A 57,671-nucleotide genomic window follows, 5' to 3' on the forward strand; every position below is an offset into this window, starting at 1 on the left:
AGAGTACCCGGAGCTCACAAAACGGGTGCCAGACAACCAATTGGCTGCCTGGCTCGGGGTTGTACCCGCTACCTTCTCGCGCCTGAAAAGCGCGGCGTCAGGTCACCGTAAAAACAGCTAAAGCACATCACTGCGGCTGGTTCAATCAGAAGGCCCACACCGTGACCATCAACAATGCCCAAGCCAGAAACGACGCTGCCATCACCGTATAGGCAGCGGACATGGCTTCAACGTCTGTATCCGGGCGATTACTCAGTGCCTTCAGCCCGTGGTAAATCAGTGTGCACGATAATCCCATTGCGATAAATACAACCACCACATTGAATGCCAAAGACGGCACCAGTAAAGCCAACGAAGACAGCCAAAGGGGCACAGGCGCAATGGCTGCCAGCAAATACGCGTCGGCATAATTGATAGCCAGGTCTTTACCGGCGACGACTGAATGAATCAGCCAGCCCATGACAAAAAAGGTCAGCAGTTCGGCCAGAAACAAGATAGTGGTGATGAAGCGCCATTCTTTGCCGGCAAAACCGGCCATAAAATGTTCGCCGTAGTGGCTGCCGGCGTAATACAGCAACACCGGTGGCAACAGGGATAAAGGCAGCACCAGAGCCCAGGCCAGCAATGGAATGGATAGCTGGCGGCGCTGCAGTTCATGCCAGGCGCCATTGCTGTGAAAGGGTAACTGCAAAAGCATGGTCAGGTTCATGGCATATCTCCGTTCGACAGTATCAAAGTATGATACATCTGAGATATATGTAGCCCCGTAGGCCGGCTGTCAGCAAGGCACTGAGATGACTTAGAACAAGTCGCCTACTTTGACACCCGTTTCTATTATTACCAATGAACCCTTAAACCACCTGCCGCACAGGTTTCCCGGAACGAAACGCTGCCGCATTTTCTGCCACCTGACCCACGATCCGCTGCCGCGCCTCCTGACTACCCCAAGCGGTGTGTGGTGTGACAATCAGCCGTGGAATGTCCTGCGCCAGTAATACGTTGCCATCCACCGGGGGCTCTTGGACCAGCACATCCGTTGCCGCTCCACCCAGGTGGCCCCGGCGCAGCGCGGCAGCTAGTGCCTGCTCGTCAATTAAACCGCCGCGCGCGGTGTTCACAATGAATGCGTGGGGCTTCATTTTCGCCAACTCTGCCTCGCCGATCAGGTGCCGGGTGTTTTCATTCAACGGGCAATGCAGCGTAATGGCATCGGCCTGCTGCAGTAACTCGTCCAAGCTTACCCGTCCTGCTTTTGGCGGACGGCCCGGTAGATTGGCGGCAATCACCCGCATACCCAAAGCTTCGCCCAGACGCGCTACCGCGCTGCCAATCTCACCGCTGCCCAGAACACCCAGAGTTTTTCCATCCAGCTCCACAATCGGAAAATCCAGAAAGCAGAAATGGGTAGACGTTCCCCAACGCCCCTCTCGAACTGCGCTCTGATAGTCAGGCAGGCGTGTCGCCATCGCCAGTAGCAACATCAGGGTGTGCTGAGCAACGGTGGCGGTGCCATAACCCTGGCAATTACACACCGTAACGCCGGCTTCTTCTGCGGCTTGCAAATCCACATTATTCAAACCTGTGGCCGCCACCAGAATCAACTTCAAATCCGGGCAAGCCTTCAGCACATCGGCACTGAGCATCACTTTATTCACAATCGCTACTTGCGCGCCTTGCAGGCGCGGAATGATCTCGGCGGAAGATGTGTGCTCGTAGCAGTCTAGTTTTGAGAACACATTGCGCAATGGTTTCAGGTCAAGATCGTTCTGGTTCAAAGACGTGACATCAAGAAAAACCGCGTTAAATGCAGACATGGTTGAACACCTGAAAAGTGAGAGCGTGAATTATCGGCCGCGGAGCTTGAGGCTGCAACATTGCGCCTATCCTACTGACGAGTAGCAACCTGACGGATAGTTCAACTACAACGGCTCAATTTTAGTAACCTTAGCACTTGTTCCCAAATACTTTGTGGATGTTCCAATGCCAACCCGTCGCCCCCAGGCTTTCTGGCTGTTTTTCCCCGCCGCAGCGCTCCTGGCCGCTGCCGCGGTGCCGCTGTCAGTTTGGGCAGTGCTAGGCGGCGGCGGTTGGCCTGCGGGGCTTTTGAATACTGGTCATGGCCACGAGATGATTTTTGGCTTTGCCCTGGCATTGATTGCCGGCTACACCTTAGGGCCGCAATCGCCGGAGCGCCTGTATCTGTTATTTGCCTTGTGGCTGGCGGCAAGAATCAGTTGGTGGTTTATGCCAGGTACTCTGTTAGCCAATACACTCAGCCCTGCGTTTGCCCTGGCTCTGGCTGCGGTGGTGCTGCCGCGGTTTCGTGCCGCCAAAAAATGGCGCAACAAAATGGTAGGGCCACTGATCGGCACGCTGGCAATCATGGCGGTTGCATTCGGCCTGAGCCGCACCGCTATCTGGCAAAGTGAAATAGCGGAGGTTGGCCCATTTCGCATCATGCACGCGGCCATTATTGGCCTGCTATTGCTGATGACGTTTATGGGCGGTCGCATATTGGCGCCTTCGGTGGCCAACACACTGGATAAAAAAGGCGTTGCCCTGAGTGCTCGCCTGCAACCGAGGGTGGAAGGTACGTTAATTATTCTGTTGGCCGCAGCCCTGCCTTTTTCCCTGATACCTCCGTTGCAGCAGGCGGCCGGGGCTTTGTTGATTGCAGCGGCCTTGATCACGGCGGTAAGGCTCGCGCGCTGGAAGCTGTGGCGCTGCCTGGAAAGGCCCGACTTGATGGTGTTCGCAGCCGGTTACAGCTGGCTGGTGGTCGGCGGCCTGCTCTCCGGTATTGCGCTACTGAGCGGGCGCCCGATGAGCGCCAGCCTGCACCTGATTACCATTGGCGCGCTGGGTACACTGGCCGGCAGTGTAATGCTGAAGCTGGCCTGGCAGCGCGCCTGCCGCCAATTGCCGCCAGCGAACCGCACAGTGCCATTGGCTATTGCTATCGCCGTAGCCACCTTACTGCGTTTTCTGGCCGGTACCGAACCCTTCAGTCATCCACAGATACTGTGGTGGTCGGCTGCTTTGTGGGCCGGAGTATGGCTGCTGATGGCGTTTGAACTGCTGCAACTGGGTAAAATAGCCCGGCAACGAGTGGCTACCTCTACTGCGCCAGCGTGACCTAGCAACTACCTAACGCTAGGTATTACTCGTTCAAGCTTCTGATTTTTAAATAGAAAAATGCCCGTCAACAAGCGCTCAAAGTCCTTTTGAAATGTTCACCAGAATGCCTCCCCTCGTCTTTGATCTTTATCAAGTCTGACTACCCACCGCTCTCTGCACAATAGTGCCAAGTAGCCTGATAGCGCTTTTGCGCGCTGGCAGGCCGGGTATCATAAGGAGCACAATTATGGGCAAACTCAACGGCGACATTGAACACTGGGATGTCGAAAACGAAACCTTCTGGCAACAGACTGGCAAGAGCGTTGCTTCGCGCAATCTGTGGATCTCTATCCCCAGCTTGCTGATGGGTTTTGCGGTATGGCTGATGTGGGGCATGATTACCACTCAGATGAAAAGTCTGGGTTTTCCCTTTACCATCGACCAGCTCTTCACCCTGTCGGCCATCGCCGGCCTGGCCGGCGCGACACTGCGCATTCCCGCATCTTTCATGATTAAGATTGCCGGTGGCCGTAACACCGTGTTCCTGACCACCGCTCTACTGATGATTCCCGCGGCCGGCACCGGGTTTGCCCTGATGGACCCGGATACGCCGTTCATTGTGTTCCAGGCTCTGGCGCTGCTGTCCGGTATTGGCGGCGGTAACTTTGCCTGCTCGATGAGTAACATCAGTACCTTTTATCCCAAAAGCAAACAAGGCTATGGGCTGGGCATGAACGCCGGGCTGGGCAACTTTGGTGTGACCACCATGCAGGTGGTGATCCCGTTGGTCATGACCGTGGGTGTGTTCGGTGCGCTGGCTGGCGGCCCCTTGGCGCTCCAGGCTCCCAGCGGCACTCTGATTGGCCGCATTGAAGCGGGAACCAACACCTGGATCCAGAACGCCGGTTTTATCTGGTTGGTATTTTTGATTCCGCTGGCTTTTTTAGGCTGGTTCGGCATGAACAACCTGAAAGTGGTTACTCCGAACCCGGGCTCGCCAACTTCAGCTTTCAGCAAAATCTTGGGTCTGTACGGCGTAGGCTTGGCCACCTCTGTTGTGGGTGTGTGGGCCTTAACCGTAATGAACATGTGGCTGGCGCTGCCGTTGACCATCGGGCTGACTGTTGTATTGCTGCGCCTGATTCCCGGCGACATCAAACCCAACATCATGAATCAGTTTTCGATCTTCAACAACAAGCACACCTGGTCGATGACCGTTCTGTACATTCTGACTTTCGGTACCTTTATTGGTTTCTCGGCTGCGCTGCCTCTGTCTATCAGCGTCATCTTCGGCAATATGATGGATGTGGCCGCGGATGGCACCGTCACCCGCGTGGTGAACCCGAATGCGCCGAGTGCACTGACCTGGTCCTGGATTGGCCCCTTGGTCGGAGCCCTGATTCGTCCGGTGGGCGGCTGGATTTCCGACAAAGTGGGAGGCTCCATTGTCACCCAGATTATTTCGGTGATTATGGTGTTCGCGTCGATCGCCACCGGCTACGTGATGATGCTGGCTTACAACTCCACCGACCCCAACAGCCTGTTTCTGATTTTCATGATTCTGTTCATCGTGATTTTTGCAGCCAGCGGCATCGGCAACGGTTCGACCTTCCGCAGTATTGGTTATATCTTCGACCAGCAGCAGAAAGGCCCGGTACTAGGCTGGACCAGCGCGATCGCCGCCTACGGCGCCTTCATTGCACCCAAACTATTGGGCCAGCAGATTCAGGCTGGCACCCCAGAGCACGCCATGTACGGCTTCGCGGTGTTCTATGCCCTGTGTTTGGTGGTGAACTGGTGGTTTTACCTGCGCAAGGATGCTTATATCAAGAATCCTTAGAGGCGTTAGCCGTTCAAAAACTGGGCCAGGCGCTCACGCACAATGAACTCGGTCTCGGACATAATGCGCTGGATAAGCTCATCACAGGTGGGAATGTCGTGAATCAGTCCTGCTACCATGCCGCAGCTCCAGGCCGCTTCATCCATCTTGCCTTCCTGAAGAACCAGGCGACCTTTGGCTCCGGTCACCAAATGGCGGATATCATCGATGCTTTCAGACTCACCCTTTTCTTTTTCAATTCTTTCAATTTCCTGAACAGCAGCATTGTTCATGACCCTTTCCGTATTGCGCAGATTGCGCATGATCAGGCGGGTCTGAAGCTCGTCGGCCTTAACAATCGCGCGTTTAACGTTATCGTGAACAGGCGCTTCTTTGGTCGCTAGAAAACGGGTGCCCATGTTCATGCCTTCAGCCCCCAGCGCCATGGCAGCTACAAGACTTCGGCCATCCGCCATGCCACCTGACGCGACGAACGGAATTGTCAGTTCATCAGCTGCTCGGGGCAGCAGAATAAAATTCGGTATATCGTCTTCGCCCGGATGCCCGCCGCATTCAAAACCATCGACACTGACAGCATCACAGCCGATTTTTTCCGCTTTCAGTGAATGCCGCACAGAAGTGCACTTGTGAATGACCTTAATCCCGGCCGCCTTAAACTGGGGCATGTACTGTTCCGGGCTGCGCCCTGCTGTTTCAACTGCTTTTACACCGCCTTGAACAATCGCATCAATATATTCCAGGTAAGGGGGTGCATTAAAGGAGGGTAAAAAAGTCAGGTTCACCCCAAACGGCCTATCGGTCATTTGATGGCAGCGCGCAATTTCCCGCGCAAGATCTTCCGGTGTCGGCTGTGTCAGCGCTGTAATGATGCCCAAACCACCTGCGTTAGAAACAGCCGCAGCCAGCTCAGCGTAGCCCACGTGGTGCATGCCACCCTGAATAATGGGGTGACGAATACCAAACAGTTCAGTAATTCTGGTCTTCATAACGGGTTTCTTCTTTTATCATTAGAATGGATTTAAACGTCAGCCTAATGCCCAGTTCACCAATTATTTTTCGCGTTATTGTGATCATCAGACCAAGGCTTTTGATTTTTTGTCCATTGTCGGTACTCGCTTCCGGGTTTCTAAAACTGATCTTCAAGAATCTCCAGAGCGGTAGAATCGACGGCTTTCAGCAGTTCCGCAGTGCTCAACACGCTTGATAATTCATACCGGGCAAAGTATTCGCAGGCTTTGATTTTGCCTTGGTAAAAGGCCGGCGTCTGTTCGCCTTTGCCCGCCAGCCCTGCTATCGCTTTAAGGGCTTGGCGAAGCCACAACCAACCAACCACAACCTGGCCAAAAGCATCAAGATAAAGCGTAGCATTCGCCAACGCTTTCTCTTTGTTGCCCTCGGTTTTCTCGTGATTGATAACGTCTGTAGCTTCCTTAATGGCCTTCATCGCCTGTTCAAGACGGCCAGCAGATTCTACAAGCCGCGACTCCTGCCTGGCATCACCAATGGTTGCCTCAATGCGCCCCATCAGCTCCTGATAAAACCGACCGCCTGCCACGGACACTTTCCGGTTCAACAGGTCAATACCCTGAATACCGTGAGTGCCTTCGTGAATAGCATTAAGCCGGTTATCGCGGTAGAACTGTTCCACCGGATATTCCCGGGTGTAGCCGTAGCCGCCGTGTACTTGGATCGCCAGGCTGTTAGCTTCGAGGCAATAGCGCGAAGGCCAGGATTTGATCACCGGCGTCAGCAAATCGAGCAATCCTGCTGCCAGACTGCGCTGATCTTCGGTGGCGGCGAATTTCTTCTCATCCACCCACATCGCGCCCTGCAGGCACAGAGCCAACCCGCCTTCCACATACGCTTTTTGTGCCAGCAGCATACGGCGGATATCCCCGTGGCAAATCAATGGCACTTGCGGCGCAGCCGGATTTCTTTCCCCGACCGGCCGGCCCTGATGACGCTCCCTGGCGTACTCCAGCGCGTGCAGGTAACCGGTATAGCCAAGCATGACAGAGCCTAAACCAACACCAATGCGCGCCTCGTTCATCATATGGAACATGGCCGCCAGGCCTTTGTCAGCCTCGCCCACCAGGTAACCGACTGCACCGTCTTTTTCACCAAAGTTGAGCATAGTAGAGGTAGTACCCCGGTAGCCCATCTTGTGAATTAAACCCGCCAGCGCCACATCGTTTCGCTCACCAAGACTGCTGTCTTCATTAACCAGGATTTTAGGCACTAAAAATAGCGAAATGCCCTTAACACCCAGAGGTGCACCCGGTAGACGAGCGAGCACCATGTGGATAATGTTCTCGCTCAATTCGTGATCGCCACCGGAGATATAGATTTTGCTACCGAACAGACGGTAAGTTCCATCCACCTGAGGTTCTGCGCGGGTACGCAGATCACCCAGGGAGGAGCCCGCGTGGGACTCAGTCAGGCACATGGTGCCGAAGAACCGGCCAGCCATCATAGGCTCTGCAAAGCGGACCTTTTGTTCTTGCGAACCCTGCACCATTATAAGATTGGCGGCAGCGATGGTCAGGCCGGCATAACCCTGAGTGCCAACGTTAGCGCCTTTAAGCATTCCCACACACATCTGCGCTACGGCGGCAGGCAGCTGCATACCACCAAGCTCGTAGTCTTGACCCGCCGCCATCAGGCCTGTATCTCTCAACACATCCAACGCTTTTCTTACTTCCGGACGCATCGTCACACGGCCGTTTTCAAAGCGCGGCTCGTCCTCGTCCACCAAGCGCGCATGGGGCGCAAATTCCTCTGCGGCAACCTTCAATGCCAGATCAAGCGCGGACTGAAGCGTTTCCCGACTGTGATCGCAATAGCGATCAAAACTTAAAAACTTCTCGACGTTATGAAGCTCGTAAAGCTGGAACGCCAAGTCCTGCGGATTGATGATCTTTTGCTGCACGTTTTGACACCCTCACCATGTTTGTTATTTTTGACGGTTAGCCACCGAGCGCTATTGGCGATCAAACCACTTCAAACAAACCTGCGGCCCCTTGGCCGCCACCAATGCACATGGTCACCACAACGTATTTGGCGCCGCGACGTTTACCTTCAATCAAAGCGTGGCCGGCAAGGCGAGAACCCGTGACACCGTAAGGATGACCAATAGAAATTGAGCCGCCGTTAACATTCAGTTTTTCCATCGGAATGCCTAAACGATCACGGCAGTACACAACCTGAGAGGCGAAGGCTTCGTTCAGCTCCCAGAGATCGATATCATCCATGGTCAAACCGCTGCGCTCCAGCAGACGCGGAATGGCAAAGACCGGGCCAATACCCATTTCATCCGGCTCACATCCGGCTACCGCGAAACCACGGAAGATGCCCATGGGCTCAATATTATGTTTCTCGGCATAGGTGCTGTTCATCACCGTGCACACTGATGCACCGTCGGATAGCTGGCTGGCATTGCCGGCGGTAACAAAATGACCGTCGCCACGCACTGGGCTGAGGCCCTGCAGGCCTTCAAGCGTGGTGTTAGGGCGATTGCACTCATCGCGGGTGAGAGTGACGTCTTTCTGGCTGATGTCACCGGTTTCTTTATTTTTGACCAGCATGGTGGCATCGAACGGCACAATTTCCTGGTCGAACTTCCCGGCTTCCTGGGCAGCGGCGGTGCGTTGCTGGGAGATCAGGGCGTATTCGTCCTGAGACTCCCGGCTGACGTTGTAGCGCTGGGCAACGATGTCCGCGGTTTCGATCATCGACATGTACAGTTCAGGCTTGTGCTTCATCAGCCACTCGTTGGTCGCATGAAAGCTGTTAAGCTTGTCGTTCTGCACCATCGAGATCGACTCCACGCCGCCGGCAACCATGACCGGTACTTTTTCAAAAATGACACGCTGAGCAGCAATAGCAATAGATTGCAGACCGGAGCTGCAAAAACGGTTGATCGACAACCCGGCGGTCGTTACCGGTAAGCCGGCACGAATAGCGGCCAGACGAGCGATGTTTTTGCCCTGGGCACCTTCTTGAAAAGTGGCGCCAAGAATCACGTCCTCGACAATAGCGGGATCGATACCAGCACGTGCCACTGCATGTTTAATAACATGCCCTGCAAGGTCCACACTGTGCGTGTTGTTAAAAGCACCCCGGTAAGACTTGCCAAGAGCGGTACGTGCGGTAGAAACAATAACGGCGTCTGACATAAAATTTACCTCGAAATAAAAATAGGGTGCCTGCCGGTTAAAGGTAGTTAGCAGACTTACAAGTCGCCGAATTTCTTTCCCTCAGCAACCAATTTCTTGAGCAAATTAGCGGGTTTCCACTGTTCACCACCAACATCACCATGGTACTTCTCAACCGCCGCCAGAATCAGATCCAGACCAACCTGATCCGCCCAGAACATCGGGCCACCACGATAAGCCGGGAAACCATAGCCGTAGATCCAGACCGCATCTATATCCAGAGCGCGGTCAGCTACGCCCTCTTCCAGAATCTTGGCTGCCTCATTCACCATCACATACATGCAGCGCTCAAGAATTTCCTGATCCGTAATTTCACGTGAACTAATACCCTGTTCGTTACGGAAATCTTCGATGATCCGCTCCACTTCAGGGTCAGGAACAGGAGTGCGGCTGCCCTCTTCGTAGGCGTACACACCTTTCATGGTTTTCTGGCCAAGACGATTTTGCTCGGCAAGCTTATCCATCCAGCTGCGCGCTACCTGCTCGCCGGCATTGCGAAGCTCTTCACGAATCCGATAACCAACATCGATACCCGCCAGGTCAGACATCGCAAACTGACCCATGGGGTAGCCCAGGTCCGTCAACACCTTGTCTACCTGTTGCGGCGTGGCGCCTTCATTAACCAGCGCCATAGCTTCGGTGCCACGCTTGTGCAGCATGCGATTGCCAACAAAGCCGTGGCAGTTGCCCACCAGCACACCTACTTTTTTGATCTTCTTGGCCATCGCCATCACGGTCGCCTTCACCTCATCAGAGGTTTGACTGCCACGAACGTTCTCCAACAATCTCATCACGTTGGCCGGACTGAAAAAGTGCATACCCACAACATCTTCCGGACGCTTGGTCGCGGACGCGATTTCGTCAATGTCCAAAGTAGAGGTGTTGGAGGCCAGAATGGCTCCGGGCTTACAGACGCCGTCCAGTTTTGCGAAAATCTCTTTTTTGACCGCCATGTTTTCAAACACAGCCTCAATCACCAGATCCACGCTTTTAAAATCGTCATAGCTCAGACTGCCGGTGATCAACGCTATCCGGTCTTCGACCTGCTGCTGAGTGATGCGCCCCTTTTTCGCAGAGTTTTCGTAATTCTTACGAATAATGCCCAGCCCTTTGTCCAAGGCTGCCTGCTTCATCTCCACGATGGTGACGGGGATACCGACGTTGGCAAAGTTCATGGCAATACCACCGCCCATGGTACCGGCGCCGATGACACCGACGCTGTTCACATCGCGTACCGGCGTATCCTTCGACAGACCTTTTACTTTGGAAACTTCACGTTCGGCAAAGAACGAATGAATCAGACCATCGCGCTGGGGAGAGTCCATGCATTCCATAAACAACTCGCGCTCGCGCTTTATGCCGTCAGCGAACGGCAAGTTAAACGCCCCTTCAATGGCATCGACACACTTGAACGGAGAAAACTGACCACGAGCTTTCTTTTGCAACACCGCACGGAACTGCTCAAACACGTCGCTGCCTTTGTCGGCCGCGATCTTGTCCGTCAAATCACGAACCCGGCGCACCGGCTTACCCTCATCGGCAATCTGCTGTGCGTAGGCAAGGCCTGCCGCTTTTACGTCATTACCATCGTCAACGGCATCTACGATGCCAAACGCAAGAGCGTCTTTAGCACCGACAAACTCACCTGAGGTAATCATTTCCAACGCTTTTTGCGCTCCGGTCAGGCGCGGCAAGCGCTGAGTACCACCGGCGCCCGGCAACAGGCCAAGTTTCACTTCCGGCAGGCCAACCTTCGCACTGCTCAATGCAACCCGGTAATGGCAACCAAGAGCCATTTCCAGCCCGCCACCCAGCGCCGTGCCATGGATCGCTGCAACAAGAGGTTTGTCACTGTTTTCATATTGTTCAACGACTGCGGGCAGCCCCGGTTTCTGCATGGGCTTGCCAAACTCACGGATGTCTGCACCCGCAATAAAGGTACGGCCTTCACACACCAGCAAAAGCACCTTGGCGTTTGAATCTTTTTGCCCTTGCTCCACCGCAGCAACCAGGCCGGAACGTACGGCGTGACTGAGGGCGTTGACCGGCGGGTAATTCACGGTAATCACGCCAATACTGCCTTCACGATTGTAATTTACGACCTCAGACATAACCTCTCCCTCGCTTTATATGAAATATAGTTTTAACACGCGAAACATACATACGATTTAATACAAGTTCTCTCCGGGTTTCAACCACCATTTAAAACCAGGCACAAAAAAACCGCAGAACGAATCCTGCGGTTTTATGTGAAGCTCGGGGTAATGCGCCAGGCCTGGCGCTCCGGAACCGGATTAAACGCCGAGCGTCTCAATGTCACTTGCCAGCAAGGCCAACTGGTGGGCAATAGAGCCACGAAGCTTCTCAGCGGGCACCAAGTAGGAAGGCGCGGCACAGGTCAGTGTCATGATCGTGCCATCTTGTAGATGAACAGGCACACCGGCGGAATTGATATTGCGATCCCACTCACCGATTGAAAGACAAAAGCCATACTTCTTATAGTCTTCCATGGCGCGGTCCAGCCCTTCCTTTTTTTCAGGCCAGGATTCGGGACCGTACTTCACCTCCATCGCATCTTCAATAACCTTACGCCCTTTCTCTGCAACCGCACAATAATAGGCTCTACCTGCAGACGTGGTCGCCATGGGCAGCTTGATACCAATATCCATCCGCAGCAAAGAAGCCTCCGGAGGCAAGCGGTTTTCGACATAAATCATGTGCAGCCGGTCACGACAGGTCAAACCCACAGACATATTGGTCTGGCGCGCGAATTCATCCATGTAAGGCTTGGCTAACTGGCGCACTTTCAGGTTGGAAACGTACGCATAACCCAATGCCAACACCCCGGAGCTGAGCTGATATTTTTCCAACTGGGTGTTGTAGCTCAAATATCCTAACTTGGTCAGGGTGTATGTCATACGGGATATGGTTGGTTTGGGCAGGCCGGTAAGCCGGGCAATATCCTGATTACCGAGAATGACAGAACCCTGACTGAAAGCACGCAGCACATCCAGGCCGCGGGACAGCGCTTCGACGAACTTTCGATCTTTCTCCTGCTTCACTGGTTCGCCGTCACCGGAAGCGGTCACAAGCTCCGGTAAAGTAGCTTCTGCTTTTGACATAATGTGGCGTCCTCCAACAACGTCGTCTGCCCCAGTTCCGGGCTATAAGTTTGGTATATACAAAGTGAACGGCATTCTAATCGTTGACGAATGCAAGTACCACAAACTCAGACCAAACCCCGCGTCAAAAATGACGCATGTGCTAGTCAAGCTGCATCCTTCAGCTCCAAAAACTGCCGGAATCTTTCCTTACTGAATTGCTGGCAAAACAATGATCTCTAAAGCCAGAAGCGCCAGCAGTAGTGGCACCGCTATCAATACAAACACGCCATTCCAGCGGAATGCCACGACCCAACGCGGCACTTGACCAAAACGGGAAAGCAACATGACAGACGGTCCGAAAGGCGAAAGCATCATTGCTAGAGAAAAACCGATCACCAGAGCTACCGATATCAAAATCGGATCCATGCCTTCAGCAATGAGTTGCGGCAACAAACCCGCCTGAATGCTGAGCACCGTAATCGGAATAATTCCAATGGCTGACAGCAGCGGCAGGCTCAGCATACCGACAACTGCGAGTACCCACATTCCGCCAGTGGAGATTGCAAGACCACTTAAGGCATCGGCTGGGATCACGCTGGAAACGGAGACCCCCAGAATCGCCGACGCGGCAAAAATCGCCATTTCATTATTCATTGCTGAAACTTGAGTCACGCTTTCCTTGAGCACAACTCCAAGTGATTTTTCCTGCCACACCATATATAGAAGCGTGACCGCTGGCACAGCCATCATAGCAGCGACCGATACTTTAAAATTAGTCAAAGCAACGATAGCAGCCATCATGGCAAACACGGTTAATACCAGCCCAAGCAGCCGCAGAGTGCCCGGAGGCCTTTGCTCCAGAGCCACTCGTTCACTACTGACCTGCCGAAAACGGCGCTGTTCGAGCAACCATCCAACCGCAATCAGAACCGCAGACGCCGCAAGGCCGTAGGGCAAAAGCAAGGACCAGCTTAACTGAGGCAGCTCCCGGGTCAGTATGGCCACGGCGACACTGGTGGGCGCCACCAGGGGAACAAGAGCAAAGCCGCGAAGCGCGCTAATCAGAACGCTGCGCAGCCACTGCAGTCTGGACTCGCCGGTAATCCCGCGCTCCCGGAGGGTTTCGGAAAGACTGCCACACAGCAGGTTCATCATGCCAAAACTCAGCACAGACGCGATGCCACAACTAACCAGAGCGTATTTCGGATACAACCAGACCGCACGACCACCCAACAAGACATCGTGAATCCGGCGCAGCACTTCAAAACGCCTGACCAGGCACTGCATCATTCCCAGGCTGCCAAGGAAGGCGGCGTAAAATGCTGCATCCGCAGACGCTTTGATTAACCGGTCCATGCCCAGCTGGCCTTGAGCATAAAACCACCCCGTGACGGCCAAAGAAACCAACAACAGAATGCGGGAATATCCCTGCAGGCGACTACCCGCCCATAGAAAGCAGAAAATAAACAACAGGCCCGCGATCGCACTGAGCTGACTGCTGGAAATGCATATAGCAATCAACTGAGCCAGAACCGCCAACGGTAACAGCCACCGGTCTGCAGTATTCATACCTGCTCCGTCCTTGCCAGATTCACGCTAACAGGAATGGTCTCTGCTTGCATTTCATATACACCCGGATTAGTCTTTTGCTAATTGAATACAAAACTAAGTTTCGCTTGATGAAACTATACTAGCATAAACGACAAAGCGTCCCGGGATATTTTACCCCCGAATCTGCACGCTAACCCCGGCGGTTTGTGCACCCCCCAGAGGAAAAATAATGAGTGCATTTATCTATGATGGTCTTCGAACCGCTTTTGGCCGACACGCGGGCGCTCTTTCCCGGGTTCGGCCCGATGACTTGCTGGCACATGTGATCCGCGCGCTGATTGAGCGTAATGCGTTCGCCCCGGAAGCCTATGAAGACGTCATTGCAGGCTGTACCAATCAAGCGGGCGAAGATGCGCGCAACGTGGCACGTCACGCGGGGCTGCTGGCCGGCCTTCCAGTCGAGACAGGCGGACTGACCGTTAACCGGCTTTGTGGCTCCGGACTGGCGGCCATCATAGACGCTGCCCGAGCGGTTCGTTGCGGCGAAGGTGAATTGTTTGTGGCCGGCGGCACCGAGAGCATGAGCCGTGCCCCTTTTGTGATCGCCAAGGGCGAGACTCCTTTCAGCAGGGATTTCCGTGCCTTCGACAGCACCATTGGCGCACGTTTCCCTAACCCGCTTATTGAGAGTGCTTTCGGCGCGGACACCATGCCTGAAACCGCCGATAACATTGCCCGCGATCTTGGCCTGGGCCGCGAGTTGACAGATCAGTTTGCTGCTCAGAGTCAGGCCCGTTATGAAGCGGCCCGCCGCACAGGTTTCTATAAAGACGAGATCCTGAGTATTGATGTGCCTAATGGCCGCAAAAACCCCCCGATTACAGTCTGCGAAGACGAACACCCACGCCCCCAGTCAAACGCCGAGGCGCTCGCAAGACTCCGCCCCTTGTTTGAAGGCGGCGTAGTGACGGCAGGCAATGCGTCCGGCATTAACGACGGTGCAGCTGCCCTGATCATCGGCTCCCGCGAAGCCGGCGAACGCGCTGGAATAAAGCCCCGCGCCCGCATTGTGTCGGCCGCCATTGCAGGTGTTTCACCGCGAGTAATGGGTCTGGGCCCGGTTCTGGCCTGCGAAAAAGCCCTGGCTCGCGCTGGCTTAGGGCTTAATGATATGGATGTCATCGAGATTAATGAGGCGTTTGCAGCCCAGGTTCTCGGTTGTATCACTAAACTGGGCATAGACCCCACTGACTCCCGGCTGAACCCGAACGGAGGGGCTATTGCCATTGGCCACCCACTTGGAGCATCCGGCGCAAGGATTGCACTTACCGCCACCCGTCAGCTGGAATCCAGCGGCGGACGCTACGCCCTTATCAGCCTGTGTATTGGCGTTGGCCAAGGCATTGCCGCTGTGATTGAACGAGTTAATAACTGATTTTCACCGAGGAGAAACAGCATGGCTTCCGCGTCTTGGGATGACCTATTGCACTTTGACAAACAACTGGATGAAACCGAACGTCAGGTTCGGGACAGTATTCGTGGCTTTTGTGACCAGCGCCTGATGCCTGGCATTGTTGAGGCAAACCGGCACGAAAAATTTGACCGCTCTATCTTCACCGACATGGGTGAGTTGGGCATGCTCGGCGCTACCTTGCCGGAAGAATACGGTGGCGCTGGCCTGAACCATGTGTGCTATGGCCTGATTGCCCGGGAAGTGGAGCGTGTGGATTCCGCCTACCGCTCGGCTCTGAGCGTTCAGTCCTCGCTGGTTATGTACCCGATTTACTCATTTGGCCAGGAAGCACTGAAAAAGCGTGTACTGCCAAAACTGGCCTCCGGTGAACTGGTTGGCTGTTTCGGTTTGACCGAGCCCGACCACGGCTCTAACCCTGGCGGCATGGAAACCCGCGCCAAGAAAGTTGATGGCGGCTATCTGGTCAGCGGCTCCAAAACCTGGATTACCAACTCCCCCATTGCGGATGTCTTCGTGATTTGGGCCAAACTTGACGGTAAGGTCACCGGCTTTGTATTGGAGCGCGGCGCCAAAGGTCTGGATACCCCGAAAATTGAAGGTAAGTTTTCCTTACGTGCGTCCGAAACCGGCTCCATCTTTTTGGACGACGTGTTCTGCCCTGACGAGAACAAACTGGACGTAGAAGGCCTGAAAGGTCCGTTCAGTTGTCTCAATAAAGCCCGCTATGGCATCAGTTGGGGCTCTCTCGGCGCCGCGGAATTTTGCTGGCATGCAGCCCGCAATTACACCCTGGAACGCAAGCAGTTTGGTAAGCCATTGGCTGCCAACCAGCTTATCCAGAAAAAGCTGGTAGACATGCAGACCGACATTGCCCTTGGCCTGCAAGGTGCGTTACAGCTTGGCCGCCTGATGGACGCTGGTGAAGCATCTCCGGATGCAATTTCCATGATGAAGCGCAACAACTGCGGCAAGTCGTTGGAGATAGCGCGGGTCGCCCGTGACATGCACGGAGGCAACGGTATTTCAGACGAATACCATGTCATACGCCACGTGATGAATCTGGAAGCGGTCAATACTTACGAAGGTACTCACGATATCCACGCCCTGATTCTAGGCCGCGGACAGACCGGCATTGCCGCTTTCGGTTAACACCGACCTTTACGATGAAACAAAAAAAGGCAGGGCTCCATCGCCCTGCCTTTTTTATATCCGCCCGCTATAGACGCTTCCTTTATACCCCCACTGTCTCGGCCCGGTTAGACCACCACACAAGCGCAAGAGCTGGCACAATCAGCACCACACTGATCAGCGTCAATTCCAGATTGGTGAAGGGTACCGGGCCGCCCCCGGGGATCGCCAATAGCATGCCGCCGGCAATCAACGACAAACGGATAGGCCACTGAAGCACCCGATAAAGCGAAAGGTTGCCAATGCCCAGCAGGTAACCCTGCATACCGCCCGCAATCAGCGCCACACCCACAATGGCCTGAGGCAGCACAACCAGGATTTCATCCCAGGAGCCCTGAAGTATCAACGCCGGGTTCAGCACGAACAGGAACGGAATAAAGTAAATCACGCTACCCAGCTTCATGGCCTGAAAGCCGGTTTCCATTGGCCGTGCACCCGCCACCGTGGCAGCAGCAAAGGCACCCAGTGCCACCGGTGGTGTGATGAAGCTCAGCATGCCCCAATACAGGATGAACAGGTGAACGGCCAACGGGTCCATACCACCGCCGTTAATCAACGCCGGAGCCAGGGCCACTGCCAGGAATATATAGGCCGCCGTGACGGTCATTCCAATGCCCAGGATAAAACTGGTCGCTGCCCCCATAAATAGCAGTACAAGAGTATTGCCACCGGCCAGGAAAATCAGATCATTGGCGATGGTGCCAGACATGCCGGTTACCGAAAGCGCTCCCACCAGCAGACCCACGCCGGCCAGAATGGCAATCAGTTCCGCAAACAACTTACCGGCGCTGGAGAAAAAGCCTTTTACATCCTCCCAGCCCCACCGTTGGTATGGCAGTATCTGGTTGATCACCAACAGCAACGCCGTGGCGTAGAAAGGCGCAATCGCTTCCTGCCGCAGGAAAAACAGCAGCCAGATCAGCAGCGCAAAGACAAAGATGAAGTACCAGCCTTCTTTTAAGGTCTGGCGCAGGGAAGGCAGCTCATCCGCTGGCAAACCTTTGAGCTCGTGGCGCGCCGCGTAAGCGTCAATTTGAATAAACAGACCCATGAAATACAGGAATGACGGAACCGCTGCCGCCAGCGCAATCGTACCGTAAGAAATATTCAGAAAGCTGGCCATAATAAACGCCGTCGCGCCCATCACAGGCGGCATCAGTACCCCACCCGTAGACGCACAGGCTTCGACACCGGCGGCGTAAGACCGCCCGAAACCCACCCGCCGCATGGCCGGGATAGACAGCACACCGGTGGTCAGCACGTTGGTGATCACACTGCCGCTCATAGACCCCATCAGGCCGCTGGAGAATACCGCAACCTTGGCCGGGCCACCGCGAACATGGCCGAGCAGGGCAAACGCCAGATTGATAAAGAACTTTCCACCGCCGGTTTGTTGTAGCGCAACGCCGAACAACAAAAAGCCGATCACCAGATTGGCGAACGCCTGCAGCGGAATACCCATGACGCTCTCACGGCTCATAGCATGGTAAATGGCCGTTTGGGACGGTGATGACGGAAAACCCTGAATCGGTCCCGGCACGATATCGGCAAAAATCGGATAAAGACCTGCAACCGCAACAATAAGACCGATCGGCCAACCGCCGGCCCGCCGCGCCGCCTCAATCACCACGCCCCAAAAAAGAAAGCTCATTACAATGGCGTAGTCTGGCGCGTCGTACTCCCAGCCCCGGTCGAGAATCTGTTCCGCGTTAAACACGAAAAAGCCGCACACCGCGACCGCAAACAGAAACAGCACCACGTCGTACCAAGGCACTTTTGTACGCGACGCTTTGCCAAAGGCTGGCCAAAGCACAAACACCAGCGGCAGCATCAGTGCTACAACGGCATAGAAAAACTGGCTTTCCACCGACGTCAAAGCAGTGAACAAGCCAAGATTAAACAGGTAATCAATTGCCAGCAGTGTCAGCGCCAGGGTCGCCACTCGGGGCACCCAGAGCCAAAACCCCGATAGCTGGCGGATACCGGATATTTCGCCCGTACTAACGGGTTGTTTCTGAGGCAAGCTCATAGGAGGGTAGATTCCGGCGCAATGATGATAGAAAACGAAAACCGCCGGCGCATTGTTGTCGAAACAGCAGCAATACGCCGGAGCAGTGGATCAGGTCTTAACGGAAAACCGGTTTCATTCCTTCTGCTTCAAGCGCTTTGGCTCGGGCTTCCATCCAGCCGCTGCGAAACGCGTCCCTGTCTTCCGGTGGATTGGCGCCCATAAAGCTTTCCCACGTGGTTTTCAGGAGATTCTGGCGCTTGACCAAACCATCCTGATGCACTTGCATGGCATCGGTCCAGTGCCCGATTTCCTTGTAATACTCAACGACTGCATCGTGGTAAGGAATCACCCACTGCATGTTCTGATTCTCTAGCGAGTAACCGGCATTGCCGGGCGCAGCGTCTTTGTACTTGTCATGGTCCTCGATCAGCACACGGACCAGATTCCTGGCGGTTTTGTCGTCCAGGCTCTCACCACCTACCAGTATGGGGTATGGGTAAGTGGCACCGACCCAAGGGCTGTCTTTGCTGTAGTTCTCACCGGCCGCGGCGGTAACATTGTGGGGCTGAAAATACGGCGCTATGGTCTGAAGCTGCTGCCAGCCTTTTTTATTGGCGGGGTCCAGCTCCGGCCATACGATGCCTCTCGGGCTGGCGGCCAGTTGCTGTGCTGGAGGCCCCACGCTATTGGTAAATGCGGCATCGGCCTGGTTGGCCACGATGCCCTCAAAAGAACGGCCGTAGCCCGGAAATTCGACCCGTTCAACGTCATCCCAGGTCAGGCCGCCAAAGGCCAGAAAGGCTTCGGTGCCGATATTCAGGGCGTCATCACCACGGATGTAAGCCACGCGTTTACCTTTTAGGTCCGCCGGCGTTTTTACATTGATATCACCAGCGATAGCAACACCCATGCCGAAATCGGCGGTGGAGGTGCTGATCAGGCGAATAGACTGCGGGCCCCACTGCGGATCGGCAAAAAGCATGACACCTTCCGAACCGAAGTAGCTGGCAATACCGCAGGCACACAGTGGCACCCGACCCATCCGCAACGGCGTCATACGGGAAACATCATTTTCACCGGGCAGAATACGTACCGAGGTGCCGTATTCGTTTTTCAACAGGTTACCGATGGATACCATCTGGGTGTAGCCCGAGGAGCCGGTACCGTAGGCCGTCATGGCCAATGTGGCGGGCAATTCAATATTCTCAGCGCTGTGGGCAAAAAATGGGGCTGTACTCAAAACACCGATGAGCAAACGTTTTGTGAAAGTTGTTGTTTTTATCACTGAAAACCTCGCGTTGTGATTATTAATTAACGGCAATTATGATTTCGCACTGCGGTATTGATATTTTTTTAATTTCGCATTGCAGCACCAGTTTCCGTAAATAGAATATAGGCAATGTCATTCAATACAACAACCTTATAAAACTAAATTCTGCCAAACGCCGTAAAAACGGGGGATTTAAACGAATTACAAGGAATTGACAGAAAAGAGCAGATCATTCACTCTTACTCTATTCTGCTATGCGGTATACGTTTTCGCTAGAACGAACAGAGAGGTTATCCCATGAACATTAACTACACGCCGGACGAACTCGCCTTCCGGGATGAAGTCCGGGCTTTTCTGAACCAGGCACTACCGGCAGACCTTGCCGCCAAAGTGAAGGGTTTCCGTCATCTGACTAAAGAGGACCATCAGCGCTGGCAGCAGATTCTGTGCAAACAGGGTTGGTACGCCACCCATTGGCCAGAAGAATACGGCGGTGTGAAATGGACCCCGGTTCAAAAGCATATCTGGGATGAAGAATCCTGCGACTACGGTGTGCCCCGTTCTATTCCGTTCGGCGTGAACATGGTGGCGCCGGTTATAATCAAGTTTGGTAACGAAGAGCAGAAAAAAACCTATCTACCGCGCATTCTCAGCGGAGAGGACTGGTGGTGTCAGGGCTATTCCGAGCCCGGTGCAGGTTCTGACCTTGCATCGCTGAAAGCCCGCGCTGTGCGCGAGGGCGACCACTACATTGTGAACGGCCAGAAAACCTGGACCACGCTTGGCCAGTACGCCAACATGATTTTTTGCCTGGTGCGCACCAATACCGAGGTGAAGGCACAGGAAGGTATTTCCTTCCTGCTGATCGACATGAACACGCCAGGTATCACCGTACGCCCGATCATCACCCTTGACGGCGAGCACGAAGTGAACGAAGTCTTCTTTCAAGACGTGAAAGTGCCGGTTGAAAATCGGGTAGGAGAGGAAGACAAAGGCTGGACCTACGCCAAGTTCCTGCTGACTTATGAGCGCACCGGTCTGGCCGGCATCGGCTTATCCAAAGCCGCGTTGTCTCACTTGAAGCACCTGGCATCGCGTTGCATCAAAAATGGCCGCCCGCTGATTGAAGACACAGCGTTCAGCCAGCGTATTGCCAAGGTTGAAATTGACCTGACTGCGGCGACCATCAGCAACCTGCGCATTATTGCTGCGGTTGAGGGCGGCGGCATGCCCGGTGCGGAAAGTTCCATGCTGAAGGTAAAGGGCACAGAAATTCGCCAGGCTATAAACGACCTTGCACGCAGAGCCATTGGGCCTTATGCCATTCCCTTTGTGGAAGAAGAGCTAAACCTTGATTATGAAGGCGAGTTCTTGTCAGACGAGAATGCTGCGCCACTATCGGCGCAGTACTTTAACAACCGTAAGCTCTCGATTTTCGGCGGATCCAACGAGATCCAGAAAAATATCGTGTCGAAAATGATTCTCGGGCTTTAAGGAGGCGACCATGGATTTTCAACTCAATGAAGAGCAGCAGATGCTACAGGACACCGTAGCCCGTCTGGTGCGCGGTGAGTACAGTTTTGAAAAGCGCCTGACATTCAGTGAAACCGAAGCTGGCTTCAGTGTGGATTTCTGGAAGCAACTCAGTGACTTGGGATTAACAGCGGTTCCATTTTCCGAGGAGCTCGGCGGCTTCGACGGTGGCGGGGTAGAAATACAGTCGGTTATGACCGAACTGGGCCGTGGCCTGTGCCTTGAGCCATACCTGCAATCGGTTGTTTTTGGCGGCGGCCTTATTAACCAGGCCGGAAATGAGAGCCAGAAAGAAGCTTGGTTAAGCGGTATTGCCAGCGGCGAATTGCAAGCGGCAGTCGCACTGCAAGAGCCTCAGAGTTTTTACGACCTGAACGATGTGCAAACCCGCGCTGAGAAAAAAGACGGGGGCTTCGTGCTTAATGGACACAAAGCCGTGGTGATTGGCGGGCATTGTGCTGACCTCATTGTGGTATCCGCTCGCACCTCGGGCGACGCCCGCGATGCTAACGGCATCAGCCTGTTTGCTTTAAAGCCAGATACCGCAGGCATTGAACGCCGTGTTTACCCGACCATTGACGGTTCAAAAGGCTGTGATATTACGCTGCGCAATGTTCATGTTGACGCTAATGCCCTGCTGGGCGAAGAAGGCGGCGCCAGCGAAATAATAGAGTACCAGGCAGGTCGCGCGATTGCGGCACTATGCGCGGAAGCAGTCGGTGTTATGGAAGTGGCCAACGAGCTTACCCTCGATTACCTCAAACAGCGTAAACAGTTTGGCGTACCCATTGGTAAGTTTCAGGTGCTGCAGCATCGCATGGTCGACATGATGTCCGAACTTGAGCAAGCCCGATCGATGGCTATTCTGGCTGCCAGCGTGGCAGACGAAGAACAGAGCAATGAGCGCCGTCGCGTTCTGTCCGCCGCCAAAAATGTAATTGGCCGCAGCGGGCAGTTCATTTCAGAGCAAGGCATACAATCCCATGGTGGTATTGGCATGACATGGGAATACAATTTTGCCCATTATGCCAAGCGTTTGATTATGATCAACCACCAACTGGGTGATGATGACTTCCACCTGGAACGCTATGCGTCTCTTCTAAAGGCAAGCTAAACTCCTTAATGAGTGAGTCTAAGACCTCGTTCTGCTCTGCCAGGGGACTTTTTTAGGAGGGTCGTTCGCCGCCCCTTTTGTTATTCAAAGTCAGGAATAAGGTGAACAATATGACAACAAACACCTCGAATACCGATGCTAATACGCTGAGAGCGGAAGAATGGCAGGTTCGCACCGAGTTAGCTGCGGCTTACCGCCTTGTCGCCCTGTTCGGATGGGATGATCTGGTTTTCACCCACCTCTCCGCCCGGGTACCTGGCCTCGAACATCACTTTCTTATTAATCCTTATGGCCTGCTGTTCCACGAGATTACGGCGTCCTCTCTGGTAAAAGTGGACCAAGACGGACAGGTTGTGCAATCTGGGGGCCTTAGCAGGGTGAACCCCGCCGGCTTTACCATACACAGTGCTGTGCACATGGGGCGCGACGATGCCGGTGCTGTTATGCATCTTCATGCTCCAGACGGCGTGGCGGTTTCCGCCCACAAAGACGGTCTGTTACCGCTGAGCCAAACGGCCATGCTCTGCCTGGCGCACCTGAGTTACCACGACTATGAAGGTGTGGCCCTGAATCTGGATGAGCGAGAACGCCTGATTCGTGACCTTGGGGACAAATCCATGATGATGCTGCGCAATCACGGTGTTCTGACCGCTGGCAAAGACGTACCGGAAACCTTCACGTATCTGTACTTCTTGATGAAGGCCTGCGAGATACAGGTTAAAGCACAGAGTTGCGGCCCGGTGTATATGCCCTCCGAGCAAGCTATTCGAACAACCGCAGAACAGTCACAATCCCTAGGTAGCGCTGCGGCGCTCACCTGGCCGGCACTGCTGCGGCTTCTCGATAGCAAAAACCCCGGTTACGCGGTATAGGAAGGGCTCACTATGGTGGAAATACAATTTGATGAGCTGGCAGGCCATAAAGGGAGCCTTTGTTGTTACAGCCCCTGGCTTACCATCACCCAGAACATGATTGGAGCGTTTGCTGATGCCACGGGTGATCACCAGTGGATTCACGTGGACGTAGAACGGGCAAAGCGAGAATCGCCCTGGAAAAACCCGGTCGCCCATGGGTATTTAACAGTGTCCCTGATTTCCCGACTCAACCCTCAGGCGCTGCGTATAACCGGCACCAAGGCCACTATCAATTACGGGCTGAACAAACTGCGATTTCCAGCGGCAGTGCCGGTGGGTTCGGATATCCGCACGAAAGTCGAACTGGTGGATTTCACACCGGTGGACGAAGGAAGAATCTTGGCGACTTACAAAACCACGGTAGAAATAAAGGGCCAGGACAAACCTGCCTGCGTAGCAGAAAATCTCGCTATGTACGTGATCTGAACAAGACTGTTTTATTCAGGGCCCGGAAAACGGGCCCTGAATAGTCTCTAAAAATCTTCTAAACACTCGCTAAACACTATTCCCGCCCTTCCAACGCTGCGCGCATCTTTAGAGTAACCAATACGGTATTCAGGTGAGGTACTGCGATGCCCCGGCGCTTGGCTATCGCTACCACGTTGCCCAAGACGGCCTCCCGTTCAATGGGGCGATCATTCAGATAATCCAGCGCCATGCTGTTTTTGTAGGCAGGCATTTTGCGGGTGCCGGTGATGTTCTGATCGATCAGCGCCTCATCCATTGGATAGCCTTCTGCCGCAGCCACATCCATCACCTCACGCATCATGGCCCGGATCAGCGCTTCGCCGCCCGCGGTATTCAGAATGGTTCGGGTGTCCGCGCCGTTGGCAATAACAGACAAAGGGTTGAACGGGGTATTCCAGAGACACTTGCGCCAGCGCTCACCCACGACACGCTCAGTCAGGTCGATCTTAATGCCGCCGTCTATAAACAGTTGAGATAAAACACGGCAGCTCTCATCAATACCTTCCGGATAATGCCCCATCACTAGCTTGCCGTAGGCTTTGTGCTCAACGACACCGGATTCCGTGCGGCTTGCGGCAATAAAGGCCAGGCAGCTTATAAGCGTATTGTCGGGATAGGCATCGGCCAGTTCTTTTTCGATACCCAGACCGTTTTCGATCAATACCAGACAGGTCTTCTTCCCCATCCAGGGCGCAATCAATGCAACCCGATCCACGCCAGGCAGAACTTTCACGCACAGAATCAGAAAGTCTGGTGTTTCTTCAGGTAGGTCGCCATCACGGTATACATGATCTGGATCGTAGGAGAGGTCTCCCAGCGGGCTTGTGATGCGAATACCCTGAGCTCTGACCGCATCATAGTCTGAGCGCAACACGGCGCTCACGGAACAACCGGCTTTCTTTAGAATAGCACCGTAGAAGCTACCAATAGCGCCGGCACCCACAATCAGAATACTGGGTTTATTTTTCATGACCGATCCCTTCCCTTCCACTCTTCCTCTTGAAGCGCTCGCCACATTAGCTTGCCCGTGGGGGACTTTGGCAAGGCACTCACAAATTCAACAATGGCAGGCACTTTATAGACCGCCATCTGTTCCTTGCACCAGCCCGTAATGTCCTCAACGCTGGTGCTGCCTTCCGCTTCAGATGTCAGCACAATACAGGCCTTCACCGTTTCCCCGCGTTTGGGGTCCGGGGCCGAGATAATACACACCTCATGAATGGCCGGGTGTCGGTACATCAGGACTTCAACTTCCGAGGGCCATACCTTGAACCCGGAGGCATTAATCATTCGCTTAAGACGATCAACCATGAAGAAGTAGCCTTCTTCGTCGTAATACGCGAGATCGCCGGTGCGAAAGAAATGCTTGCCATCAATTTCGACGAACGCCGCTTCGGTTTCCGCCGGCCGGTTCCAGTAGCCGATTGTCACCTGTGGGCCACAGGTAACAATCTCACCGATTTCCCCCGGTGCTTTCTCTTCCCGGGTATCTACATCAATAACCCGACTGTCCACATCAAACACGGGGATACCCAAACACTGGGCTTTAGGCTTCGCGTTGGGGTTTATGTGGGTTGCAGCCATGGTTTCTGACAGGCCGTAGCCTTCAATGTAGTTGAGCCCCGTCAGTTTTTTCAGCTTTTCCGCAACGGGGCCTGGCATGGCGGCACCCCCGCCACCAATCATCTTGAGGCTGGAGAGGTCGTATTTGCCAATGTCCGGATTGGAAAGAAAGTCTACCGCCATGGTAACGATGTTGGTCCAGCCGGTAACCTTGTAGCGTTCAATGAGCCTTGATGCCGTGGTTCGATCCCAACGCGTCATGATCACCGATGTGGAACCGGCGAATATCGGCCCGTTCATGGAGCCGGTCATGCCGGTCACATGGAAAAATGGCAGGGTGGCCAGCTGCACGCTGTCGGACGTGCTCAAGTTCCAGAACACACGTTGTACCGCCGTTGCCATCACCGAGCGATGAGTGTGCATACAGCCTTTTGGTGCACCCGTTGTACCCGAGCTATAAGGGATGACTGCCAGATCTTCCGGGCCTGCCGTATGTTTTTGAGGGCTAAGGCTTGCCGCCATAGAATTTTCCCAGCTTACCAGGCCTGGAACATCGCCCGACCAAGCCGGCATTGCGACTTCCGCAGGCAGGTCCAAGTCGGTATCAGGCTTGATGTAGGTGGTGTAGGACGCCACCACGATCTGTTCCAGGTCGGTTTTCCCCAACAGTGGCGCAATATATTCAGTCAGCTCCTGGCCTGCCAGGCATAACGCTGAGCCCGTATCCGCAATGTAGTGCTCCAGCTCTGCGGCTCGGTTCATCGGGTTTATTGGGACTACCACGGCATCCGCCCGCAGAATCGCGTAATAAGAGATCACATACTGCGGCGAATTCTGCATATACAGCAGCACCCGATCACCCTTTTTTACACCCTGCGCCTGCAGGTAACCTGCCATGGCCTCCACTTCCGCCAGCAGTTGACGGTATGTGATAAACGCATCGTAGAAAATAATGGCTGTGTGATCGGGATAGCGCAGGGCCGATATTTCCAGGTTGGTAAAAACACTGGTTTTCGGCAGGGTCAGGGTCTTGGGCAACTCTTTCGGCCAGACCGCGTAATGGCGTGTGAACATGATTATTGTTCTCTTTGGATGTAAATCAGTCTGTCAGCATCGCAGACAGATCAAACTCTTTGGTATCCCCGGGCAGGGGGCCTTCGTGTCGCAGGGGTGTGATGGCAACGGCCCTGTCTCTGAGCACCGCCACGTCGGAATCCGGTGCTACGATATGCCGGGAGCTGCGATCAAAACCCAGCCACCAATACGGCAAACTTCGGGCGTCCCTGCCTTCCTGCAGGCTGGCTTGTTGAATAGAACCGCTCGATTGTTTACACCAGCGGGCAGAGTTAATTTCCGCCACTTCGCACGCTGGGAAATTCACGTTCCAGGCCCGTGTTTCGCCCGGTTGCCACAACCTGCGTATTATTGTTTCACCAAAACGCTCGACGGGCGCCCATTGAACACCGTCCCTCGACAAAAAAGCCTGGCTCAAGGCAATAGCGGCAATGTTCATGTGCTGCGCGCTGAGTACCGCTCCAACCGTGCCCGAGTACTGCACCGAATCGCTGATATTGGCACCGCAATTGACACCAGACAACACAAGATCCGGAGGCGTTTCGTTAAACCAGTGGGCGAGAGAATAAAGCACGCAGTCGGCCGGAGTACCAGAAACCGCATAGCGCTTTTCCCCGGTTTCGTAGACACGTAGCGGATCGTGTATGGAGATGCTCTGACCCGCACCGCTGCGGTCATGCTCAGGAGCAACAATCCAAACCTCTTCTGCCAGATTGCGGGCAATTTTTTCCAGCCTGGCCAGCCCCGGGGCGTTAATGCCGTCGTCGTTGGTAATAAGAATGCGTCGAACAATGGGTGCTGTCATATCTGCTTTCCTGCCTTGGCGATGTTCCAACCGGTTTCGGCCAGCAAGCTGGCTCGCTTACCCACTTCCAGCGCATTGGCATTGGCGGCATTGCCGTCCAGCGCGCGCTTGTAGACACCTTGCACGATGGAAGCTAAGCGGAATAACGAAAACGCGAGATACACGTGCCAGTCGGAAATGCCTTCACGGCCTGTTTTGGCGCAGTAACGAGCAATCGTTTCTTGCTCGTCCGGGATACCCAATGCTTCAAGATCTTCTCCTTGCAGTCCACGCATACCGGGCATATCCGATGGCAGATGATAAGGCAGACAGTAGTAGGCCAAGTCCGCCAGCGGATGCCCAAGCGTGGAAAGCTCCCAGTCCAGAATGGCGATCACCTCGGGTTTGTCTGGCGCCAGCATCAGGTTGCCGAAACGATAGTCACCGTGGGCAATGGCGCACTCATCGGTCGAAGGCAGATTTTCGGGCAACCATGCCATTAGTTTGTCCATGGCGGGCATATCGTCGGTTTTTGCCGCCAGGTACTGTTTACTCCAGCGCGAAACCTGGCGCGCCACATAACCTTCCGGGCGCCCGTAATCCCCAAGACCCACTGCATTCACATCTACGGAATGCAGCTCTGCCAGGGTGTCGATGGCGGAATGGTGAGCCGGCAGCCTTTCCTTGCGATCCAGCACTCGCAAGGCTGAATGACTGACAATGCGGCCTTCCAGAAAGTCCATCACGTAAAAAGGCGTGCCTATAATCTCGCTGTCTTCACACAACACCCGGGCTTTGGGTACCGGCAGCGATGTGTTATCCGATAGCGCACGGATAACTTTGTACTCCCGCTCGACCATGTGAGCGGACGGCAGCGTTTTCCCGGGTGGTTTTTTACGCAGAACGTAGCGACCACTGTCGGTATCCAGCAGAAATGTTGGGTTGGACTGGCCGCCCTGAAACTGTTTTATCTCAAGACGGTTACCAAAACCCGGCATTTCTTGTTGGAGCCAGGACAGGAGCCGGGCTTCATCGAATTTGTGGGCTGGAAGGACGTCGACCAGCTCTGGGGGTATGCTCATTTTTTTCTGTTGCCTTTAGTTATCAGGTTGCAGCCTTTGCATAGGGGCGGCGATAACCCATTCAACAGATGGTTTCGCCGCCGTCGGCTACTATGGTTTGGCCGGTGATGTAGGCGCTGGCTTTGGTTGACAAAAATACAGCCAGGCCGGCGATGTCTACCGGGTCGCCGATTCTTCTTAGTGGGGTTTTGTCTTCTGCGCGCTTCACGCGTACCGGGTCTTCCCAGAGTGTGCGGGCAAAGTCGGTTTTGATCAGCCCGGGAGCGATGCTGTTGATGCGGATGCCTTTCGGACCCCACTCCACGGCCAGGTTTCGGCCCAGCGCTGCTTCTGCTGCTTTGGATACACCGTAGGTTCCGATGGTTGTATTACCGCGTATTCCGGCGATGCTGGACAGCAACACAACGGCGCCCTCACCTTTCTGTGCCATCTGCGGCAACACCATGTTGGTGAGCCAGAAGGTGCCTTTGACGTTGGTGTCCATGATCTTGTCCCAGGCCTCGTCGGTCATTTCGGAGGTGGGACCATAGACCGGGTTGGTGGCCGCGTTGCATACGAGCACGTCGATACTGCCCCAGGCTTCGTTGGTTTTGTTAACCAGGTTTTGCAGGTCGTCTTTTTTGCCGACGTGGCAGGGTATCGCTATGGCTTCGTAGCCTTTGGCTTTCAATTCATTCGCCACCTGCTCACAGGCGTCGGCCTTGCGGCTGGAGATAACAACTTTCGCGCCCAAGCGGGCCATTTCTTCGGCGATTGAACGGCCAATGCCTTTGGTGGAACCCGTGATCAGGGCCACCTTACCGGTCATATCAAAAAGTGGGTTGTTCATAGCTTGCGTTTCCATAAGGGTTTCAGTCTGATCAGCGGTACTGACGAAGTTCAATTTTGGCGACGGAATCCAGATGCACCTCATCCGGGCCATCCGCTAACCGCAACGTCCGCACTTTGGCCCAGGCTGACGCAAGGAAGGTATCCTGGCTTACGCCGGCTCCACCGTGCACTTGTATGGCACGGTCAAGCACCTTCAGCGCCATGCTCGGAGCAATCACCTTTATCATGGCGATTTCTTGACGGGCTACCTTGTTTCCAACGGTATCCATCATGTACGCCGCTTTCAGAGTTAACAGCCGCGCCTGTTCAATCTCGATTCGGCTGCGGGCGATGTCCTTGCGAATAGAATCAAAGCTGGATAACGGCTTGCCGAATGCCTCGCGCTCATTGGCACGGATGCACATCAACTCCAGCGCACGCTCCGCAATACCAATGGTGCGCATGCAGTGATGAATGCGGCCTGGCCCGAGACGACCCTGGGCGATTTCAAAGCCACGCCCTTCACCCAGCAGAAGGTTGCTCACAGGAACTCGTACGTTTTCGTAATGAATCTCCGCGTGGCCGTGGGGCGCGTGGTCGTAACCAAACACGGTCAATGAGCGGACTAATTTCACACCGGGCGCATCTAATGGCACCAGAATCATCGACTGCTGCTGATGCTTGGGCGCGTTAGGATCGGTCTTGCCCATTACGATGGCAATTTTGGAGGTGGTGGTCATGGCACCTGAGGACCACCATTTTTTGCCGTTGATCACATACTCATCGCCCTCACGCCGGATCTCGCAGGCAATGTTGGTAGCATCGGAGGACGCTACATCCGGTTCTGTCATGGAGAAGCAGGAACGAATTTCACCTGCCAGCAAAGGCTTCAGCCACTGATCCTGCTGCTCTTGGTTACCGTATCGAGCGATGGTTTCCATGTTGCCGGTATCCGGCGCGGAGCAGTTGAACACTTCCGGGGCCATTTCAGAACGGCCCATGATTTCGCAAAGGTGGGCGTACTCAAAGTTGGTCAGGCCGGCTCCCAGATCGCTCTCCGGCAGGAACAAGTTCCAGAGGCCCTCGGCTTTTGCCTTCGCCTTAAGCTCCTCTATGATCGGAACCGGCGCCCAGCGATTTTCTGCCTTTTCAATCTGTTCGTGGTGCGTGGACTCGTTGGGATAAATGTGCGCATCCATGAACTCGTTCAACTGCACCTGCAGTTTTTTTGCTTTGTCAGACAACTCGAACATGTCGGTTTCCTCTTGGACATTGAATCGTTGACCGGCCTTCGCAGCCGATCAGGTTTTTGTTTTATGCACTGAAAATCAGATAGGGACGCCTTCGGGCTTGTCACTGCCAGACCGGATCCGGAACGTACCTTCGGCGATGGCAAGCAGGTTGCCTTTGTCGTCATGAACTTCGCCGGTGCTGTTAAAAATCCGCGTACCACCGGCCCGCTTGCGCCCGGTAACACGAATGGTGCCGCTGGAGCATTGGCCGGTAAACGTAGTGGTTAAAGACAAGGTGATGGCTTTACGCATCCGCCCCGGGTAGGGGCAGTGTGTGCCACCCTGAGCCATAGCAATATCAAGCAGCGACGTAAGCACACCGCCGTGAATAACGCCACCGAGGTTCAGGTGCCTTGGCTGTAATTCCAGCTCAATAACCGCTTCGTTTTCCTCCCAGGAGGCCTGACGGTAACCGAGTAAGTTATGAAAGCCCGGCAGCTCTGTACCATCGACATATGTGCCATCAACATGACGGGATTCTTGTTTGCTCATTACACTTTCATTCCTGGTAAATTCAGAGAGGCGGTATTGCCGCCATCCACAGGCAGCGCCTGACCGGTGATATAGCTGGCATCGTCACTGGCAAAAAACAGAATAGCCGCTGCAATCTCTTCCGGCTCGCCATAGCGGCGCAGTTCGCAGCGATTGCCTAGCTTATGGGCTTTTTCATGAGCGCGGGCGTAATCAAACACCTTTTGTGTCATACCGGTCTCAACCAGGCCCGGGCAGACAGCGTTCACCCGAATATTATGATCGCCAAGATCACACGCAGCGGTCATAGTGAGGTTGATCACTCCAGCCTTCGAGGCGCTATAAGCATTGCCCCCTGCGCCCGAGCGGATGCCGGCAACCGACGCTGTATTGACAATGGAACCGAGTTTGCGAGCCTGCATGTGCGGCGCGACGTGCTTTATGAGGAGCATGGTGCCAATCAGGTTCACCGATAACACCGTGTCCCACTCGTCTCGCTCATTTTCGGTTACCGGTGGATGGCCTTTCCCTGTGCTGGCAATGCCAGCAATGTTGCACAAGATGTCGATTTTCCCAAAAGCGTTTATAGCGTCGTTCACCAAATTTTTGACCTGAGCCTCATTGGCAACGTTGACAAGGCGGCGGAGATGCTCAGCGCGCTCGGGCATCAGATTCCCGGTTTCAACCAGACCCGTCTCCGACGTATCAGCCATAACGACTTGGGCACCCTCACGCGCCAGTCGCAAGGCGGTTGCTCGACCTATTCCGCTGCCGGCTCCGGTAACAATAGCCACCCGGTCATCAAAACGCCCCATTCCGCTGCTCCTTGTGTCTCTGGTTTTATTATTGCGGGTTTTATTATTGCACTAGCGATTTTGCTTTCGCATTAATTTGTCACGACTTCCACTTTTGAGTCAATATAAACGGAAGTAAATTTCACTAGTCAAAACACCATAGCAGCATAAGGCACAAAAATGAAAAATATCCTGAGCAAAATGCCGGTGTACGCACCCATAACCCCGAACGAACCCATGGAGGCCATCGGCCACCGGATACAGAGCTTTGCAATGACCCGCGCGGACCACCCGGCGTTAATCAGTGAACAAGGTACGCTGAGCTGGAGAGCCCTGTTGGATCACACTAACCAAATTGCCAACCGCCTGCGAGATGCCGGGTTGCAGCCCGGCGACTCAGTGGCAGCGCTGTCTGAAAACAGCGCCGCCTATGTCGCTCTGTATCTTGGTGTACTGACCGCTGGCGGCTGCATGGTGCCGCTTTCAGGTATGGCCAGCGCCGAAGCACTGAATCTGATGTTGTCCGATTGCGGTGCACAATTTCTTTTTGTATCACAGAAAAATCAGGATCTCTTTCACAGCTTTCGAGCTGGGCTGAAGGAACTATCGGACGACCGCATTATTGCCCTGGATGACGACAGTGAAGGGATTGGCCTGACACTGAAAGACTGGCTTCGCGATGCCTCATTTGAAGCCTGCCCCGCGGACGTATCAATGGATGACGCCTTTAACATCATCTACAGTTCTGGGACCACCGGCACCCCGAAGGGCATCCTTCACGATTACCGATTCCGCCAACGGCAGATGGAACGAATGAGCCGTTATGGGCTGGATGGCGATGCCATTAATATGATCTCAACGCCGATGTACTCCAACACCACACTGGTTTCGCTGTTACCCACTCTGTTCCACGGTGGCACCCTGGTAATCATGGCAAAGTTCGATACCAGACGGTTCCTTGAACTGGCCGAAACACATCGCGCAACTCACGCCATGCTGGTACCGGTGCAGTACCAGAGGATTCTGGCTGACAAAGATTTTGACCGCTTTGATCTCTCCAGCTTTAAGTTGAAACTCTGTACCAGTGCTCCCCTGAGACCGATCGTGATCGCCGATGCCATGGCACGCTGGCCCGGCAACATACGGGAGGTTTACGGCCTTACAGAGGGCGGCATTTCTACCAGCCTCGACTGTGCCGCGCACCGGGACAAATGGAGCTCGGTCGGCATACCGACTGAAGGCGCGGAAGTACGCGTGATCGACGAAGATGGCCATCAGTTGCCGCAAGGCGAAACCGGCGAGCTCGTTGGCCGTGCGATTTCCATGATGCGGGGCTACGTGAACCGGCCTGAGCAAACTCGGGAAATGTTGTGGGAAAGCCCGGAGGGCGACGTGTTCTATCGCAGTGGAGATATGGGACGAATCGACGACGACGGTTTTATCCATATTCTCGATCGTCGCAAGGACATGATCATTTCTGGTGGTTTTAATATTTATGCAGTTGATCTTGAGCAAGCGCTGCTGGCGCACCCTGCGGTGGACGATGCAGCGGCTATCGGTATTCCAAGTGAACAGTGGGGTGAAACACCTTTGGGCCTGGTCGTTCTCAAACCCGGACACCAGGATTCCGGGCTTGAGATACTCGAATGGGCTAACAATCAACTGGGCAAAAGCCAGCGCATCTCCGCTATTGAGCTTCGAGCGGAGCTGCCCCGCTCCACCATAGGTAAAGTCCTGAAGCGGGAGTTGCGCGAACCTTACTGGCACACGGTTGCGCGTTAACCCCGCTCAGCGTCGGGCCAGCTTAGCCAGAGCGGCCCGACAATCCTCTGATCGTAGCCGCTCGGAAAACACCTCCCGTTCCCGCTCCAGCGCCTGTTCTACCTGCTCACGCCAAGGAGCACGGATCAGTCGCTTACTCGCCCGTAGAGCTTCACGAGGTTTATTTGCCAGGTTTGCGGCAAGTGCCAGCGCTTCAACCAACGCCTGCCCATCACCCACAATCCGGCTGACTAGCCCACATTCTCTGGCATCGTTGCCACTGATCACCTCGCCCAACAGCAGCAGATCTGTGGCTCTGCGAGCGCCCAAGTGCAGGGGCATGGTTACCGTAGAAGCGGCCTCCGGTACTAACCCGAGATCCACAAACGCCGTTTTGAATTGCGCACTCTTTGCCGCTATCACGACATCCACGTGCAACAACAACGTGGTGCCGATACCGATTGCCAAGCCTTCAACAGCCGCTATAACCGGCGTATCACAGTCCATCAGCGCTTCAATGAACGCCAGCCCAGCGGAGGGCTTCGGCTGATCATCCATAGCACGGGCCCGAAAATCATCCAGATCATTGCCAGCAGTGAACACGCCCCCGGCGCCGGAAATGACAATGGCGTTTACAGCTTCGTCCTCATTGGCACGTATTATGGCGTCACTCAATTGCTGATACATTTCCCGTGTCACGGCATTTTTCTTTTCAGGGCGGTTGATAACGAGTTGGACCACACCCTGGGAACACTGAATTTCAATCATTGAACTATCCTTATTAAGAGTATTTTGTTGTTTACGCACAAAACATCCTATTGCAAACGCCCAATCATGTGATAGATTTAGAAAACATAAATCCACCCTGCAGTCGTCAGTTCCGCAGAGTGAAACAATAAGAAGTATCATTACAACAACGAACGAGGCACAGTCATGAATCTCTTCGCCAAAGCACGCAAAAACTTCACAGTTTACGTGTCAGCCCTGACCATCGGTGTTACAGCTGCCCTAAGCGCTGCGCCCGCAGTAGCCCAAGAAACATTTACATGGAAAGTGCAATCCCACTGGCCCGGCGCCAGCAGTTCCTATACTGACAGCCTGGTAAGATTGCAGCGAGTTCTGGATGAGCGCACTGACGGACGTCTGAAGCTAAAACTCTATGAGGCTGGCGCACTCTTCAAAGCCCAGGAAACCTTTAACGCCGTCAGCCGCGGCATTTTGGAAATGGGCACAATCTCTCCAGCTTATGCTCAAGACAAAATTTCCCTTGCCGGCATTGCCTCCGGCCTGCCTTTTGCGTTCCGTAACGTGTGGGAGGCTGAGTACTTCCATCAGGGCCTGGGTTTTGAGCAGATGCTTCGCGACGAAGCCGCAGAGCACGACGTTTACTGGGCGACAGACAAAGTGTATCCCACCGAGATGGTGGTTAAGAAGCCTATTAAAACCTGGGAAGATTTCACCAGTCTGAAGATTCGTTCTTCCGGTGCTCTGCAGAAGTTCCTGACCGAAGCAGGTGCTGCAGCGTCTTATATTCCAGGCAGCGAGCTTTACTCAGCACTGGACTCGGGCATCGTTGATGGTGCGCATTGGGGTGCTGCTCAAGGTGCCGCGAGCATGGCCTTGTATGAAGTGGCCAAATACCACGTTCAACCAGCTCTGAACATCGCGGGCACCGATGTTATTATTGTCAGTATGAAGGCGCTGAACAAGTTGCCGGAAGACATGCAGAAAATCGTCAAAGACGCACTTGATGAGCAATTCTGGGTTCGCACAAATGAGTACCTTTATAAGGAACGCATCACTCTGGCCAAGGTCATTGCCGAACAGGGTGTACAGGTGAACGTTCTGCCAGATGACGTTCAGGATAAGCTGGTGAAGGCCGCACAGGCAATGTGGGACGAGGAAGGCAAACGTAGCGATAACGCCAAGAAAGCGTTGGACATGCTGAAGAGCTACCTGGCCACGCTCGGTTACCTCTAATCAGCGAGTTTGAATAAGTGACACAGGCCGGAGTCTTCGACGTCCGGCCTTTTTATCCCTGAAAAACCAACATCCTCCTGGAGAGTGCCATGAATGTTCTGACCGCATTCATAAGAGGGGTAACCCGTCTTAACGACTTTGTCGGGCGCTGGATAGCCCTGCTTATTTTCGCCATGTTCGCATTCTTGTTACTAGAGGTGGGCTTTCGTTATCTGCTGAACGCACCCACAGTCTGGACCAACGAGCTTACCCAGATGCTGTTCGGCGTTTATGCAGTCATGTCCGGAGGCTACATCATGGCTCATCGGGGCCACGTTAACGTCGATCTTCTGCACTCGCAGCTATCACCGCGCAAGCGGGCTTTTATGGACATCGTCACCTCATTGATATTTTTCACTTTTACCCTGGCCCTATTGTGGTTTGGTATTGATATGGCCACTGAATCCATAGCAGGTTGGGAGACCTCCTACTCTGCCTGGAACCCCCCGGTCTGGCCGGTCAAACTTGCCATTCCTATCGGAACTGGACTGCTGGTACTTCAGGGTTTGGCTAAGCTTCTTGAAGACATTGCAATAGCATTCGACTTGGATTACTACCCCCCTAATCAGAGCGTTGCTGAAGGAGAGCAGTCGTGAGTATTGAAATCCTGACCCTGCTGTTTTTTGGTTCGCTGTTGTTTTTCCTTCTATTGGGTTTGCCGCTGGCTTTTGTTCTCGGCGGCGTTTCGGTGATTTTTCTTTACTTCACCTGGGGATTTGATTCCTTTTATATGGTGGCCTCGCAGATCTGGGGCACCATGGAAAGCTTTACCCTGGTTGCCATACCTCTATTTGTTTTCATGGCCATGGTGCTGGAACGAACCGGTGTGGCAAGGGATCTGTATCGGATGATGCACTTGTGGTTTGGCGGCCTTCGCGGCGGTCTGGCTATAGGAACCCTGGTTATCTGCGCTGTATTTGCTGCCATGGTTGGCATCAGTGGTGCAGCGGTGGTTGCCATGGGCACCATTGCACTGCCCTCTATGCTGGAACGGGGCTATGACCGCAAAATGGCGCTGGGTGTCATCAATACAGGTGGCGGCTGGGGCATTCTGATACCGCCCAGCATTCTGATGATTCTCTACGCACTGATTACCGGGGTATCCGTAGGCCAGATGTTTGCTGCCGGCATCATGCCTGGCGTTCTGCTGATGGTAATGACCGTTACTTACATCCTCGTGCGCTCTACCCTTCAGCCGCACTTGGCACCGGCCCTGCCTCCAGAAGAACGTGGCACCTGGCCTGAGAAGCTCCGTGCATTAAGAGCCGTGCTGCTGCCCATTGGCGTTGTTTTCATGGTTTTAGGTTCCATAATCGGTGGCATTACCACGCCAACGGAAGCCGCCGCCATGGGTGTTCTGGGTTCGCTGATTTCGGCAGCCGTCTATCGCCAGTTGAAGTGGAGCATCCTGCAAGAAGCTGCTATCCGTACCTTCAAGCTTACGGGCATGATCATGTGGATCCTGTTTGCCGCTCACGCGTTTAGCTCGGCATATCAAAGCATGGGTGCTCAGGATCTGATCGAAGGCATGATGCAACACATTCCCGGCGGTCCGTGGGGCATCATCATTGCAATGATGGTGATCATATTCTTCCTGGCCATGGTGCTCGATCCGGTTGGCATCATGCTGATTACTCTGCCGGTGTTCATGCCCATCGTAAAATCCCTCGGCTTCGATCCGATCTGGTTCGGCATACTGTTCGTGATCAACATGGAAATCGGCTATAAAACACCGCCCTTTGGATTTAATTTGTTCTATCTGAAAGGTGTGGTACCGCCGGGCATCACTATGAAGGATATCTACACCTCCGTCGTTCCGTTCGTGATCATCGAGATACTGGCCATTGGCATCATTATGGTCTTTCCGGAAATTGCGACCTGGCTACCTGGAGTGTTTTTCTGATCAGCAGACACCAAAACCAGCTTTATAACAAAAATCAAAACGACTTAAAAATGACACCGTTTACCAATCATTTTTTGTCTTTTCGGAGCCTCTTATGAACGCAGCCATCAAACCGGCTATGTCTCTGGCAGATGCCATTCTTCAGCGACGCTCCATCCGTGGTTTCTTTCCAAAAAACGTGCCAGAAGAAATCATGCGGAGCCTTTTCGAACAAGCACAGCAAGCACCGTCAAACTGCAACACCCAGCCTTGGTATGTCGTTGTTGCTTCTGGCGATCTAAGAAACTCATTACGCGATCAGTTTGTTGATCGCGCGATGCGGGGAACACCCCCTGAACCTGACTTTAACTACGTCAGCAAATTTGAAGGTGCTTATCGTGGCCGGCAAGTTGAATGTGCTGGCGCGTTGTACGGAGAAATGGAGATCGCACGCGACGACAAAGCCGGACGCAGCCGGGCGGCCCTTCGTAACTTCGAATTTTTTGATGCGCCGCATGTGGCCTTTCTTTGTATGGATCGCTCTTTTGGCGCCACCATCGCGGTAGATGTCGGCATTTATGCACAAACTCTTATGCTTGCAATGACAGCCCATGGGATTGGTTCCTGTGCCATGGGTAGTTTACGATCTCATCCTGATCTGATTCGTGATGCATTCGGACTGGAAGAGAACATCGGCGTGGTGTTCGGTATCTGTTTTGGTTATGAGGATCCGGAAATCAAGGCAAATAACACGCGAACGTCCCGCGTACCGCTCAGTGAAACGGTGATATTTAAAGATCGTTAACTTAAAATCATCACTTAATTTAACGGGCGAAACACCAATGAAGAACGACGCTTACGCATCCTTGCTTGAAAAGCTTCTTCCCATCGCTCACCGCGCCGGCAACGCCATCATGGACATTTACGCCGGCGATATAGACGTGCGTACGAAAAGCGATGCATCGCCAGTAACAGAAGCCGACGAGCTGGCCGAAGCTCTCATTTTGCCGGCGCTGCAGGCGCTGGACAGACGAATTCCTATTGTTGCGGAAGAGCGGGCTGCCGCCGGCAATACACCAGAAACCGGCGACCGCTTCTGGTTGGTAGACCCGCTGGACGGCACAAAAGAATTCATCAACCGCAACGGCGAGTTCACCGTTAACATTGCGCTGATTGAGAACGGCGTGCCGGTACTGGGCGTGGTTCTGGCGCCGGCCCTGAAGCGGCTATTCGCCGGTGGCCGGGGGCTAGGAGCTTTTGTAGAGGAAAACGGCGAGCGCAAAACCATTCAGTGCCGCCCGGTGCCAGCGGCCGGATTAACCGTTGTCGCCAGCCGCTCCCACGGCGACGAGGCCGCTCTGGCGCGTTTTCTAGCCGGCGCCAAGGTGGCCAGCCAGACCAGTGCGGGCTCGTCATTGAAGCTGTGCTTATTGGCCGCTGGTGAAGCGGACGTGTATCCGCGCCTGGGGCCCACCATGGAATGGGACATTGCTGCCGGTGACGCGGTACTGCGTGCAGCCGGTGGCCGACTTATTACCCTGGACAACAAGCCCATGGTGTACGGCAAGCCAAACTTTGCCAACCCGCACTTTTCAGCCTGGGGTTTGAAGGCTGGGGTTTGAAGGCTGGGGACAGATCTTAAACGGAAACCGGGGACAGGTCTCACAGCAAGCGGGGACAGATTTCAAATCTGTCCCCTACCCTTGCCCCTTATCCCCTATTGCGCCAGGCCGTCTCAGCCAAGGGCCGCCTTGCGAATACGACCCTCTTCCTCGATCTGCAAGTCCACTGACGACACTGCGTATTCGTCGGCGAAACCCGATTCCGGCTCTTTCAGCCACATAAAACACAGTACCCAGCTTACAAACGCACCAGCGGCGATAATGTAGAAGAACTGGGAGGGAGTCACAAAGGTGAAGATCGTCAAATAAACCACCGCTCCGACGTTGCCGTAAGCTCCGGCCATACCGGAAATTTGCCCCGTCAAACGGCGCTTTATGGAGGGGATAATACCAAAGGTAGCGCCCTCTGCACCCTGCACAAAGAACGAGGTAAACACGGTCACGCCCACGGCGATAATCAGCGGCCAGCTAGAATTCAGCATGCCCATGAGCGCAAAACCCACCGCAATACCAAACATATAGCTGAGCATGACAAAGCGGCGGTTACCCATGCGGTCTGACACCAGGCCACCCATAGGCCGGGCAACCAGGTTCACAAAGGCGAAAGAGGCAGCCACCATTCCTGCGGCGGCAGCTCCCAAGCTCCAGGTTTCTTCAAAAAACATCGGCAGCATAGACACCACCGCCAGTTCCGCACCAAAGTTGGCAAAATAAGTGCTGTTCAATGCGGCAACGCTGTTAAACGGGTACTTGTCGTCTTCCGGTACGCCCTTTTTCAGGATAGGAACGTTAACCCGCAGAATCTGCACAATCTGGTAGCAAACGATGGCACAGATCACCACGTAGGCCACGATTGCACCCGTCACGCTCAGATATCCCATGTTCTCAATACGCCACACCAGAATAGCCAGTACGCCAATCAACGGAATGGTCCATAGAATCAGCTTGACCATGTCGCCCCAGGTACTGACTTCCAACGCACTCGCTTTACGCGGCTTGCGATGCACGGTTCCAACGGGGCCATCGGTAACCGCAAACCAGTAGTACACGCCATACAGCGCCATCACGATGGCGCTCTGGGCAATGGCCCAGCGCCAGCCATCATCACCGCCGTACATTTGCAGGGCTATGGTCGGCAGCGTTAATGCAGCAGCGGCCGAGCCAAAGTTGCCCCAGCCGGCGTAGAAGCCCTCGGCAAAACCAATATCGCGGGGCTTGAACCACATGGCGGTCATGTGAATACCCACCACAAAGCTCGCACCGATAGAACTGAGCACCAAACGGCTGACTAGCAGCTGGGTCATGGTATTGCCGAAGGCGAAGGTCAGCGCCGGTATCGACATCAGCACCATCAAAATCGAAAATACCCGGCGCGGGCCAAAGCGGTCCAGTGCCATACCCACAATAATTCGTGCAGGAATGGTCAGCGCCACGTTACAGATGGCAAATAGGCGCAAATCATCGGCGCTCAGCCAGTTCACGCTTTTCAGCATGCTTGACGCCAGCGGCGCCATGTTGAACCACACGTAAAATGTGATGAAGAACGCAATCCAGGTCAGGTGCAGCGCTTTAATCTCTGGATTTTTAAAACCGAATATAGCTGCGACTTTCATTTAAGCCTCCGGGAGCTTTTAGTTCTTACAGTTCTGTCAGTTGCCAGGGCACCAGCGGCCATCAGCAGCTAGGCAGAATAAGCAATGGGCATTGCACCCGGCGCGCCAGAAACGAACTGACCTTACCGAATGTCATGTAATCCAGCTCATCCACGAAATAAGTCAGTGAACGGGCAATAAAACCGCCGTCGGGCTCTTCACTGTGGCGAGCAATCACCAACATATTTGGCTGCACTTTATTTTCGGCTGCGTAGAGCAACATCTTGCGTGCGTCTCCTTCCAGCAACAGAGATTCGGCGCTGATGCCTTCCTTGACGCACATTTCCAGAGCGTCTTGCAGGGCTTTTTTCAGGCTGGCCAGCTCTTCCTGAAACAAGTCCTCGTTGCTTGCGGTTATATCCCGCGGGTTCTCAGCCACGGCAACCAGGCTGAGGGTAGGTTTAAGCTCTTGAAACATGGTGATGGTTTGTGCTAACGCCAGTTTGGCGTTGCGCGAGCCATCGTAGGCGATCATTATTTTCATAGCGGGTTTCCCGGCGAATTTATCGGCACCGTTACAGGCGTTGCGGTGGTCCATGACTGTATTAGCCCATACTTAACAGCCGCTTATAATTGATGTATATCAACGTTCATGACACCTACCCCACCAGAGAAATCAAGACTCTATCCCCCTGCGCCTGTTGCCGCGCAAAAGCCTACCCCACAGCCCCCCAGCAGGAGGTACCCCCGATGCCCCGGCCCAAATAGTCATGGTTTTGGTAACATCTGAAGATGGCAAAAAATATTTTTAAATAAGGCCTCTGCGTGCAAAACAACCGTTTTCAACCGCATCATCAAACGCTAGAAATACCGCTTGAGCCGGAGCTCGCACCAAAAACGTCGGCAACCCTTTTGGGTGCCTTGGCGCTTATGCTTTGCGGAATCAGCGGATTAATATTGGAAAACCGATTACACCTGCAGGCCAACACCCTCAGCCTGTTGTTGGCGCTGGCTGTTTTGGCAGGTTCTGGGTTACGTTTGGCGTTCGGAATAAACGCGGACCGACGAGCAATGCCCGCGAATGTCATAGGCGAAACAGCGGGCAGCAACGGTGCCGGAACACCTTGCATTCAGCAAAGCCGTCTGATGTGGCGTTTTGCAGTGTCTTATAGCGGCGTGTCTGCCAGTTTTATTGTTCTTACGTTGTGGCTGCCGCACTTTCTGGCTGAGGTGTATCAGCTTGATGTTGGCCACGCAACGCTTACCAATTTGCTTTGGGTAATACCCGCAGCGCTATTTCATGCCCCGGCTATAAAGCTGGCACGGCGATTCGGCGCGCGGCGAATGATGTACCACAGCCTGACCGGCATATTGATCGTGACGTTTATGCTCAGCTACCCGCCCACTCACTATCAGGTTCATGGCATCAACCGCGAGATTCCCTTTAACTTGAGCCTCGGTCTGCCACTTTTTTCAACGCTGATGATTGCCTTGGGCTTATTTCTTGCCCTTGGCCAGGCGGCGCTGTTTAGCCAGATGCCCCAACACTATCCCCATAAAGCAAACACGGTGGCCGCCACACTCACGATGGCCGGAGCCATTCTTGCCGCCCCGATGTTACTGGCATTCGCCACCGTCAGTGATATAACCGGCGTCTGGCAAACCAGCTTCATGCTGCTGTTTGCGCTGGCGCTGCTCACGCTGCTGCGCATGCACCTGGCCATTCGTTGTGCCGAACGCAAAGAGTGGGCTAGCGCCGCAGAATCTGCCGACCTTCCGGTGCTCTTTCGCGGCCGTTAAAAAACCGTAGAACTCTATCGCAACCCTCGCCCAAGAACACCTGCGTTGCCTAACGGAACCCCTGACACAGGGCCATTCAGAAGGGCCTAAAAGCTTGGAACTCGACCAAATGCTCGCCGTGGCGTTAAAAGCAAGTTAACGAGCCTTTATTGATTCTGCAAATATAAAGCATTATCATTTAGATTAATGCTGCAAGCCCGTACCCGCACAACGGCTTTGGGGCCGCCCGACCACCACGGGTCAACACAAGGGAAACCGTCCAGAATGCTCTACTCCGATCACCCTGCTACCAAGCGGCTGCTGTCAGTCGTTCTCTGCTCTGTCTTGCCCGGCATGGCCGTCGCGCAATCTGCCTCGACAAACCAGACACAGGCAACCAACGAGCTGTCCCCTATCGTTGTCACCGCCACCCGCAACAAGAGCCTAGCCGGCGAGACGCCCCAGAAGGTGACCATTATCACCCGCGAGGAGATCGAGCAGCAGCTGGCTATTACCCAAGACCCAAGCCAAGTGCTAAGTAACCTAATCCCATCCTACTCGCCGAGTCGCCAGAAGCTCAACAACACCGGCGAGACCTTCCGCGGCCGTTCGGTGCTGTTCCTGCTCGACGGCGTGCCACAATCCAACCCGCTCCGGGACGGCGGTCGCGACAGTTACACCATCGACCTCTCCATGGTCGAGCGCATCGAGGTAATCCACGGCGCCAGCGCCGAGCACGGCCTGGGCGCCACCGGCGGCATCATCAACTATGTCACCAAGCGCGCCAAGGCAGGCACTATCAACCAGCACGCCGGGATCAGCCTGACCAGCGGCGGCGACTTCGAGTCCGAGGGCTTCGGCCACAAGCTGGACTACCGCATCAGCGGCCAGAGTGGCAACTGGGACTACCTGGCCGCCGCCAGCAGCCAGAAACGCGGGGTCTTCTTCGACGGCAACGACGAGGTCGTGGGCACCGCCTACCATGGCGAGCTTCAGAACTCCTCCAGCTATGATTTCTTCGGCAAACTCGGCTACTGGATCGATGATAACCAGAACCTCGAGTTCTCCGTCAACCATTTCGACCTCGACATCGACGACGACTACGTGCCGGTGTCCGGCGATCGGGATGCGGGCATCCCCACCACGGCCCGCAAGGGCAACCCGGACGGCGAGCCCGGCTACAACAAGGCGACCAAGGCCCAGCTGTCCTACTCCCACGGTGACTGGTTCGGCAACGAGCTGGATGCCCAGCTCTATACCCAGCGCTTCCGCGCCCAGTTTGGTGCTACTGGCCTCAGCTCCTTCCCCTACCAGGACGAGAACGGCGAGACGCGATTTGACCAAACCCGCAACGAATCCGACAAGATCGGCGGCAAGTTCACCCTGAGCCGCGACGGTCTGCTCGACGATCGCCTCAAGCTGACCACCGGCCTCGACCTGCTGCATGACGAGACCCAGCAGGTGCTGGTGAAGACCGGCCGCAACTATGTGCCCGAGACCCAGTTCCGCAACTATGCCGCCTTTCTCCAGGCCGATTACGACCTGACCGATTCGCTGAGCCTGCATGCCGGAGCCCGCCAGGAGCATGCCGTGCTAAACGTCGACGATTACTCGACCGTGGACCGCAGCACCAGCGTCGAGAACGACCTGGTATCAGTGACCGGCGGCAACCCCGACTTCGACGAGACGCTGTTCAACGCCGGCCTGGTCTATCAGGTCTCCGACTGGGCCCAGCTCTACGCCAACTACTCGGAAGGCTTCGGCATGCCCGACGTCGGACGGGTACTGCGTGGGGTCAAGACCGTCGGCCAGTCCGTCGACACCCTGATAGACCTCTCTCCCATCGTCACCGACAACCGCGAGATCGGCGCGCGCTTCGACTGGGATCGCTATAGCCTCGAGCTGAGCTACTACGAGTCCAACTCCGACCTCGGCCAGCGCATCGAGCCCGATGCCCAAGGCAGCTACCGGGTCAAGCGCGAGAAGACCGAGATCCAGGGCTATGAGATCACAGGCGAGGCCCGCCCGAGCGATGCCCATCGCCTGCGGCTGACCTACACAGACGCCGAGGGCGAGTCCGACTCCGACGGCGACGGCCAGGTCGACACCAAGCTGACAGGCCGCGACATCGCCCCGGAGACCCTGAAGCTCGGCTGGAGCGCGGCCTGGACCGAGAAGCTGTCCACGCACCTGCAGTACAGCCGCTACTTCGACCGCAGCTTCGACGATCCGGATCTTGAGTTCAACGGCTACGGCCTGATCGATGCCTCCCTGGCCTTTCGCCTGCCGGTGGGTCGCGCCAGCTTAGGCATCGAGAACCTCACCGATAAGGACTACTTCACCTACTATTCGCAGTCGTTCCCCCAGTCGTCCGCGCTGGAAGACGACCTGTACTTCAAGGGCCGCGGTCGCACCCTCACGTTGGGCTACCAAGTCGACTTCTGAGGCGAAGCGACCGAGCGATCCGTCTTATTGAGCGGCGCCAGCCTGGCGCCTGCCATGCTCCACGACGGGAGTATCCATGACAAAAGCTGTCGAGCATGACCATGCCGCTAACCGACTACCTGGCCGACCGCTTCGGCCGCAAGCGTATATATCGGCTGGGCCTGTGGTGCACCAGAGCCGGGCTGCTGGTCGGCCTGGCGCTGGGGCCCAGCGCTCTCGCCGCGAATGCGCCCCAGAGCGGGCGCAGCGTCGCCAATGCCTTCGGTGACACCCATATCTCCGCCCCCCCGCAGCGGGTCGTCACCCTCTACCAGGGGGCGACGGACAGCGCGGTAGCGCTCGGCATCACCCCAGTGGGCGTCGTTGACTCCTGGCTGGAGAAACCCATGTATCGCTATCTGCGCGAGGCTCTGGCCGGCGTCGAGCACGTCGGCCTGGAGACCCAGCCCAACCTGGAGAAGGTGGCCTGGCTGGCCCCCGACCTGATCGTGGCCACGCGCTTTCGTCACGAGCGGGTTCGGCCGCTGTTGGAGCAAATAGCCTCCACGGTGGTCACCGGCACCGTCTTCGACTTCAAGGCCAGCCTGACGCTGATGGCGCAGGCCACCGGCCGCGAGGCCCGGGCCCGAGCATTGATACGGCAGTGGGACGACCGGGTGGCCGATTTTCGCCGGCAGATCGCCGACACTTTGGGCGATGATTGGCCGCAGAAGGCCGCCGTGGTGCGCTTTAAGAGCGACCATGTGCGTCTTTACTCCACGGGGTTCGCCGGCTCGATCCTCGATGAGCTGGGCTACGAGCAGCCGGGCGCCGTAGATGACCAGGGCTGGGGAATGAAGCTGACGAGTGAGGAGAACATTCCCGTCCTGAACGCCGACGTTATTTTCGTGCTGCTGGAGCCGGACGACCCCGCCATCGCTCGGAACTATCGACACTGGGCCTCTCACCCCCTCTGGCAGCGACTGGATGCCGTGCAGGATGACCGCGTCTTCGAGGTGGATGCGGTGACCTGGATCATGGGCGGCGGCATCCTGGCCGCCAACGCGATGCTCGATAGCCTCTATGTCCACTACGGACTGGATAACCCCAACAGGCTTTCGATGCCTACGCCGGCCATGCGGGCTTGCGACGCCGATATCACCAAAGTGCCCAAGCCCCGCGACGAGGGGGCCGCCGCATGCTGATTGGCCGTTTTTACCGGGGCCTGGGACTGCTGCTGGGTCTGATTCTGGTCGCCGCGGCTTTCGTGGCAAGCGTCATTCTGGGCACTACCGAAATCGCCTGGCCCACTTTTTTCGAGGCGCTTACTCACTACGACCCCAGCCGGGTCGCGCATATCATCCTGTTCACGGAGCGCCTGCCGCGGGCGGTCATCGCCACCCTGGTCGGCGCAAGCCTGGCCATAGCCGGCGCCCTGATGCAGACCATTACCGGCAACCCTCTGGCCTCGCCGAGCATACTGGGGATCAATGCCGGAGCTATGTTTTTCGTGGTGATCGCGGTCTCTCTATTGCCCCTCCATACCCCCGCCGACTACGTTTGGGCAGCGTTGCTGGGAGCCCTGGTAGCGGCCTGCCTGGTGGTGCTACTGAGTCGCGGCCGTCATGGGGAGCTGGCGCCGCTGCGAGTGGTGTTGGCGGGGGTAGCCGTCACCGCCATGTTCGTCTCGTTCAGCCAGGGCCTGCTTATCATCGACCGCCAGAGCTTCGAGAGCGTGCTGTACTGGCTGGCCGGTTCCGTCTCCGGCCGTGAGCTGTCGCAGGTGGTGCCATTGCTGCCGCTCTTCGGTGGCGCCCTGCTGCTGTGTGCCCTGCTCGTCAGGCACGCCAATGCCCTGTTGCTGGGCGATGACATAGTCAAGGGCCTGGGCATGCGCGTCGGCACCATTAAGCTGTTGCTAGGCCTGGTGGTGATCCTGCTGGCTGGTAGTTCGGTGGCGCTGGCAGGCATGATCGGCTTCGTTGGCCTAATTGTGCCGCATATGGCGAGAGAGATTTTCGGCGTCGACCACCGCTGGCTGCTGCCGGCCTGCGCCCTTCTGGGAGCGGGCCTGCTGCTGCTGGCTGATGTGGCCTCGCGCTTCCTGATGGCCCCACAGGATGTGCCAGTGGGTGTGATGACCGCGCTGATCGGCACGCCTTTTTTCATCCATCTCGCGCGTAGGAAACCGGCCTGACCATGACCCGCCCCTTGACTCTGACCCCTTCGATCGACGCCACCGTCGCTGCCGGCCGGGCGCGCTACACGAGCCTCTTGGGCCTGCTAGGGTTGGTATTACTGTCCAGCATGGGCCTGTCGCTTAGCCTCGGCAGCTTTCCCACCTCGTTCCCGGAAATCCTGCACGCATTGGCGACACCGCAGGACAGCGATATCGCCTTTATCGTCTGGGAGCTGCGTCTGCCGCGCCTCCTGCTGGCCGTGCTGGTGGGCGCGGCCCTGGCCGTGGCCGGTGCCATCCTCCAAGGTATGGTGCGCAACCCGCTGGCCTCCCCCGATGTGATCGGCATCACCAGCGGCGCCGCCTTGGCCGCCGTGACCTTCCTGGCGTTGTTCGGCACCACTCTGAGCATCCATTGGCTGCCGGCCGCCGCGCTGATCGGTGCACTGTTTGCTGCCCTGCTACTGTTCCTGCTGGCGTGGAAGGGGGGTGTTGCTCCCTCGCGCCTGGTGCTGGTCGGCATCGGGCTGTCCGCCGCCATGGGCGCCCTGACCACTCTGTTGATCGTGATCAGCGACGATGCCGTTGCTATGACCGCCTACGTATGGCTAACCGGTAGCCTCTACGCCGCTCAGTGGCAGGACGTGTTGGGCATGCTGCCCTGGGTGCTGGTGGCGGTACCGTTGTGTTTGGCCTATGCACGGCATATAGATGCCATGGCGCTCGGTGACGCAGTGGCCCAGGGGCTCGGCGTGAACCTGTTGCGCAGCCGGCTGGTAATGGTGGCCTGCAGCGTGGCCCTGGCGGGCGCAGCCGTGGCCTTCGCCGGAGGGCTCAGCTTCGTGGGCCTGATCGCTCCGCATATCGCTTCCCGCCTGGTGGGCCGAGGATTCGCCCGGCTGGTACCCGCCGCCGCCCTGGTGGGTGCACTGATCGTGCTCTACGCCGACCTGCTCGGCCGGGTGGCCTTTCTCCCCAAAGACCTCCCCGCCGGCATTTTCGTCTCGGGGGTGGGCGCGCCCTTCTTCGTTTTTCTGCTGCATCGTACCCGCCACTAGGCGCTCCAAACACTTATGACACAGGGCACCGGAAACAAGGCGAAGAGACGCCCTTTACTATGGGTAAGGCGTAAGGCGGAGAGCATCCTATGCTGATTAAGGCGATTTCAAATATTGATAATGAGAACGTTTTACCTTAGGGTTCTTAGTCTCATATACTCACTAACGAGCCAGCCCATGCCCCCGACACCCGCCAAGCCGCCTCGACTGACGGGCAAAGCCCTGCGTGCCGGTTACAACTCCCAGCATGTGCTAAACGGCGTCGATTTTGCGGTAGACGAGGGCAAGCTGACGGTACTGCTCGGCCCAAACGGTAGCGGAAAGTCAACACTGCTGAAGACACTGGCGCGCACCCTGGTGCCCAGCGCCGGACGCGTCTGTCTCGATGGCAAAGACATCCACCGCCGCAGTACACGCGAGGTGGCACAGCGTCTGGGTATCTTGCCGCAGGGCCCTTCCGCACCGGAGGGCCTGACGGTCAGGCAACTGGTCGGTATGGGGCGCTTTCCCCACCAGCGATGGTGGCGACAGGATGCCGAGCAGGATGCGCGCGCCATTCGCGAGGCAATGGTCTACGCCGATGTCACTGACTTTGCCGAGCGCAGTGTCGACGCGCTCTCCGGTGGACAGCGCCAGCGCTGCTGGATCGCTATGATCCTGGCTCAGGACACAGATTTGATCCTGCTCGACGAGCCGACGACCTTTCTCGATCTGAAGGTCCAGGTGGACCTCCTGGAGCTACTGGTTCTGCTCGCTCACGACAAGGGACGCACACTGCTGGTGGTACTACACGACCTCAATCTGGCCGCGGCCTATGCCGACATTCTGGTAATGATGCGCCAGGGCCGTATCGAACATAGCGGGCCACCGGAAACGATCTTTACTAGCGCCCATCTCAAGCAAGTCTTCGACCTTGATGCGCATGTCATTCGCGATCCGCATACTCAGCGCCTGCTCTGCGTGCCCAGCCTGACGGGTACCACGCCGATTTCCCAGGTGGTGTCCGGGATCGCGCATGGCGGATCCCGTCCCGTTACCACGATGAGTCGCCGATGACCGCCGCCCCAAGAAAGTTCTGTTCCATCGAAAGCGCCGAGATCGGCGACCCGCTAGTGGGCACTGGCGCGCATGCCACACGCAACCTGCTGATCAGCTGGCCGCGGGCCAAGTGGCTGCGCAACCTCCGCCAGGCCAGTGATATGCCGGAAGAGGTGCTCGACCTGCTCAACGCCATCGCCGACGACGGCCGTCGGGTGAATCTGATACATCGCCAGGAACAGCCAACTCATCACCATCGGTTGGTACTAATGCCGGAGGGTCGGACATACGACGTAGCGAGGGAAGAACTGGCCGAGCTACTGCACGCCTTCGACGATGGGAAATCAGTCGAACGCTGGCGAGCCGGCAGCGTCGAGGGATCGCTGATTCTTTGCTGCACCCACGGCAAGAAGGACAAGTGCTGCGCCAAGTTCGGTTACCGCAGCTACAAGGCGCTGGCCAGCGCCGCGCAGCAGTGTGCTTACCCCTTCGATGTCTGGGAGAGTTCCCACCTGGGTGGCTGTCGGCTCGCCGCCAGCGTCATGGTCTTCCCTGCGCGACGCAAGTACGGTCGCCTCACTACCGACGACGTGCCTCGCCTGTTACAGGCCGAGGCCGAGGATCGCCCCTACCTGCCCTGCTACCGCGGCGACTCGCAACTGACGCCCGCCGAGCAGTGCGCCCAGGTGGCGGCGCTTCAGTGGCTCGCGGCCCGCGGCAACACCGCCCGGGTTTGGGTCGAGGACGCACTGACCGATGCGGATGGCTCTCGCCTGCGGCTGCCAGTCCGCTGGCAGGCCGGTGACCAGCAGGGCCAGCTGGTGGTGAGCTGCCTTGAGAGCGAGCTGATACGTCACGACACCTGTGCCGACTACCAGCGCGACGGCGCCCAGCCCAGCCGTGTCTGGCGCGCCATTCAAATCGACTGATGATCTAGCCTCTCGGGTCGCGCCTCTAGCGCTCCTGAGTGACAATACCTTCATGCGACGAGAGCCACCATGACCCTGAATTCACTACTGCACTGATGTCCTCTGTCAGATCCGCGTGAACTTTCGCAACGTCATTCAGAATATCGCCTGCCCCAGTCAGGATCATTTTTTCTATCACCGGCCGAAACTCCAGGGGTAGACAATTCAGCAAGCTAAAAGCTCTTTGGCCCGTTGCGAAGCTAAATTCCCTGCCGGAGCCCTGCTGGTAACAGATTCGCCTGTGTTCTCACAACAGATTGCGAACAGATAATAGGCTGGGCAAGAATGGGGTGCGCCCCGGGCACAAAGGACAGCCCGCAGCGCGACCCAAACGCGTTAGGAGAACAGTATTGGCTTGGCGGTCGCCAAGTAAAATATTGCGGCTATCTGAACCAGTGCAAGCACCGCTGCCACGATGCGTGCGCGCTTATCAACGCTGACTTTTAAAGCGAACAGCCCGGCTATTATATAACCCACCAGCAAGATTATTTTGGCCGTTAACCAGCCATGGACTAACGGCATCCACGGCGTTACAAACACCAGGCTGATAGCGCTGGCCAGCAGCACCGTGTCGTTAGCGTGGGGAATCCAACGCAAGGGCGTTTGTCGCCAACCGGGGCGGCCCACGGCATCCATCAGCAAGCGGAGTGCGAAAAGCGTCACCGTCAGATACGCGGTAAGCATGTGTATGCTTTTTAAAGTCATGTACACGGGGAGGGTTCCTTGATTTCGATGAAATTGATTATAAACCGCGCAAAATAGTCTCTCTCGGCCCAAATCGAAGGGCAAAAGCGCGACGACAAAAACGACATTGTACGCAGACTACTCCTATGCGGGTATGTCATTTGAACTGGCCTTCCTTTAACATATACTTAAAATACCACTATTAACGGAGACCCCCATGGCGATTCCGACACCATCCGCCGACCGCGCCAGTATCGGTCAGCTGTTCGGTTACCCTTTTCGCATTTTCTTCCTGTCTATGGCTCTGCTGGTTGTTGTTGTGTTGCCAGTATGGGTGCTTCAGGCAACAGGCACGCTACAACTGCCACTAGCCTTGCCCGGGGTGCTATGGCACCAGCACGAAATGCTGTTCGGGTTCCTGACCGCCGCCATTGCGGGCTTTCTGCTAACGGCCGTATGCACCTGGACCCAGACCGATCGAATTCATGGGCTGCGCCTTGCTCTATTATGGGGTGTATGGCTTGCTGGCCGGCTATTGCTGGCATTTGGCGGTGATCTTCCCGTTTGGCTGGTGCAGGGTGTGAATCTGGCCTTTCTGCCGTTGGTGATGATCGATGCCGGCTGGCGTGTCTGGCACGCGCGGCAGAAACGCCAACTGATGATACTGGTGGTACTGGGCCTCTTATGGCTGATGCAAATCGGCTTCGTTACCCGTCTTGATCCGGTTTATGGCTACGGTGCACTGCTGATGGGCCTGGCCCTGATCAGTATTGTTGGCGGGCGGATCACACCGGCCTTCACCAGCGGTTATCTGAGCCGCCAGGGGCTGAGCCCTACGCTGGTGAAAAATTCGGCCAAACTGGATATGGCCAGCGTATTTGCGATGATTGTGCTCCTGGCAATGCTGGTGAGCGGCTGGCGCACCCTTGCCGGCGTGATGGCCATCGTTGCCGCGGGTATTATGTTGGTGCGACTTTACAATTGGAAAGGTTGGTTGACCCATAAAGAACCGCTGTTATGGGTGTTACATCTGTCGATTCTGTGGGTGCCGGTGGCGCTGGTTCTGTTGGCGGGCCATCTGTTGTTGGAATGGCCTTCAAACGCCTGGGCCCACGCTGCGGGCGCAGGCGCCATTGGCTGCCTGATATTCGGGGTTATAGCACGGGTAACCCTGGGCCACACCGGCCGGCCGCTGGTGCTGCCACGGGGTATGGTAACCGCCTTTGTATTGATCCAGCTGGCCGCGGTGGCAAGGGTGCTGACGGCCTTCAATATTCTGGGCTGGCACGCCGGTATTGGCGTCAGCACTCTGCTATGGCTGATCGCCTTTGGTATTTTCCTGTGGCGCTACACTCACATATTGGCTAGCCCACGGCCAGACGGCAAAATCGGGTAAACATTGCGCAAATTTTGTAATTATCCACTAATGGTCAATAGCATCAGGCGAATTTCGAGCTAAAGTTATAGAAAATCATCTTGTGAAAGAGACATCGGCACTATGGATTCCAACCCGTACCCCAATACGTTTAGCAAACAAGACCTGATCGACTGCGGTCACGGTGAATTGTTCAAGGGCGCTGGCATGCGCCTGCCCATTGATGAAATGCTGATGTTCGACCGCATCACCCATATTGGGAGCGAAGGCGGGCTTTACGGCAAAGGTGGCCTGACCGCAGAGCTGGATATCAATCCGGACCTGTGGTTCTTCAAGGTTCACTTTGACAGCGATCCCGTTATGCCGGGCTGCCTGGGGCTTGACGCCATGTGGCAGCTGCTCGGTTTCTACCTGGCATGGACCGGCGGCCGGGGCAAAGGCCGCGCGCTGGGTTCCGGTGACGTGAAATTCTTTGGCCAGGTTCTTCCTAATGCCAAAAAAGTCACTTACCATCTTGATTTTAAACGCCTTATAAAGCGCAAGCTAACCATGGCTATCGCTGACGGCCGCATGGAAGTGGACGGCAAGGAAATTTATACGGCCAAAGACCTACGGGTAGGCTTGTTCACCTCCACCGACAATTTTTAGGAGTGACTGACATGCGTCGCGTTGTAATCACCGGGATGGGCATTGTGTCTAGCCTTGGAACCGACATAAAAGCTGTAACCAAATCACTGCGGGAAGTGAAGTCCGGTATCGGCTTCAGCGAAGAAGCCCGCGATAACGGCCTACGCAGCCAGATTTGCGGTCAGATCAACCTGAACCTTCCAGAATTGATTGATCGCAAGCTGTGGCGCTTTATGTGCCCGGCTGCCGGCTATGCCTACCTGTCTACGGTCGAAGCCCTGACCCAGTCCGGCCTGACCGACGAGCAGATCCGCGCCAACACCACCGGGGCCATTTTCGGCACCGGTGGTGCATCTACCGTGGAGCTGATGGACGCCATCGACACCCATCGTGCAAAAGGCATTCGACGGGTGGGTCCTTACCGGGTGCCTCGCACCATGGGCAGCTCTATTAATGCCAGCATTGCCACGGCGTTCGGCATCACCGGTGTCAACTACGGCATTACGTCGGCCTGTGCCACCAGCACCCACGCGGTTGGCCACGCTGCAGATTTGATTGCTATGGGCCGCCAGGACGTCATGCTGGCCGGCGGTGGCGACGACATCCACTGGAGCCTGAGCATGTTGTTCGACGCCATGGGCGCGCTGTCCACCAAGTACAACGACACCCCGGAGAAAGCGTCGCGCACCTACGATGCTAACCGTGACGGTTTCGTGATTTCTGGCGGCGGCGGCACCCTGGTGCTGGAAGCTCTAGAACACGCACAAGCCCGCGGCGCCAACATTCTGGCGGAAGTCGTCGGCTTTGGCGCAACCTCTGATGGCGCCGATATGGTCGCCCCCAGCGGCGAGGGTGCAGTACGCTGCATGCAGCAGGCGATGAAAAACATCGACGGCGAAATCAGCTACATCAACACCCACGGCACCAGCACGCCGGCCGGCGACATCACCGAACTGAAAGCTATCAAGCAGGCCTTCGGTGACCGCATTCCGCCGCTGAGCTCTACCAAAGCACTGAGCGGCCACGCTCTGGGCGCGGCCGGCGTGCACGAAGCCATTTACAGCCTGATCATGCAGCGTGAAAGCTTTATTTGCCCATCAGCCAACATCGAAAATCTGGATGAAGGCGCAGAAGGTTATCCGGTCGTGCGCGAAGTGCGCGAAAACCAGAACCTGGAATATGTGATGAGCAACAGTTTCGGCTTTGGCGGCACCAACGGCAGCCTGGTGTTTAAAAAGTTCTAAGCTCGATTCAGGAAAACCTGACCGAGCGGTATTCAGCCGGCGACGAGCCCATCCAGCGCTTGAACGCCCGGCTGAATGCACTCAATTCTGAAAATCCAAGATGCTCGGCAATTTCTACCAGCGGCTTGGTTTTATCTTGCATGTAGGCCAACGCCTGCTTGCGGCGAACGTCCTCTAATATACGCGCGAAAGTTAGCCCTTCCGCTCGCAGCTTTTTGTGCAAGGTATAGCGGCTCATGTGCAGCTGTGACGCCACCACCTCTACACCTACCTTTCCTCTGGCCAGCTGGCCGTCAATCAAAGCACGCACGCGGATACTCAGAGATGCCCGCGCAGCCTGCTGCTGCCCGTTTACAGCCATGAAACCCCTCCCGACTCAGAATATATTGTCATCTTTTAAAAATTCAGTGGTGAAAGATAAACCATCAAAGCATTCAGCGTACAGATGTTAGCTGAAATTAATCCATAATACCCTTGAGCGAGGTCAACTGACATTCCGATTGGCTCGGGCACAATAGCGCGCTCGCGCCTCTTGATAAGCGCCCTATCCTCAACATACTCATCCCGGAGCCCGTTATGAATACCCCGGAACTGCTTGCGCCCGCTGGCACCCCCGAGCACCTTGAAACCGCCTTTGCCTATGGCGCCGATGCGGTTTATGCCGGCCAGCCCCGCTATTCCCTGCGGGTTCGCAACAACAGTTTCAAGAACGCAGCCGCCTTGGGCGCTGGTATTGAGCGCGCTCACAATTTAGGCAAACAGTTCTATCTGGTCTCTAACATTGCACCCCACAATGACAAGGTTCGCTCCTATCTGAAAGATCTGGCGCCGGTGCTGGAGCAACAACCCGATGCGCTTATCATGTCCGACCCGGGTTTAATCATGCTGGTAAAAGAGCATTGGCCAGACCAGCCCATACACCTGTCTGTTCAGGCCAACGCGGTAAACTGGGCAACAGTAGAATTCTGGCGCAGCCAGGGCATCAGCCGGGTAATTCTGTCACGGGAACTGGCACTGAACGAAATTCGCGAGATCCGCGAGCGGGTGCCGCAGATGGAACTGGAAGTGTTTGTACACGGCGCTCTGTGCATGGCTTACTCCGGCCGCTGCCTGCTGTCGGGCTATATGAACCACCGCGATGCCAACCAGGGCGCCTGCACCAACGCCTGTCGTTGGAACTACAAACCGGTGGCACACTGCCACGATCAAACCGGCGACCTGATCGCCTGCTCTTCTGACAACCCTGTGCAGGAGGCTTTACCCAGGGAGATAGAACCCAAGGAAATTCTGCTGGAAGAACCCAACCGGCCCGGCAGTTTAATTCCTGCTTATGAGGACGAACACGGCACCTACATCATGAATTCCCGTGACCTGCGCGCGGTGCAGCACGTGGCCGCCCTGTGCGAAATGGGCGTGCACTCACTGAAAATTGAAGGCCGCACCAAAAGCACCTACTACGTAGCACGCACTACGCAGGCCTACCGCCGGGCTATTGACGAAGCTGTGCAAGGCAAGCCTTTTGACATGAGCCTGATGGACGAGCTCGAAGCTCTATCGAACCGCGGTTACACCGAAGGATTCCTGCGCCGCCACCTGCCCCAGGAATATCAGAGCTACGAGCGGGGTTCGTCCTATCTGGGCAGCCAGCAGGTGGTGGGCGCCATCGCCGACGCCAACGACCAGTGGCTTACCATCACCGTAAAAAACAAATTCTTCATCGGTGACCTGCTGGAACTGGTCACCTCCAGCGGCAACCTGCGATTCACCCTACCTGCTATGGAAAAGCTGAACGGCGGCACTGTGGATTGCGCCCCCGGCAGCGGCCACATCGTACGTATTCCTGTGCCGCCAAACACTCCGGCGCAGCTTGTTCACAGCTACCTGACACGTATCCTACCGAATGGCACGCAAGGCTAAACTACACGTATAATAACTCGCACTGGCCACAACCCAGACGCGCAACCTGCTTTAAAAGCGGTTTGCGGTCTAAAGCGTTTTTCCTCGATTTAATACCTGACTAAATTACTCTGGTATTGTACAATCAGCATCATCAAGCAACAGATCAGCCCAGCAACCTTTGCGGTTGCTGGCAAATTAAAGGGCGTCACAGCCCACGATAAAAGAACACGGAGCGACGATCATGGCGACCACAGACAAAGAGGTAAGAGAACTCATCAAACGGGAATACGAACACGGGTTCGTGACCGAGATTGAGTCAGACACCTTTGAGCCGGGCCTCAATGAAGACGTAATTCGCCGTCTTTCTGAACTCAAGCAAGAACCCGAATTCATGCTGGAGTGGCGCCTGAAAGCCTATCGTCGCTGGCTCGAGATGGAAGAGCCTGACTGGGCACACGTTGATTACCCTAAGGTGAAGTACAACGAGATTTCCTATTACTCCGCGCCCAAGCGCCCGGAAGATATGCCCCAGAGCCTCGACGAAGTTGATCCTGAGCTGCTGCGCACCTATGAAAAATTGGGTATTCCTCTGCATGAGCGGGCCAAACTGGCCGGCGTTGCAGTAGATGCAGTATTCGACTCTGTGTCGGTCGTCACCACTTTTAAAGAGCCACTGGAAAAAGCAGGCGTTATCTTCTGCCCGATTTCAGAAGCGGTTCAAAAATATCCGGAACTGGTGAAGAAGTACCTGGGCAGCGTGGTTCCCGCCGCTGACAACTACTTCGCCGCGCTCAATTCGGCGGTATTCTCCGACGGCTCCTTTGTGTACATCCCCAAAGGTGTGCGCTGCCCGATGGAGTTGTCGACCTATTTCCGCATCAATGCTGCCAACACCGGCCAGTTCGAGCGTACCCTGATTATTGCCGACGAGGGCAGTTACGTTAGCTACCTGGAAGGCTGCACGGCACCCATGCGCGACGAAAACCAGCTGCACGCTGCGGTCGTCGAACTGGTGCTACTGAAAGACGCCCAGATCAAATACTCCACGGTACAGAACTGGTACCCCGGCGATGAAAATGGCAAAGGCGGCATCTACAACTTTGTTACAAAGCGCGCCGCCTGCATCGGTGACAACTCCAAAGTATCCTGGACCCAGGTCGAAACCGGTTCAGCCGTTACCTGGAAATACCCCAGCTGCATACTGCGTGGCGACAACAGCGTGGGTGAATTTTACTCAGTCGCGCTGACCCACAACTACCAGCAGGCCGACACCGGCACGAAAATGATTCACCTGGGCAAGAACACCCGTAGCACGGTGATTTCCAAGGGTATCTCCGCCGGTCGCAGCTCAAACACCTACCGCGGTCTGATTAAGTTCAACCCGGGAGCCGAAGGCGCACGAAACTTCACCCAGTGTGACTCCTTGCTGATTGGTGACCGCTGCGGCGCCCACACTTTTCCGTACATAGAAAGTAAGAACAAGTCGGCCATCGTGGAACACGAAGCGACCACCTCGAAAGTCAGCGACGAACAGATGTTCCTCTGCCGCCAGCGTGGTATTAACGCGGAACAGGCTGTATCCATGATCGTCAACGGCTTCTGTAAAGAAGTCTTCAAAGAGCTGCCCATGGAGTTTGCGGTAGAAGCCGGCAAACTGCTGGAAGTCAGCCTGGAAGGCTCGGTCGGTTAAGCTTTGTAGAAGCCCAAAATTTGATTGAAACGAATTCAAAAGCTTAAAAGAGAGAAATCACACATGCTGAGCATCAAAAACCTGCACGCCTCCGTTGAAGGCAAACAGATTCTCAAAGGCATCAACCTGGAAATAAAAGCCGGCGAAGTTCACGCCATCATG

51 protein-coding genes (2 of these 51 running past the window's edge) are annotated in these 57,671 nt (G+C 55.6%); 28 read left to right on the plus strand and 23 right to left on the minus strand.

Features of this window, described 5'->3' with window-relative positions; genetic code table 11:
* Window positions 1-121 carry the 3' end of a Crp/Fnr family transcriptional regulator gene (locus MIH19_RS17875; RefSeq protein ID WP_249006140.1) on the plus strand. It extends 593 nt beyond the left edge of the window, so the window shows 121 of its 714 coding nt (coding positions 594-714); its start codon lies beyond the left edge, outside the window; its stop codon occupies window positions 119-121.
* 24 nt (window positions 122-145) lie between these two features.
* Here MIH19_RS17875 and MIH19_RS17880 read toward each other — a convergent pair whose 3' ends face one another.
* Window positions 146-709, minus strand: coding sequence for a Yip1 family protein (locus MIH19_RS17880; protein ID WP_249006141.1), 564 nt, complete (start codon window positions 707-709; stop codon window positions 146-148).
* A gap of 142 nt (window positions 710-851) precedes the next feature.
* Window positions 852-1,814: a 2-hydroxyacid dehydrogenase gene (locus MIH19_RS17885; RefSeq protein ID WP_249006142.1), complete on the minus strand. Its 963-nt coding sequence runs from the start codon at window positions 1,812-1,814 to the stop codon at window positions 852-854.
* A 166-nt stretch (window positions 1,815-1,980) separates the two neighbouring features.
* Between MIH19_RS17885 and MIH19_RS17890 the strand changes: the two genes are divergently transcribed.
* Both MIH19_RS17890 and MIH19_RS17895 read left to right on the plus strand, forming a co-directional pair.
* Entirely contained in the window at window positions 1,981-3,135 is a 1,155-nt protein-coding gene (locus MIH19_RS17890) for an NnrS family protein (protein ID WP_249006143.1), read from the plus strand.
* Between the two features lie 229 nt (window positions 3,136-3,364).
* Window positions 3,365-4,957 (plus strand): antiporter, encoded by a 1,593-nt coding sequence (locus tag MIH19_RS17895; protein ID WP_249006144.1) that lies wholly within the window; start codon window positions 3,365-3,367, stop codon window positions 4,955-4,957.
* Between the two features lie 5 nt (window positions 4,958-4,962).
* Here the strand turns inward: MIH19_RS17895 and MIH19_RS17900 are convergent, their stop codons facing one another.
* From MIH19_RS17900 to MIH19_RS17925, 6 genes are all read right to left on the minus strand, one after another.
* A complete protein-coding gene (locus MIH19_RS17900) occupies window positions 4,963-5,943 on the minus strand; it encodes a nitronate monooxygenase family protein (RefSeq protein ID WP_249006145.1) in 981 nt (326 codons plus the stop codon).
* A gap of 140 nt (window positions 5,944-6,083) precedes the next feature.
* A complete protein-coding gene (locus MIH19_RS17905; protein WP_249006146.1) occupies window positions 6,084-7,886 on the minus strand; it encodes an acyl-CoA dehydrogenase in 1,803 nt (600 codons plus the stop codon).
* Between the two features lie 61 nt (window positions 7,887-7,947).
* On the minus strand, window positions 7,948-9,132 hold the full coding sequence (locus MIH19_RS17910) for an acetyl-CoA C-acyltransferase (protein WP_249006147.1): 1,185 nt from the start codon (window positions 9,130-9,132) through the stop codon (window positions 7,948-7,950).
* 56 nt (window positions 9,133-9,188) lie between these two features.
* Window positions 9,189-11,282: a 3-hydroxyacyl-CoA dehydrogenase NAD-binding domain-containing protein gene (locus MIH19_RS17915; protein ID WP_249006148.1), complete on the minus strand. Its 2,094-nt coding sequence runs from the start codon at window positions 11,280-11,282 to the stop codon at window positions 9,189-9,191.
* Window positions 11,283-11,465: 183 nt separating this feature from the next.
* Window positions 11,466-12,293: an IclR family transcriptional regulator gene (locus tag MIH19_RS17920; protein WP_249006149.1), complete on the minus strand. Its 828-nt coding sequence runs from the start codon at window positions 12,291-12,293 to the stop codon at window positions 11,466-11,468.
* 189 nt (window positions 12,294-12,482) lie between these two features.
* Window positions 12,483-13,844, minus strand: coding sequence for a hypothetical protein (locus tag MIH19_RS17925; protein WP_249006150.1), 1,362 nt, complete (start codon window positions 13,842-13,844; stop codon window positions 12,483-12,485).
* 211 nt (window positions 13,845-14,055) lie between these two features.
* On the opposite strand from MIH19_RS17925, the gene MIH19_RS17930 reads away from it, so the two are divergent.
* Together MIH19_RS17930 and MIH19_RS17935 are read left to right on the plus strand one after the other, a co-directional pair.
* Window positions 14,056-15,261, plus strand: coding sequence for a 3-oxoadipyl-CoA thiolase (locus tag MIH19_RS17930; RefSeq protein WP_283164067.1), 1,206 nt, complete (start codon window positions 14,056-14,058; stop codon window positions 15,259-15,261).
* Between the two features lie 21 nt (window positions 15,262-15,282).
* Complete coding sequence (locus MIH19_RS17935) at window positions 15,283-16,449, plus strand: acyl-CoA dehydrogenase (protein ID WP_249006151.1); 1,167 nt, start codon at window positions 15,283-15,285, stop codon at window positions 16,447-16,449.
* A gap of 82 nt (window positions 16,450-16,531) precedes the next feature.
* Here the strand turns inward: MIH19_RS17935 and MIH19_RS17940 are convergent, their stop codons facing one another.
* On the minus strand, window positions 16,532-18,517 hold the full coding sequence (locus MIH19_RS17940; protein WP_249006152.1) for a TRAP transporter permease: 1,986 nt from the start codon (window positions 18,515-18,517) through the stop codon (window positions 16,532-16,534).
* A gap of 97 nt (window positions 18,518-18,614) precedes the next feature.
* On the minus strand, window positions 18,615-19,784 hold the full coding sequence (locus tag MIH19_RS17945) for a TAXI family TRAP transporter solute-binding subunit (RefSeq protein WP_249006153.1): 1,170 nt from the start codon (window positions 19,782-19,784) through the stop codon (window positions 18,615-18,617).
* 282 nt (window positions 19,785-20,066) lie between these two features.
* Between MIH19_RS17945 and MIH19_RS17950 the strand changes: the two genes are divergently transcribed.
* From MIH19_RS17950 to MIH19_RS17965, 4 genes are all read left to right on the plus strand, one after another.
* Complete coding sequence (locus tag MIH19_RS17950) at window positions 20,067-21,263, plus strand: acyl-CoA dehydrogenase family protein (RefSeq protein ID WP_249006154.1); 1,197 nt, start codon at window positions 20,067-20,069, stop codon at window positions 21,261-21,263.
* Window positions 21,264-21,273: 10 nt separating this feature from the next.
* Complete coding sequence (locus MIH19_RS17955) at window positions 21,274-22,416, plus strand: acyl-CoA dehydrogenase (RefSeq protein ID WP_249006155.1); 1,143 nt, start codon at window positions 21,274-21,276, stop codon at window positions 22,414-22,416.
* A gap of 110 nt (window positions 22,417-22,526) precedes the next feature.
* Window positions 22,527-23,288 carry a class II aldolase/adducin family protein gene (locus MIH19_RS17960; RefSeq protein ID WP_249006156.1) on the plus strand — a complete coding sequence of 254 codons (762 nt, stop codon included), beginning with the start codon at window positions 22,527-22,529 and terminating at the stop codon, window positions 23,286-23,288.
* 12 nt (window positions 23,289-23,300) lie between these two features.
* Complete coding sequence (locus tag MIH19_RS17965) at window positions 23,301-23,756, plus strand: MaoC family dehydratase (RefSeq protein ID WP_249006157.1); 456 nt, start codon at window positions 23,301-23,303, stop codon at window positions 23,754-23,756.
* A 76-nt stretch (window positions 23,757-23,832) separates the two neighbouring features.
* Here MIH19_RS17965 and MIH19_RS17970 read toward each other — a convergent pair whose 3' ends face one another.
* The 8 genes from MIH19_RS17970 to MIH19_RS18005 form a co-directional block, all read right to left on the minus strand.
* Window positions 23,833-24,768, minus strand: a complete 936-nt coding sequence (locus MIH19_RS17970) for a 2-dehydropantoate 2-reductase (protein ID WP_249006158.1) — start codon at window positions 24,766-24,768, stop codon at window positions 23,833-23,835.
* A complete protein-coding gene (locus MIH19_RS17975; RefSeq protein WP_249006159.1) occupies window positions 24,765-26,435 on the minus strand; it encodes a long-chain fatty acid--CoA ligase in 1,671 nt (556 codons plus the stop codon). The genes MIH19_RS17970 and MIH19_RS17975 overlap by 4 nt, the downstream gene beginning before the upstream one ends.
* Before the next feature lie 25 nt (window positions 26,436-26,460).
* A complete protein-coding gene (gene surE, locus MIH19_RS17980) occupies window positions 26,461-27,240 on the minus strand; it encodes a 5'/3'-nucleotidase SurE (protein ID WP_249006160.1) in 780 nt (259 codons plus the stop codon).
* Window positions 27,237-28,301, minus strand: a complete 1,065-nt coding sequence (locus MIH19_RS17985; RefSeq protein WP_249006161.1) for a phosphotransferase — start codon at window positions 28,299-28,301, stop codon at window positions 27,237-27,239. The genes surE and MIH19_RS17985 overlap by 4 nt, the downstream gene beginning before the upstream one ends.
* 61 nt (window positions 28,302-28,362) lie before the next feature.
* Window positions 28,363-29,130, minus strand: coding sequence for an SDR family oxidoreductase (locus tag MIH19_RS17990; protein ID WP_249006162.1), 768 nt, complete (start codon window positions 29,128-29,130; stop codon window positions 28,363-28,365).
* Window positions 29,131-29,161: 31 nt separating this feature from the next.
* Window positions 29,162-30,364, minus strand: a complete 1,203-nt coding sequence (locus MIH19_RS17995) for an acyl-CoA dehydrogenase family protein (RefSeq protein ID WP_249006163.1) — start codon at window positions 30,362-30,364, stop codon at window positions 29,162-29,164.
* Between the two features lie 75 nt (window positions 30,365-30,439).
* Window positions 30,440-30,895, minus strand: coding sequence for a PaaI family thioesterase (locus tag MIH19_RS18000; protein WP_249006164.1), 456 nt, complete (start codon window positions 30,893-30,895; stop codon window positions 30,440-30,442).
* Window positions 30,895-31,689, minus strand: coding sequence for an SDR family NAD(P)-dependent oxidoreductase (locus MIH19_RS18005; RefSeq protein WP_249006165.1), 795 nt, complete (start codon window positions 31,687-31,689; stop codon window positions 30,895-30,897). The genes MIH19_RS18000 and MIH19_RS18005 overlap by 1 nt, the downstream gene beginning before the upstream one ends.
* 159 nt (window positions 31,690-31,848) lie before the next feature.
* Here MIH19_RS18005 and MIH19_RS18010 point away from each other — a divergent pair, with 159 nt between their 5' ends.
* Window positions 31,849-33,450: a class I adenylate-forming enzyme family protein gene (locus tag MIH19_RS18010; protein ID WP_249006166.1), complete on the plus strand. Its 1,602-nt coding sequence runs from the start codon at window positions 31,849-31,851 to the stop codon at window positions 33,448-33,450.
* A gap of 6 nt (window positions 33,451-33,456) precedes the next feature.
* On the opposite strand, the gene MIH19_RS18015 is transcribed toward MIH19_RS18010, so the two are convergent.
* Window positions 33,457-34,197, minus strand: a complete 741-nt coding sequence (locus tag MIH19_RS18015) for an enoyl-CoA hydratase-related protein (protein WP_249006167.1) — start codon at window positions 34,195-34,197, stop codon at window positions 33,457-33,459.
* Between the two features lie 165 nt (window positions 34,198-34,362).
* Here MIH19_RS18015 and dctP point away from each other — a divergent pair, with 165 nt between their 5' ends.
* The 5 genes from dctP (at window position 34,363) to cysQ (ending at window position 38,952) form a co-directional block, all read left to right on the plus strand.
* On the plus strand, window positions 34,363-35,409 hold the full coding sequence (gene dctP, locus MIH19_RS18020) for a TRAP transporter substrate-binding protein DctP (RefSeq protein WP_249006168.1): 1,047 nt from the start codon (window positions 34,363-34,365) through the stop codon (window positions 35,407-35,409).
* Between the two features lie 89 nt (window positions 35,410-35,498).
* On the plus strand, window positions 35,499-36,044 hold the full coding sequence (locus MIH19_RS18025; protein WP_249006169.1) for a TRAP transporter small permease subunit: 546 nt from the start codon (window positions 35,499-35,501) through the stop codon (window positions 36,042-36,044).
* The gene (locus tag MIH19_RS18030; RefSeq protein WP_249006170.1) at window positions 36,041-37,351 is read left to right on the plus strand and encodes a TRAP transporter large permease subunit; all 1,311 of its coding nucleotides are present in this window, start codon (window positions 36,041-36,043) and stop codon (window positions 37,349-37,351) included. The genes MIH19_RS18025 and MIH19_RS18030 overlap by 4 nt, the downstream gene beginning before the upstream one ends.
* A gap of 94 nt (window positions 37,352-37,445) precedes the next feature.
* Window positions 37,446-38,135, plus strand: coding sequence for a nitroreductase (locus MIH19_RS18035; RefSeq protein WP_249006171.1), 690 nt, complete (start codon window positions 37,446-37,448; stop codon window positions 38,133-38,135).
* 37 nt (window positions 38,136-38,172) lie between these two features.
* On the plus strand, window positions 38,173-38,952 hold the full coding sequence (gene cysQ, locus MIH19_RS18040; RefSeq protein WP_249006172.1) for a 3'(2'),5'-bisphosphate nucleotidase CysQ: 780 nt from the start codon (window positions 38,173-38,175) through the stop codon (window positions 38,950-38,952).
* Window positions 38,953-39,065: 113 nt separating this feature from the next.
* Here cysQ and MIH19_RS18045 read toward each other — a convergent pair whose 3' ends face one another.
* Both MIH19_RS18045 and MIH19_RS18050 read right to left on the minus strand, forming a co-directional pair.
* On the minus strand, window positions 39,066-40,565 hold the full coding sequence (locus MIH19_RS18045; protein WP_249006173.1) for an MFS transporter: 1,500 nt from the start codon (window positions 40,563-40,565) through the stop codon (window positions 39,066-39,068).
* A 61-nt stretch (window positions 40,566-40,626) separates the two neighbouring features.
* On the minus strand, window positions 40,627-41,088 hold the full coding sequence (locus MIH19_RS18050) for a universal stress protein (RefSeq protein WP_249006174.1): 462 nt from the start codon (window positions 41,086-41,088) through the stop codon (window positions 40,627-40,629).
* 413 nt (window positions 41,089-41,501) lie between these two features.
* On the opposite strand from MIH19_RS18050, the gene MIH19_RS18055 reads away from it, so the two are divergent.
* From MIH19_RS18055 to MIH19_RS18085, 7 genes are all read left to right on the plus strand, one after another.
* A complete protein-coding gene (locus MIH19_RS18055) occupies window positions 41,502-42,344 on the plus strand; it encodes an MFS transporter (RefSeq protein ID WP_249006175.1) in 843 nt (280 codons plus the stop codon).
* Between the two features lie 264 nt (window positions 42,345-42,608).
* Complete coding sequence (locus MIH19_RS18060; RefSeq protein WP_249006176.1) at window positions 42,609-44,768, plus strand: TonB-dependent receptor; 2,160 nt, start codon at window positions 42,609-42,611, stop codon at window positions 44,766-44,768.
* 95 nt (window positions 44,769-44,863) lie between these two features.
* On the plus strand, window positions 44,864-45,952 hold the full coding sequence (locus MIH19_RS18065; protein ID WP_249006177.1) for an iron-siderophore ABC transporter substrate-binding protein: 1,089 nt from the start codon (window positions 44,864-44,866) through the stop codon (window positions 45,950-45,952).
* A complete protein-coding gene (locus MIH19_RS18070; RefSeq protein ID WP_249006178.1) occupies window positions 45,946-46,944 on the plus strand; it encodes an iron ABC transporter permease in 999 nt (332 codons plus the stop codon). The genes MIH19_RS18065 and MIH19_RS18070 overlap by 7 nt, the downstream gene beginning before the upstream one ends.
* A gap of 2 nt (window positions 46,945-46,946) precedes the next feature.
* Complete coding sequence (locus MIH19_RS18075; protein ID WP_249006179.1) at window positions 46,947-47,984, plus strand: iron ABC transporter permease; 1,038 nt, start codon at window positions 46,947-46,949, stop codon at window positions 47,982-47,984.
* Between the two features lie 177 nt (window positions 47,985-48,161).
* A complete protein-coding gene (locus MIH19_RS18080) occupies window positions 48,162-49,040 on the plus strand; it encodes an ABC transporter ATP-binding protein (RefSeq protein WP_249006180.1) in 879 nt (292 codons plus the stop codon).
* Window positions 49,037-49,951, plus strand: a complete 915-nt coding sequence (locus MIH19_RS18085; RefSeq protein WP_249006181.1) for a sucrase ferredoxin — start codon at window positions 49,037-49,039, stop codon at window positions 49,949-49,951. Before MIH19_RS18080 ends, MIH19_RS18085 begins: the two co-directional genes overlap by 4 nt.
* 375 nt (window positions 49,952-50,326) lie before the next feature.
* Here the strand turns inward: MIH19_RS18085 and MIH19_RS18090 are convergent, their stop codons facing one another.
* Window positions 50,327-50,695: a SirB2 family protein gene (locus MIH19_RS18090; protein ID WP_249009050.1), complete on the minus strand. Its 369-nt coding sequence runs from the start codon at window positions 50,693-50,695 to the stop codon at window positions 50,327-50,329.
* A 196-nt stretch (window positions 50,696-50,891) separates the two neighbouring features.
* Between MIH19_RS18090 and MIH19_RS18095 the strand changes: the two genes are divergently transcribed.
* From MIH19_RS18095 to MIH19_RS18105, 3 genes are all read left to right on the plus strand, one after another.
* The gene (locus MIH19_RS18095; protein WP_249006182.1) at window positions 50,892-52,070 is read left to right on the plus strand and encodes an NnrS family protein; all 1,179 of its coding nucleotides are present in this window, start codon (window positions 50,892-50,894) and stop codon (window positions 52,068-52,070) included.
* A gap of 102 nt (window positions 52,071-52,172) precedes the next feature.
* A complete protein-coding gene (gene fabA, locus MIH19_RS18100; RefSeq protein WP_249006183.1) occupies window positions 52,173-52,697 on the plus strand; it encodes a bifunctional 3-hydroxydecanoyl-ACP dehydratase/trans-2-decenoyl-ACP isomerase in 525 nt (174 codons plus the stop codon).
* A gap of 11 nt (window positions 52,698-52,708) precedes the next feature.
* The gene (locus MIH19_RS18105) at window positions 52,709-53,920 is read left to right on the plus strand and encodes a beta-ketoacyl synthase N-terminal-like domain-containing protein (RefSeq protein WP_249006184.1); all 1,212 of its coding nucleotides are present in this window, start codon (window positions 52,709-52,711) and stop codon (window positions 53,918-53,920) included.
* 7 nt (window positions 53,921-53,927) lie between these two features.
* Here MIH19_RS18105 and MIH19_RS18110 read toward each other — a convergent pair whose 3' ends face one another.
* The gene (locus MIH19_RS18110) at window positions 53,928-54,281 is read right to left on the minus strand and encodes a helix-turn-helix transcriptional regulator (protein WP_249006185.1); all 354 of its coding nucleotides are present in this window, start codon (window positions 54,279-54,281) and stop codon (window positions 53,928-53,930) included.
* A 215-nt stretch (window positions 54,282-54,496) separates the two neighbouring features.
* On the opposite strand from MIH19_RS18110, the gene yegQ reads away from it, so the two are divergent.
* From yegQ to sufC, 3 genes are all read left to right on the plus strand, one after another.
* Window positions 54,497-55,837, plus strand: a complete 1,341-nt coding sequence (gene yegQ, locus MIH19_RS18115; protein WP_249006186.1) for a tRNA 5-hydroxyuridine modification protein YegQ — start codon at window positions 54,497-54,499, stop codon at window positions 55,835-55,837.
* A 223-nt stretch (window positions 55,838-56,060) separates the two neighbouring features.
* The gene (gene sufB, locus MIH19_RS18120) at window positions 56,061-57,509 is read left to right on the plus strand and encodes a Fe-S cluster assembly protein SufB (RefSeq protein WP_249006187.1); all 1,449 of its coding nucleotides are present in this window, start codon (window positions 56,061-56,063) and stop codon (window positions 57,507-57,509) included.
* Window positions 57,510-57,572: 63 nt separating this feature from the next.
* A protein-coding gene (sufC, locus tag MIH19_RS18125) for a Fe-S cluster assembly ATPase SufC (protein ID WP_249006188.1) crosses the window boundary here: on the plus strand, window positions 57,573-57,671 show its start. Its footprint extends 666 nt past the window's final position; the window shows 99 of its 765 coding nt (coding positions 1-99); the start codon lies at window positions 57,573-57,575; its stop codon lies beyond the right edge, outside the window.

It is taken from the genome of Marinobacter sp. M1C, assembly GCF_023314135.1.
In the GTDB taxonomy this organism is placed as follows: domain Bacteria; phylum Pseudomonadota; class Gammaproteobacteria; order Pseudomonadales; family Oleiphilaceae; genus Marinobacter.

What these genes read in the sequence shown, in the direction of transcription:
- MIH19_RS17955 (WP_249006155.1), top strand. Translation starts at nt 21,274, where the DNA reads ATGGATTTTCAACTCAATGAAGAGCAGCAGATGCTACAGGACACCGTA.
- MIH19_RS18050 (WP_249006174.1), bottom strand. Translation starts at nt 41,088, where the DNA reads ATGAAAATAATGATCGCCTACGATGGCTCGCGCAACGCCAAACTGGCG.
- MIH19_RS18090 (WP_249009050.1), bottom strand. Translation starts at nt 50,695, where the DNA reads ATGACTTTAAAAAGCATACACATGCTTACCGCGTATCTGACGGTGACG.
- MIH19_RS17930 (WP_283164067.1), top strand. Translation starts at nt 14,056, where the DNA reads ATGAGTGCATTTATCTATGATGGTCTTCGAACCGCTTTTGGCCGACAC.
- MIH19_RS18110 (WP_249006185.1), bottom strand. Translation starts at nt 54,281, where the DNA reads ATGGCTGTAAACGGGCAGCAGCAGGCTGCGCGGGCATCTCTGAGTATC.
- MIH19_RS18005 (WP_249006165.1), bottom strand. Translation starts at nt 31,689, where the DNA reads ATGGGGCGTTTTGATGACCGGGTGGCTATTGTTACCGGAGCCGGCAGC.
- MIH19_RS18095 (WP_249006182.1), top strand. Translation starts at nt 50,892, where the DNA reads ATGGCGATTCCGACACCATCCGCCGACCGCGCCAGTATCGGTCAGCTG.
- MIH19_RS18000 (WP_249006164.1), bottom strand. Translation starts at nt 30,895, where the DNA reads ATGAGCAAACAAGAATCCCGTCATGTTGATGGCACATATGTCGATGGT.
- dctP (WP_249006168.1), top strand. Translation starts at nt 34,363, where the DNA reads ATGAATCTCTTCGCCAAAGCACGCAAAAACTTCACAGTTTACGTGTCA.
- MIH19_RS17910 (WP_249006147.1), bottom strand. Translation starts at nt 9,132, where the DNA reads ATGTCAGACGCCGTTATTGTTTCTACCGCACGTACCGCTCTTGGCAAG.
- MIH19_RS17920 (WP_249006149.1), bottom strand. Translation starts at nt 12,293, where the DNA reads ATGTCAAAAGCAGAAGCTACTTTACCGGAGCTTGTGACCGCTTCCGGT.
- MIH19_RS18015 (WP_249006167.1), bottom strand. Translation starts at nt 34,197, where the DNA reads ATGATTGAAATTCAGTGTTCCCAGGGTGTGGTCCAACTCGTTATCAAC.
- sufB (WP_249006187.1), top strand. Translation starts at nt 56,061, where the DNA reads ATGGCGACCACAGACAAAGAGGTAAGAGAACTCATCAAACGGGAATAC.
- MIH19_RS18010 (WP_249006166.1), top strand. Translation starts at nt 31,849, where the DNA reads ATGAAAAATATCCTGAGCAAAATGCCGGTGTACGCACCCATAACCCCG.
- MIH19_RS17970 (WP_249006158.1), bottom strand. Translation starts at nt 24,768, where the DNA reads ATGAAAAATAAACCCAGTATTCTGATTGTGGGTGCCGGCGCTATTGGT.
- MIH19_RS17915 (WP_249006148.1), bottom strand. Translation starts at nt 11,282, where the DNA reads ATGTCTGAGGTCGTAAATTACAATCGTGAAGGCAGTATTGGCGTGATT.
- MIH19_RS18105 (WP_249006184.1), top strand. Translation starts at nt 52,709, where the DNA reads ATGCGTCGCGTTGTAATCACCGGGATGGGCATTGTGTCTAGCCTTGGA.
- MIH19_RS18035 (WP_249006171.1), top strand. Translation starts at nt 37,446, where the DNA reads ATGAACGCAGCCATCAAACCGGCTATGTCTCTGGCAGATGCCATTCTT.
- MIH19_RS17995 (WP_249006163.1), bottom strand. Translation starts at nt 30,364, where the DNA reads ATGTTCGAGTTGTCTGACAAAGCAAAAAAACTGCAGGTGCAGTTGAAC.
- MIH19_RS18025 (WP_249006169.1), top strand. Translation starts at nt 35,499, where the DNA reads ATGAATGTTCTGACCGCATTCATAAGAGGGGTAACCCGTCTTAACGAC.
- yegQ (WP_249006186.1), top strand. Translation starts at nt 54,497, where the DNA reads ATGAATACCCCGGAACTGCTTGCGCCCGCTGGCACCCCCGAGCACCTT.
- MIH19_RS17965 (WP_249006157.1), top strand. Translation starts at nt 23,301, where the DNA reads ATGGTGGAAATACAATTTGATGAGCTGGCAGGCCATAAAGGGAGCCTT.
- MIH19_RS17985 (WP_249006161.1), bottom strand. Translation starts at nt 28,301, where the DNA reads ATGAGCATACCCCCAGAGCTGGTCGACGTCCTTCCAGCCCACAAATTC.
- MIH19_RS17890 (WP_249006143.1), top strand. Translation starts at nt 1,981, where the DNA reads ATGCCAACCCGTCGCCCCCAGGCTTTCTGGCTGTTTTTCCCCGCCGCA.
- MIH19_RS18070 (WP_249006178.1), top strand. Translation starts at nt 45,946, where the DNA reads ATGCTGATTGGCCGTTTTTACCGGGGCCTGGGACTGCTGCTGGGTCTG.
- MIH19_RS17990 (WP_249006162.1), bottom strand. Translation starts at nt 29,130, where the DNA reads ATGAACAACCCACTTTTTGATATGACCGGTAAGGTGGCCCTGATCACG.
- MIH19_RS17940 (WP_249006152.1), bottom strand. Translation starts at nt 18,517, where the DNA reads ATGAGCTTGCCTCAGAAACAACCCGTTAGTACGGGCGAAATATCCGGT.
- MIH19_RS18060 (WP_249006176.1), top strand. Translation starts at nt 42,609, where the DNA reads ATGCTCTACTCCGATCACCCTGCTACCAAGCGGCTGCTGTCAGTCGTT.
- MIH19_RS17960 (WP_249006156.1), top strand. Translation starts at nt 22,527, where the DNA reads ATGACAACAAACACCTCGAATACCGATGCTAATACGCTGAGAGCGGAA.
- MIH19_RS17950 (WP_249006154.1), top strand. Translation starts at nt 20,067, where the DNA reads ATGAACATTAACTACACGCCGGACGAACTCGCCTTCCGGGATGAAGTC.
- MIH19_RS17885 (WP_249006142.1), bottom strand. Translation starts at nt 1,814, where the DNA reads ATGTCTGCATTTAACGCGGTTTTTCTTGATGTCACGTCTTTGAACCAG.
- MIH19_RS18085 (WP_249006181.1), top strand. Translation starts at nt 49,037, where the DNA reads ATGACCGCCGCCCCAAGAAAGTTCTGTTCCATCGAAAGCGCCGAGATC.
- MIH19_RS17880 (WP_249006141.1), bottom strand. Translation starts at nt 709, where the DNA reads ATGAACCTGACCATGCTTTTGCAGTTACCCTTTCACAGCAATGGCGCC.
- MIH19_RS17935 (WP_249006151.1), top strand. Translation starts at nt 15,283, where the DNA reads ATGGCTTCCGCGTCTTGGGATGACCTATTGCACTTTGACAAACAACTG.
- MIH19_RS17900 (WP_249006145.1), bottom strand. Translation starts at nt 5,943, where the DNA reads ATGAAGACCAGAATTACTGAACTGTTTGGTATTCGTCACCCCATTATT.
- cysQ (WP_249006172.1), top strand. Translation starts at nt 38,173, where the DNA reads ATGAAGAACGACGCTTACGCATCCTTGCTTGAAAAGCTTCTTCCCATC.
- MIH19_RS17975 (WP_249006159.1), bottom strand. Translation starts at nt 26,435, where the DNA reads ATGTTCACACGCCATTACGCGGTCTGGCCGAAAGAGTTGCCCAAGACC.
- fabA (WP_249006183.1), top strand. Translation starts at nt 52,173, where the DNA reads ATGGATTCCAACCCGTACCCCAATACGTTTAGCAAACAAGACCTGATC.
- MIH19_RS18065 (WP_249006177.1), top strand. Translation starts at nt 44,864, where the DNA reads ATGACCATGCCGCTAACCGACTACCTGGCCGACCGCTTCGGCCGCAAG.
- MIH19_RS18080 (WP_249006180.1), top strand. Translation starts at nt 48,162, where the DNA reads ATGCCCCCGACACCCGCCAAGCCGCCTCGACTGACGGGCAAAGCCCTG.
- MIH19_RS17925 (WP_249006150.1), bottom strand. Translation starts at nt 13,844, where the DNA reads ATGAATACTGCAGACCGGTGGCTGTTACCGTTGGCGGTTCTGGCTCAG.
- MIH19_RS17895 (WP_249006144.1), top strand. Translation starts at nt 3,365, where the DNA reads ATGGGCAAACTCAACGGCGACATTGAACACTGGGATGTCGAAAACGAA.
- MIH19_RS18075 (WP_249006179.1), top strand. Translation starts at nt 46,947, where the DNA reads ATGACCCGCCCCTTGACTCTGACCCCTTCGATCGACGCCACCGTCGCT.
- surE (WP_249006160.1), bottom strand. Translation starts at nt 27,240, where the DNA reads ATGACAGCACCCATTGTTCGACGCATTCTTATTACCAACGACGACGGC.
- MIH19_RS18045 (WP_249006173.1), bottom strand. Translation starts at nt 40,565, where the DNA reads ATGAAAGTCGCAGCTATATTCGGTTTTAAAAATCCAGAGATTAAAGCG.